We start from the raw sequence: 56,353 nt of genomic DNA on the forward strand, positions 1-56,353 counted from the left end.
CCTCGCAGACCACGTCGGACTCCGGCGAGAAGGATTCCGGTTCCGAGGCGCCGAAGGACACGTCGACCGACACCTCCACCGGTGGCTCGACGGCGTCGATCGACCCTCCCGATACGGACTCGTCGGTCTCCGTCGACACCGACGTCGACGAACCCACGCGCAGCGGGGGCTCACGCGAACCCTCCGAACCCGATTCCCCGCCGTCCTCGCGCGAGTCCGGCAAGGCCGACTCCGGCCGCTCGCTGACGCTCCCGATGCTGCGGCTACCCGCCCCCGGTGAGATCCCGTCGGGCCAGCTCCCTCTGCCGCGCAACTTCTACACCACCGTCGAGATCCCCGTACCCACCCTGACGCAGTTCCTGTCGGCATTGTCGATCGTGCCGCCCGCCCCGCCGCCGGGGCCGTCGTTCCGCACCCAGGAGGAGGCTCCGGTGGTGGACGCCGCCACCGGCACCGCCGGCGGAGGGGGTGGCGGCGGCGCCGGTCGTGACCCGGCGGTGCTGCACGCGCCGCTGGTCGTGACCGTTCCCCGCGCCATCACGGCCGCCGGAACCGGAGCCCGGGCCGGCGCCCGCACACCCGGCGCCGTCGCTGCCGAACCGGGCGTGACCGCCCCCGGTGTCGCCGGGGCGAGCACCCCGACGATCCGCGGTTCGATCGCCCCGACGCCCGGCGCCACCGCACGACCGATGGCCACCGGTGCGGGGCCGCGGCCCGAATCGATGCCACGCTCCATGGTGAGTCCGACCGTCGCGCAGCTCGCCGCCGTGGCGCTTCCCGGGCTCGCCGGCCTCATCCTGCTGACCTTCGGCGGCGGCGTGGTCGGCTACCGGCAGGCCAACAGCCTGCGCTTCGTGCGCACTGCCGGTGCAGAGCGTTTCCTCGCCTGAGCGTGAGGTCCACGGCGCCGGAACGGGTACTAGAGACACCGTGATGAGATTGCCGTTCGCTGACTGGATCGTGCGACAGCGCTGGTACGCCGGTCGCACCCGCCAACTGACCCGCGCCGAACCCGCCGCCGTGACCTCCCTCGGTGCCGATCTCGACCACGTCCTGCTCGACGTCGGATACGCCGACAACACCACCGAGCGCTACCAGGTGCTGATCCGCTGGAGCGACACCCCGGTGCCCGAGTTCGGTGACCTCGCGGCCATCGGGTCCGACGAGGGTCGATTCGCCTACGACGCCATGTTCGACCCCGCCGCGGCCAGCCGTCTGCTCACCCTGATCGACGAGTCGGCGACGGCGGGTCCGCTGACGTTCGCCAAGGAGCCCGGCGCCACGTTGCCGCTCGACGCGGCGCCCCGGGTGTCGGGAGCCGAACAGAGCAACACCAGCGTGATCTTCGGCAGCGACGCCATCCTCAAGGTGTTCCGCCGGGTGACAGCAGGCATCAATCCCGACATCGAGTTGAACCAGGTATTGGCGCGCGCACACAACAGCCATGTCGCGACGCTGTTCGGATCGTTCGAGACCACCTCCGAGACCGATCCGGCGGAGCCGTCCGCGCTGGGCATGGTGACCGCGTTCGCGGCCGGCAGCTGCGAGGGCTGGGACATGGCGACGGCCAGCACCCGCGAGGACTTCTCCGACTTCACCGCCGAGTCCCGCCCACTCGGGGAGGCGGTGGCCTCGGTGCACGCCGCGCTGGCCGAGGCCCTGGGAACCTCGACCGTCCCGTTCCCCGTCGACACGGTGCTGCACCGGTTGCGCACCGCGGTCGACGCCGCGCCCGCGCTGGCCGAGCATGCGCCTCGGATCGAGGCGCGCTATCGCGCCCTGGCCGGCGAGACGATGCTCGTGCAGCGCGTGCACGGAGATCTGCATCTGGGCCAGGTGCTGCGGACCGAGGACGGCTGGGTGCTCATCGACTTCGAGGGCGAACCCGGAGCGCCGCTCGAGGAGCGGCGTCGACCGGACTCGCCGATGCGTGACGTGGCAGGGGTGTTGCGGTCGTTCGAGTACGCCGCCTACCAGCTGGTGGTCGAGCGCGGTGACGGTGACGGAGGTGGCCGCGAGCTCGCGGAGCGGGCGCGGCAGTGGGTGGAGCGCAACAGTGCCGCCTTCTGCGACGGGTACGCCGCCGGCGGCGGGTCGGATCCGGCTGCGGCGAGGCACATCCTGGCTGCCTATGAGCTGGATAAGGCCGTCTACGAGGCGGCGTACGAGGCCCGGTTCCGGCCGACGTGGCTGCCGATCCCGATGCGGTCGATCGAGCGCATCGTGGCGAGCTGAAGGGCCGAACAAGCTGGCAACCGTGGCCACCCGGTAGGTCACCGCCGCTCTACGGCTCCTACTCCGGCCCGCCCGACCGGTGGCATGGCGTCATGACGCCCACCAACAGGCGGCCACGGCTGCAACAGCTCTCTCAAGCTAACACATCGATGCGGTAAAGACGCTGAACCCGGCCGCTAAGCGCGATGCCGCGCAACGTCTTTCATTACGGGGGTCAGTCGGTCTGCGCACGCAGCACGACGGTCGCCCGCGCCGGCACCTCGAGCGTCGCCCCTGCCGGGTGTGCTTCGGCCGGCTCACCGTCGGGGGTGAGTTCGGCGGTGTGGATCTCCTGCACCCACGCCTTCCCGAACTCCTTGGGCGGCAACGTGAACTCGATCGGCTCGTAGTGGGCGTTGAAGCACAGCAGGAACGAGTCGTCGATCACCCGCTGGCCGCGCGCATCCATGTCCGGGATGCCGTGGCCGTTGAGGAACACCGTGAGCGACTTGGCGAAGCCGGCCTCCCAGTCCTCGCCGCTCATCTCGGTGCCGTCCGGACTGAACCACGCGATGTCGGGAAGTCCGGCGACGCCGCGGCGGCCGACGGGCTTGCCGGAGAAGAACCGGCGCCGCCGGAACACGGGGTGATTGGCCCGCAATTCCGCGACCGCGCGCGTGAAGTCCAGCAGGCCCTCGTCGACCGTGGACCAGTCGATCCAGGTGATCTCGTTGTCCTGGCAGTAGCCGTTGTTGTTGCCGCCCTGGGTGCGTCCGAGCTCATCGCCGTGGCACATCATCGGCACGCCCTGGGACAGCAGCAGCGTGGCCATGAAGTTGCGTTCCTGCTGGGCGCGCAGCGCGTTGATCTCCGGATCGTCGGTGGGCCCTTCGACCCCGCAGTTCCAGGACCGGTTGTGGCTCTCGCCGTCGTTGTTGTCCTCGCCGTTGGCCTCGTTGTGTTTCTCGTTGTACGACACCAGGTCGCGCAGCGTGAACCCGTCGTGGGCGATGACGAAGTTGATCGACGCGACAGGCCTGCGCGCGGTGTGCTCGTAGAGGTCCGAGGAGCCGGTCAACCGGTAGGCGAACTCGTCGATGCTGGCGCCTTCGCCGCGCCAGAAGTCGCGGACGGTGTCGCGGTACTTGCCGTTCCACTCCGTCCACTGCGGCGGGAAGTTACCCACCTGATAGCCACCCGGGCCGACGTCCCACGGCTCGGCGATCAGCTTGACCTGGCTGACCGTCGGGTCCTGCTGCACGAGTTCGAAGAACGTGGCCAGGCGGTCGACTTCGTAGAACTCGCGGGCCAGTGTCGAGGCCAGGTCGAAGCGGAACCCGTCGACGTGCATCTCGGTCACCCAGTACCGCAGCGAGTCCATCAGCAGCTGCAGCGTGTGCGGATGGCTGACGTTGAGGCTGTTGCCGGTGCCCGTGTAGTCCATGTAGAACCGCTTGTCGTCGTCGACGAGGTGGTAGTACGCGGCGTTGTCGATGCCGCGCATGGACAACGTCGGACCCATGTGGTTGCCCTCGGCGGTGTGGTTGTAGACCACGTCGAGGATGACCTCGATGTTCGCCTCGTGCAGCGCCCGCACCATCGCCTTGAACTCCTGGACCTGTCCCCCCGGGTTCGGGTTGGAGCTGTACTTGAAGTCCGGCGCGAAGAAGCCGATGGTGTTGTAGCCCCAGTAGTTCGACAGCCCCTTGTCCACCAGCGTCGAATCGTTGGCGAAGTGGTGCACCGGCATCAGCTCGATCGCGGTGATGCTCAGTGACTTCAGGTGCTCGATGATCGCCGGGTGCGCCACGGCGGCGTAGGTGCCGCGGATCTGTTCCGGAATGTCGGGATGCGTCATGGTGAGGCCCTTGACGTGGGCCTCGTAGATCACCGAGTCGGCGTACTCGTGGTTCGGTGGCCGGTCGACGCCCCAGTCGAAGTAGGGGTTGATCACAACGCACTTGGGCATGTTGGCGGCCGAGTCGTCGTCGTTGCGGCTGTCCGGGTCGCCGAAGTTGTAGCTGAACAGCGACTGATCCCACTCGAAGGTGCCGTCGATCGCCTTGGCGTAGGGGTCGAGCAGCAGCTTGTTGGGGTTGCAGCGCAGACCGTTCTCGGGGTCGTAGGGGCCGTGCACCCGGTAGCCGTAGCGCTGGCCGGGCTCGATGCTCGGGATGAACCCGTGCCAGACGAAGCCGTCGACCTCGGGCAGCGTGATGCAGGCGGTCTGGTCGCCGGCTGCGTCGAACAGGCACAGCTCGACCTTCTCGGCGGCCTCGCTGAACAGCGCGAAGTTGGTGCCGTAGCCGTCGTAGGTGGCGCCGAGGGGGTAGGCCTTGCCGGGCCACACCTCGAGCGGAAAGGAGGTGTCCGGCGAGGCGGCGGTCTGAGTCAAGGAACTCTCCTGGTGTTCGATCGGCTGGTGGCGGTAGCGGATGCCCAGAACGGGGACGGTGCAACCGTCCGATGGGTCACAGATTCGTCGTCAGTGGACGGTCACGCCGGCGGCTCGTAGGGCGCCGACGGCTTCGTCGGTCGACGCGGAGGCGACGCCGGCGGTGAGATCGAGCAGCACACGGGTGGTCAGCCCGTGGGCGGCGGCGTCGGCGGCGGTCGCCTTGACGCAGTAATCGGTGGCGATGCCCACGACGTCGACGGTGTCCACATCGCGCCGGCGCAGCCAGTCGGCCAGCGAGGTGCCGTCGTCGTCGACGCCCTCGAAGCCGCTGTAGGCGGCCGAGTACCGGCCTTTGTGGAACACCGCCTCCACGGGCGTGGCATCCAGATCGGGGTGGAACTCGGCGCCGTCGGTGCCGACGACGCAGTGCCGCGGCCAGGACGTGACGTAGTCCGGGTGATCGGAGAAATGCTCACCCGGGTCGATGTGGAAGTCCTTGGTGGCCACCACGTGGTCGTAGCCGTGCTCGCCGCCCAGCAGGCCGGTGATGGCGCGCGCCACGGCGGCACCGCCCTCGACGGCCAGCGATCCGCCTTCGCAGAAGTCGTTCTGCACGTCGACGATGATGAGCGCGTTCATCCACCCACGGTATCGCCGTTGCCTCTGACCCGCTGATGGGCGGTCAGGAGCAGGTGATCGAACGTCTCCCGGCTCGGCAGTGTGTCCCGGTAGTCGAGCTGCTGGTAGTCGGCGAGCAGCTGCTCGGCCAGTGCGCGCAACTTGACGTTGCACTCCTGTGAGCGCCAGCGCAGCAACTCGAACGCGGCGTCGCCGTCCACCCGGTAGATGAGCATCAGCATGCCCTTCACCTGTTCGATCACCGCGCGGTTCTCGGCGATCTCCGCCAACGCGGCGGTGACCATCTCCTGGGTCATCGTCCCGGTCGAGGTGACGTCGACATAGAAGCCGTGTGTGCCGACCACCTGACCCTGCTCGTCGGTCATCCGGTCGCCGACCACGACGACGTCGCGGATGTCACCGCGGGTGTCGACGATGCGATGCCGAGTGGAGAACGGCCGGTGGGCTCGGCGCATCTCCTCCAGTGTCGCGGCGATCGTCTGACGATCGTCGGGATGTTTGTGGGAGAGCACGAGTTCGGTGGTCGGCGTCACCGTGCCGGGTTCGTAGCCGTGCATGATCTGCACCGCTTTCGACCACTCCCAGCGCTCGTCGTCGAAGTGGAATGTGAACCATCCGACGCGCTGCGGTTCGTCACCGTCGAGCGCCTGCTCTTTTGAGTCCACGCCGGGCACATCGAGCACGATAGCGTCGGAGACGCCCCCGGTATGCGAAGTCAGCCACCGAACAGCAAATACAACCCCAGGAATGTGTAGCCGACCATCACCAACATCATGGCCAGCTGCCCGGTCACCTGATGCGCCCGCGGGAGCAAAGCCAATGAGCGGTCGTGCGCGGCGATGACACCGGCGATGTGGCCGGCGACGACGAAGCCCACCTTGAGCGTGGCGCCCACCGCGGGATGCATCGAGAGCAGGTAGCTGACCTCGTTGTCGGCCAGGCCCAGGACATTCCAGCCTCGACCGAGCGGGTCCGCCAGCCGGATGATCGCCTCCTGCCCGCGCTCGACCAGGTAGGTGAGGTAGTGGGCGAACACGTAACCGATGACGATCGGGATCAGCGAGTGGGCCATCTCGGCCGGCAGTTCACGCCGCCGCTGCGCATCGACGCCTCCGGTGCAGCGGGCCGCCAGGGTGAAGGACCCCGCGACCACTACGGCGAACAGCAGCAGACCCGCCGTCCGCAGCAGGCTGGCCGTCGCCGCCGAGTCCGTGACCCGGTCGGAGAAATTGCGGAACGCGGGCGTCGCGGAGAAGCTGTCGAACGCGGTCGAGCCGAGCAGCACTGACAGCACCGCGACGACGCCGGGGCGCACCGGCAGCGTCGGCAGGTGATCGAACGGGTTGCCGATCGCGATCCGGCCGTCGGGATTGCGGCGCATCGGAGAGAGCCGGGACGCGACGACGCTGTAGACCTCGAACGGATCCGCGCGGGCGCACCATCGGGTGCCGCACCACAGCGTGCCCGCGAACGTGATGGCCAGGTAGACGAGGAGCCAGATCCGGATCGCGTGCAGGGACCCGGGATCCGGGCTGGCCAACTCGAGCCAGACGAATGCGAACGAGCCCACCGCGGCCGGCCAGTACCCCAGCCGCTCGGGGTAGCTGCGTCCCAGCGAGGGTCTGCCGATGACGCGGTGCACGGCACGGACCGGCGAGATGGCCCGCCACACCGGGCCGAACAGCAGGGACAGCGCGACGAGCCCCACCCACAGCAGCACGTAGAACACGCCGGGGAGCGCGTTGTCGGATGTCTGCGGCCCGAAGACGGCGGCCATCGCCACCCACGCCGTCAACACCAGTGTCAGCACCGTCACGATCCAGCGGGTCGCCGTCGCGTCGACGACACGCGTGACCACGCCGGGAAGAGCCCGGCCCGGCCGCGTCGCGTCGAACTTCGGTGTCCGCCACGCCAGCGCGACGACGGCGAACGTGAACGTCAGTGCCCAGGCCGCACCGATCAGGGCGTACGTGAACGGGATCGGCAGATCGGTCGAGCCGCCCAACCCGTGGGCGAGCACGTGGGAGGTCACTGAACGGCGATGGTGGCGATGGTCTTGTTCAGCTCGTGCAGTTCGATGTCGATGCGCCCGGGTACGTCGGCGGAGAACTGGAATGTCTGGCCGGGACCGACGGCGATCGGGAACGAATGCTCGGGCGTGGAGTGCACGTGCAGTTCGTCGACGGCGTCACTGTCGACCTGAATCACGATGGGCTGGTTGACCTTCGCCTGCAATTGTTCGTTGGTCGGCGTGACCTGGCCGTCCTTGATCGTCACGTCGACCACGACCCGCTGCGGCGGGTTCTGCGCGTCGGTCATCTGCGTCGGCGCCGGGCCGCCCGCGCTGGAACTCGCGGTGCCGGCGTCGTCACTCTTGTTGCCTCCGCACCCGGCGATCAGCACAGCCGCAGCGGCACTCAGCACGAGAAGTCTTCTCACGGTTCCCCTGTCTCGTCGGACTTCTTGCGGTTCTTCCTGGCGATGTAGAACACCACGCCGGCCACCACGAACGCCGGGGCGAACGCGGGCAGCGCCAACCAGATCGAGTGATCCGCGAGGATCACCACCTCCGCCGCCGGGGTCATGCCTGCGCGGAGGGTTGCAGCTCGTTCTCGCTGCCGGTCGGCTCGTTGTTGTTGATGCGGCCACCACCCCAGCTGATCCCGGCGATCATCGCCAGGGTGCAGACCAGCACGATGAGGCAGCCGATGAGCCACAGCGAGGCGGGGATGTCGGGGCTGCGCTCGCGCTGGAGGATGGTGATCTCCGAGACGAACGGCCGGGTGAACTGCGCCTCGGCCGGTACCTCCTCGGCGCCGATGCCCGGATCTCCGGCGAGGAAGATGGGCACCGCGGTGAGTGTGGTGCCGTCGTGGACGCGCAGCAGCGTCTTCCACTGCCCCGACACGGGCATCGGCTTGGTCGAGACGTAATGGCCCGGCCCCACCTGGTCGAGGTGATCGATGAACTGGCCGCGTTCGTTGGCCAGCCCGCCCTGCCACGCGAGCACCGACACCCAGTTGGGGTCGTCGCTGATCGCGTCCGGAGGGTTGAAGCGGACGTCGGCGGTCACGAAGCGTCCGGGGCCGGGCCCCTGGGTTTCCGTCAGCGCGAAGGTCGCAGTCTCGTTCTGCGGCACCGAATATCGCAGGCCGTTGGCGGTGGCGCCTCCGATCGCGAGCACGGTCAGCACGACCAGGCCGATGGACATCGCGCGGCCGGGCAGTTTCCGGCCGGTGAGGACCATGCCGATCATGCCTCCGCAGCCGCCCGCCAGGATCGCGACGGGCACGGACATCGCCAGCGCCTCGGGCCAGATGCTGGTCGGCCACGGGTAGGGGTAGATGGCGTCGATCCACAGCGACTCCAGCCACAGCCCGACGGTGGCGACGCCCAGGCCGCTGACCATGCCGAAGAGCACCGGACGTTTGAACAGCGGTGTGAGCGCCACCAACTCCACGACCAGGGCGGGGCCGAGATACAGCGGGAACCAGTTCACGGGCGCGTCGAGCAGAGGCGCGACCATGAACGCGATGATCCCGCGCAGACCGATGGCCACGACGGCGGCGATGATCGCCGCGCCGCGACCGAGGAAGATGCGGGCGGCGACGAGAGCCACCGCGGCCGCCGCCGCGATCAGCATCGGCTGGAACACCTGCCGGAATTGCGGTACGCCGAAGTCGAATTCGATCTGGTACACCGAGAGGCCGATCAGCACACCGGCGAACGCGAGGTACTGGATGAACTTCAGCCCGATGCCGTCGCGCGGGGCGTCCGCGCCGACCGCTCGCTTGCCTTCGACTTCCAGATAGGCCGCGGCGATCGTGGAGAAGCCGGCGCCGCCGATCATCATCAGGTGCGTCGGACCCCACAGCGTGACGTCCTGGCCGAAGATGCGGTGCCACACGTCGTCGAGCGGGAAGCCGATCAGCGCGTACATGCCGCAGCCGGCCATCACGATGCCGCCGACCGGGGCGTACCAGTTGTCGGTGATGCGGACGGCGGCCGGACCCGGCTTGTCGAAGGGCAGCACGATCGCCGTGCATCCCGCGATGAACACGAAGAACAGCCCGATGATGATGAAGTAGTGCGCCGGGTTGGCCAGCGGACCGGGATCGCGGCCCTTGCCGATGTGCAGGCTGACGTCCCAGATGAAGCCGAACAGCGCGCAGATGATCGCGCTGACGAAGATCGCGACGGGCAGTGCCACCCATCCCGGCCGGTGGAACTTACGGCCCAACCACTCGGCGAGGTCGGCCAGCCAGGAGATCCTGTGCTGGCGGTGCAGATATCCGATCCACAGCAGGACCGCGGTGACGGCGAGAGCCACCGCGGACAGGCCGAACACCTGGCTGAGTTCGGCGCCACCACCTTCGCTGCCCTGTGCGAGCACCGCGACGTCCGGTCGAGAATGCGTCATCGTCATTCCTGTTCACCCGTGCCGATGGAGTCCTTACTGGGCGGTAATGTTGCCAGAAGCACCTCAGGTGAAACCAGGGGTATCGGGTTTTTTCACCAACCGACATCTTGACGCGTTCGTGACGTCGCTGCTGCCACTGCCTGGTGCATGCGTGCGAACGTCCGGCGCCCGGCGCAGCCGACGATCACACCACGGGCGCCAGTTCTGTCCGCGCGCCCCCGCCTCGATGTGTTGCTGGCAACCACGCCCGCGGGTTTGCGGCACGGCGTCACTTCTTGGGCGGGCGCAGCACCTTCATGGCAGCGTTCATCACCGGCGCCGGCACCCGGTCCTTCATCGCGAGCGCAGTGTTGGCCGCCTGCGTGCGCGCGGGTGTACCGCGCCCGAACATGCGGTTCAGCGGACCGCCGGTGGGTTCCAGGTCGACGTGCAGTGGTGGTCTGCCCTCAGCGGCCCCCAGCGCGTTGGAGATGACGATCCGCTGGATCTCGCTGGTGCCTTCGAAGATGGTGTAGAGCTTCGCGTCCCGGTACCACTTCTCCACGGGGTGGTCCTTGATGTAGCCCCAGCCGCCCATCGTCTGGATGGCCCGCTCGGTGGTCCGCACCGCCAATTCACTGGCGGCCAACTTCGACATCGAGCCCTCGCCGCGTTCGAACCGCACTCCCGTGGCCGCCATCCACGACGCCCGCCAGGTCAACAACCGGGCGGCGTCCAGCCCCGTGGCCAGATCTGCCAGCGGGAACGCGATGCCCTGGTTGTCGATGATGGGCCCGCCGAAGGCCTCGCGCCGCTTGGCGTATTCGGTGACGTATTCCAGTGCGGCCCGGGTGATTCCGAGCGCCTGGGCGGCGACCATCGGCCGCGTCTGCTCGAACGTCCCCAGCGTGGCGGAGCCCGAGTGCTTGCCGCCCTCGACGGCTTCGCGTGCTTTGGCCAGCTTGTGCTCGAGCTTCTCGTGTCCGCCGAGGAGGTTCTCCGCCGGCACTCGCACGCCGTTGAACTTCAGCTCGGCGGTGTGCGAAGCGCGGCAGCCGAGCTTGTCGAGCTTGCGGACCATCTCCAAGCCCGGGGTGCCGCCCGGCACGATGAACAGCGCCTGACCTTTGTGGCCCAGCTCCTGGTCGACGACGGCATTCACGACATGCACATTGGCGATGCCGCCGTTGCCGATCCACATCTTGTGGCCGTCGATGATCCAGTCCGCATCCGGGCCGTCACCGTCGCGCCGGGCCGTCGTCCGCAGATTCCGGACATCACTGCCGCCCTCTGGTTCGGAGATGGCCAGCGCGGCGAGCTTGATGTCACCGGGGGTGCCGAAGCACTCCGGCGCCCACTGGAGCATCTGCTCGGGTGAGGCGGCCTGTCCGATCGCCGACAGCGCCAGCGCGGGCATCACCACGGCCAGTCCGATGCCGGCGCAGCCCCAGAACAGTTCCTCCATGAACATCGGCAGGGACAGACCGGTCGGGTCGCCGATGAGATCTCGGTAGAACAGCGGACTGTAGAAGCCCCTCTGCGCCGCCTCTTCGAGAACCGGCCATGGGAATTCCTGGCGCTGGTCGTACTCGGCGGCTACGGGTCGAACGACCTGCTCTGCGAATTCGTGTGTGCGCCTTGCCAAGTCGTGCTGGGCGACGGTCGGGGTGATGTCGAAGGTCACGACGGCACCCCCGCGGACATCAGCACGGATGTCACCTCAGTTGTCGGCCGGCCGATCGATCCGAACATGCGCACCACCGCCTTTTCCCTGCGCCTCGGCTGACGGGGTACCCACGGTGACATCGAAATCCACCGGTCACGCGGACAACGCCTGCGGGGGGCCGCCGGCCTCGACGATGCGCCGTTGCGCCTCGCCGACGGAGATGCGCAATCGACGGGACAGCACCTGGGCCCACGAACCGCCGCCGAGCTCCGCCGGCGTAGGCCCGCTCACCAGCCGACGGATGATGCGGCGTTGGAGGGCGACGACCGCCTTGTCCAGCTCCTCCAGCCGCACCATCAGCGCGCGCAGATCGGTGGGGCGGAGTTCGTGCAGCGGCAGGTCGGCCAGCGCACGGTAGGCGGTATCGAGGGCGTCGAGGGCGGTGAACACATCATTCGAACTCATGTTCGACACTCTATGGGGCACCACCGACACGTCGAATATCCTGCGGTGATGGCCCGAAAGTATGCGACTGCCGACACCGTCGCCGCCGACGAACTGCACGACTTCATCCGACCGCGTCATCGGATGGTGCTCACCACGTTCCGTGCCGACGGGTCGCTGCAGACGTCGCCGGTGACCGGCGGTCTCGACGAGCAGGGCCGCATCGTGGTGGCCAGCTATCCGCAGCGGGCCAAGGCGGCCAACATCCGCCGGGATCCGCGCGCCAGCGTTCTGGTGCTCAGCGATGAGTTCAACGGTCCTTACGTGCAGGTCGACGGCTCGGCCGAGGTGATCTCACTGCCGGCGGCGGTCGAGCCTCTGGTGGAGTACTTCCGCGCGGTGGCCGGTGAACACCCCGACTGGGACGAGTACCGGCAGGCGATGGTGGACCAAGGAAAGTGCCTGATCAGGGTCACGCCGCAACGGTGGGGTCCGGTCGCCACCGGCGGCTTCCCGCCGTCGTGACCGAGAGGGTCGGGCAGGACGGCCGGCACCGATTGTGGTAGTCAGAGCTAGCAGACGCGTTGCATCAGCTAGCACGTCAAACTATAGTCTGGACACATGTCCAGGAGGGGTTCGGATTCCTTGCGCCACATGATTCGGCCAGCTCGCAGCGGTTCCTCGCGCTGGACTCGCACCCATCTTCCTACTCCGGCATAGGTGAGCTGACGATGCGTATCGCCTTGCTGTCCTATCGGAGCAAGACACACTGTGGCGGGCAGGGCGTCTACGTGCGCCACCTCAGCCGCGGATTGGTCGAACTCGGCCACCACGTCGAGCTCTTCTCCGGACAGCCCTATCCCGAGGGGCTCGATCCGCGCGTGCGCCTGACCAAGGTGCCCAGTCTCGACCTCTACCGCGAGCCGGATCCCTTCCGCGTGCCGCGGCCCAGCGAGATCCGGACCAGCATCGACCTCGAGGAACTGCTGACCACCTGGACGGCGGGGTTCCCGGAGCCGAAGACGTTCAGCAAGCGGGTGGCCCGGCTGCTCGCCGATCGGCTCGACGATTTCGACGTCGTCCACGACAACCAGTGTCTGGGTACCGGGCTGCTCGACATCGCCGCCTCGGGAATGCCCGTCGTTGCCACCGTCCATCACCCGATCACGCGCGACCGTGTCGTCGAGGTGGCAGCGGCGCCGTGGTGGCGCAAGCCGCTCGTACGTCGCTGGTACGCCTTCGCCGAGATGCAGAAGGCGGTCGCGCGCCGGATCCCCGAACTCGTCACCGTCTCCTCGACGTCGGCGACCGACATCGCCGAGGACTTCGCGGTCGACCCGCGCCAGTTGCACGTCGTACCCCTCGGAGTGGACACCGAGCTCTTCGGTCCGGCAGAACATCGGGTCCGCAACCGGATCATCGCGATCGCCAGCGCCGACGTGCCCCTCAAAGGCGTGAGCCATCTCCTGCACGCGATCGCCCGACTGCGCGTGGAACGGGACCTGGAATTGCAACTGGTCGCCAAGCTCGAACCCAACGGGCCCACGGAGAAGCTCATCGCCGAATTGGGCATTTCCGACATCGTGCACAGCTCCAGCGGGCTGTCCGACACGGAACTGGCCGACCTGCTGGCCTCAGCCGAGGTCGCGTGCATTCCCTCACTCTACGAAGGGTTTTCGCTGCCGGCCGTGGAGGCGATGGCCAGCGGCACCCCGATCGTCGCCAGCCGGGCGGGGGCGTTACCCGAGGTCGTCGGCGCCGACGGTGACTGTGCACGATTGGTGACTCCGGCCAATGTCGACGAGTTGACCGCCGTGCTGGGTGAGCTGCTCGACTCGCCACTGGAATTGCGCAGGCTCGGTGCCAACGGACGGCGCCGCGCACTCGATGTGTTCAGCTGGGAATCCGTTGCCGCACAGACGGTGGCGGTGTACCAACAAGCTCGGGAAAGGGTCGCTGCATGCTGACCGTGGACTTCGACCGCCTCGGTGTCGGTGCGGGAACCAAGGTGATCGACGTCGGCTGCGGAGCCGGCCGGCACACGTTCGAGGCGTTCCGGCGCGGCGCCGACGTCATCGGATTCGACCAGAACGCCGCCGACCTGAACGACGTCGACGCGATCCTGCAGGCTATGAAGGAGCAGGGGGAGGCGCCTTCATCGGCCAGAGGTGAGGTCGTCAAGGGTGACGCTCTGGATCTCCCGTACCCTGCCGCCACATTCGACTGCGTGATCGCCTCGGAAATCCTCGAACACGTCCCCGAGGACGACCGTGCCATCGCAGAACTGGTGCGCGTCCTCAAACCCGGTGGAGCACTGGCGATCACGGTTCCGCGCTGGCTGCCCGAGCGCATCTGCTGGGCGCTGTCGGACTCCTACCACGCCAACGAGGGCGGCCACATCCGCATCTACCGGGCCCATGAACTGCGCGACAAGGTGCTCGGTCACGGACTGACGTTGACGCACACCCACCACGCGCACGCGCTGCACTCGCCGTACTGGTGGCTCAAATGCGCCGTCGGAACGGAACGGGACGGCCATCCCGCCGTCGGCGCATACCACAAGATGCTGGTGTGGGACATGATGAGTCGCCCCTGGTTGACCCGAACCGCCGAGGCGGTTCTCAACCCGGTCATCGGTAAGAGCGTCGCCCTCTACTTCACCAAGCCGAGCTGATGGCCGACGTCCCCCACGTGGCAGGCGTCTTCACGCCCGAACAGTGCCTGCAGACCGCGGAATCCATTGCCGCGACGCAGGAGTCCTCGGGCGCGATTCCCTGGTCGGTGGGTGGACACACGGACCCGTGGGATCACATCGAGAACGCGATGGCGCTGACCGCAGCCGGCCTGCTGGACAACGCGCGAGCGGCTTTCGAGTGGTCGCGGGTCATGCAGCGGGCCGACGGCAGCTGGCCGATCCAGCTTCGTGCCGGCGTCGTCGAGGATCCCCACAGCGACAGCAACTTCTGTGCCTACATCGCGACCGGATTGTGGCACCACGTGCTCGTGACCGGCGACCGTGGTTTCGCCGAATCGATGTGGCCGGTGGTCACCAAAGCCATCGACTTCGTCCTGAGCCTGCAAAAGAGTACCGGCGAGATCGCTTGGGCGGCAGGTCCTTCCGGCCGTGCCGAGGAAGCTCTGCTGACGGGGTGCTCGAGCATCCACCACAGCATCCGATGTGCGCTGGCGCTGGCCGACTATCTGGGCGAGCCGCAACCGGAGTGGGAGGTCGCGGTGGGGCGTCTCGGGCACGCCATCGCCGAGCACCCCGAGGGATTCACCGTCAAGGACCGCTGGTCGATGGAGTGGTACTACCCGGTGCTGGGCGGCGCCGTCCGAGGCCCGCGCGCGCAGGAGCGCATCGACGCCCGCTGGCACGACTTCGTCGTCCCCGGTCTGGGCATCCGCTGCGTGGACGACCGGCCCTGGGTCACCGGTGCCGAAACGTGTGAGCTGGTGCTGGCACTCGAGGCGATGGGTGACCGCAGCAGGGCCCATGAACAGTTCACGGCGATGCATCATCTACGCGAAGAGGACGGCTCCTACTGGACCGGTCTGGTGTACGCCGACGGAAAGCGCTGGCCCGTGGAGCGCACCACCTGGACGGGGGCGGCGGTGATCCTGGCTGCCGACGCGTTGTCCTCGGCGACTCCGGGCAGCGGCATCTTCCGCGGCACCGATCTGCCGCGGGGCCTGGAGGGCGAGTACGACTGCGAGTGCGCGATCAGCGAGCGCTAGCGTCCGCCGAGCGTCCCGGCCCCGCCGGTGACCCTCTCCAACACCCTCATCGAACCCGTCGCAGCGACCTCGCGGAAGTCGCCGCAGTCCAAAGCGCGCCGATAGATGTGGAACGGCGCTTGACCGCCGTCGGCCGGATCGGGGAACACATCGTGGATCACCAGCGCACCGCCCTTCTCCACCCACTGGGCCCAGCCGTCGAAGTCGCGTTGCGCGGCCTCCTCGGTGTGGCCGCCGTCGATGAACAACAGCCGCAACGGTGTTCGCCACCCGCGCGCCACGACATAGGAGCGGCCGACCACCGCGACGACGTGCTCGTCCAAGCCGGCCGCGTCGAGTGTGTGACGCAGGGTCGGCAAGGTGTCGAACAGGCCGGTGACGGGGTCGACCAGCGACGAGTCGTGGTACTCCCAGCCCGCCTGGTGCTCCTCGGAGCCGTGGTGATGGTCGACGGTGAACACCAGACCCCCCGTCTGCTGCGCGGCCGCACCCAGCATCACGGTGGACTTACCGCAGTAGGTGCCGATCTCGACGGCCACCCCGTCGCCCAGGTAGCGCAGCGCGGTGTCGTAGAGCGCTCGGCCCTCGTCGGCGGGCATGAATCCCGTGACCCGCTGCGCGAGCTCGAACAGTGTTGCGGCGGCGGGCGGCATCGTCATGGCCTTCAACCTACCGTTGCTGGCATCAGTGGGTTGTAGTAGCGTCCGGACATGTGTCCGATCCGGCCCGCGAGTCGACTCGACGGCGCCTGACGGCCAAGCAGGTCGAAACCGTGGAGCGGCTCGGGCAGGCCGCGGTCACCGTCCTCGGCCGTGAGGGGTTCGCCGGTCTGACGGTGCGGCGAGTCGCCGCTGAAGCCGGCGTCGGCGCGGCGACCGCATACACGTACTTCTCGTCGAAAGAGCATCTGGTGGCCGAGGTCTTCTGGCGCCGCCTCGCCGGATCTCCCTGTGTACCGCACCAATCCGAGGATCCGGCCGTACGGGTCATCGAGGTGTTGGGTCACATCTCCCAGCCGGTGGCCGACGAGCCGGAGTTCGCCGGCGCGGTGACAGCAGCGCTGCTCGGACGTGACCCCGATGTCGAGGTGCTGCGCCTGCGTATCGGTCGCGACATCAGGGACCGACTGTCGCAGGCCGTCGGCGCCGACGCCGACCCCGGTGTCGTCGACACGCTCGAACTGCTGTATTCCGGGGCGCTGGTGAGAGCGGGCATGGGATACGCCTCCTATGAGGAGATCGCTCGGAGACTGGCGACCGCGGCACGCCTTCTACTGGGTTAGCCCCGGTCGGCGCGCTCGACCAGTGCGGCGCACATCGCGCGCACAGAAGCCACCTCGGTCTGCCGCAGCTTGATCAGCCGACGAATGTTGCGTCCCCGCTCCGACTTCCGGGCTGCAGGCGGCAACTTCCGCAGTTCGGTGCAACGCTCGACGATCTCGGTTTCGAGCTCCTGCCAGCGCGTGGTGAGCATGGTCAGGTAGTAGGCCGCCTGAGCGTCGGCCGGTGGGGGTCTCACTACCCGGTGGTGGGGACATGGGAGGCGATCAGATCGGCGATCTGGCTTGCTTGACGCACCTCGACGGTGTTCGGAACGCAAGCCAGCACGTCGATGACCACGTTGGCACGTGCGGAGATCACATGCTCGCACGACGATGTGCTGGCGCCGGCCGACCGGCTGATGGTCATGCGGAGACGATCGGTGCCGGTATCGAGATCACCGCTGCGCCAACGGGGGAGGCGCTGATCGTTCAGCGTGATGTTGACCGTGTGGTTGGTGCACTTGGACCAGCGGTCGGCAGACCGGGTGACGAAATCGCGCGCGGTATCGGCGCTCGGATAGGACACCACCGACTGGACCACGGAGGACCGCCACTGATCGTTGCCCGGAGCGCGAAGCAACTGGCGTCGCACGGAATCCCACGTCCCGTCGTCGGACGTGCCGTAGATCGCGGATTCCCCCGGATGCCAGACACCCAGGCAGTTCACGTTCGGGAGCAGGTTGCGGTTGTCGTCCATGGCGGTGTCGACCGGCTGGGCGATCAACGGAGCACCGTTCATCATCGACTGCACGTCGTTGGTGCTCAACAGAAGATCGCTCAATGCCGAATCAGGCACGACTACAGGAGGATTCGCTGCCGGTTGAGCATGACTGCACCCCGCTGCAAGCGTCGCCACCGCAGCGATGCCCAGAGCCGCCCAGCGTCGTCGCCGTCGTCTCATGCGTGTGTGCCGGCGGCAGCGCAGGCCTGTTGCGCCGCGACAGCATCGTTGTTGAGCTCGTCGGCGGTCGTGTTCAGCGTGTCGCGGCCTCCCCGCAAGCCCATCTTGATGAGCAGCTTGGTGGCGTCGACCGACCACCGTCGCATCGGATCGGCCACGCCAGGCGGCACGCCCGGGGTGTTCGCGGCGGACATCGCGACGGCCGCACCCTGGCGTAACGCGGTGCGGCCCAGGACATTGCTGCTCTCCACCGCGGGATCGGAGTAGTTCTCGGTCGCGTAGCCGTCCAGTGAGTCGGCGAAGTCCCCATAGTAGGTCGCTGTGGAATCGAGCACCTGGGCGAACTGGCTGCAGGCTGCGACCGCCGCGGGATCCGCGCTGTCGGAGCCCGGAGTGGCCACCTGGATCGCCGGCGCGCCCGGATCGGCCATCGCGTCGACGGGTTGTGCATTGGCAGGCGATGACAGCAACAGAACTGCGCACACGCTCACGCACGCGGGCAAGAGGGCTTTCGCGACGATGCGTTCGATTGTCACGGTGTTCTCCGATTCCTTCACAGTCCTGATTGATCGACGGGAAACGTTCGTACTCAACGTTTCCTGGCGCACGGTGGATGCACTCAATGCGGTCAAGGTGAACGGATGGCGAACTGGCAGAGGCGTGCTGTGGACTATTCAGAGGTTGGCGACAAGCTCACAGTGAACCTCACAGCGTACTTTCAGCAAAGAGGTGCACTCGATAGGCGCCGGGCTCGAGGCCGTCGCCGCACGTTCACCAGAACGACACCCGGCCAGTGGACGCTCTGCGGGTCAATGGCGATATCCCGTTCCCCGCATCCACGAGAGGCGTCGTCGAACCAATGTTGAACCGCTATGTCACGCTCGCCGCTGTCTGCCTGGCGGCACCGGTGTGGGCCGCGCCGCTTGTCGCAGCGGAGCCGGCTCCTCCCAATCCAGGTGTACAGCCTGTCGCGGACGCGGCACCTGTCCCGCCGCCGCCCGACGGAGCGGTCCCGTCCGGCCCTCCCGGAATCCTCGACACCCCTGACGGCTGGCACCTGGAAGTGTCGGGGAGCAGCGAAACCCAGCTTCCGGTGGCGCCGCTGACCACCGCGATCTCGTCGCGCGAGTACCTCGTGAGCGGCACCTTCACGGGCAAGATCACCGGCAAGGGCAAGACCACTTTGGCCGGCGGGTCGATGGAGGCCGGTGAGCAGATCGGCTGCGGCATCATCTCCGACGAGACGGAGATCAACCCCGGCGCGAGCATCACGCCCAGCATCGGCATCCCGTTCACGGGTAACCCGGCGTTCGGCGCCTCCCTCAGCCTGCAGGGCAAGGTCTACCTCAAGCCCGGCACGGTCACGACGGTGGCACTCGACAAGAAGTCTTTCAAGGGCACCTCGACCCGTATCACGCTGACCGGTGTGCGGGTCAAGACCGATCAGTGCGCGGGTCAGTCCTTCATCCGGTCCTATGCGACGTTGACCAGCTCGACTGACAACACCGACGACGTCGTCACCTACCTCGGCGTGACGAAGGCGGTGTAGGCCCACCCGGACCCTCGTTCGTCATCACAGACTTCGCTGACCGAAAGACTCTGAGAGGCAATCGTATCCATGAAGAAGAAGCTCCTCGCGCTGGCCGCCGCCGGCCTCGTCCTCCCGGCTTTCGCGGTACCCACCGCGCTCGCCCAGCCGGCTCCGCCGGCCCCACTGCCGCCGCCGGTCGACGGTGCGCCGCCGCCGGACGCCGGGCCGCCGCCGGACAACGGTGTCGTGGCATCCGCGCCGCCCGGAGTGGTCATGTCGCCGGACGGATGGCAGCTCAGCGTCGCCGCCACCGGTGAGACCCAGCTGCCGATCGCCCCGCTGACCACCGCGGTGTCCTCGCGCGAATACCTGGTCGGCGGAACGTTTGTCGGCACGGTGACCGGGAACGGCAAGACCAAGCTCAACGGCGGCGTGCTCGAGGCTGGCTACCAGATCGGTTGCGGTATCGAGCTCGGCCAGGTCCGGCTCATCGGTTCGGTGGGTGTCGGCACGTCGGGGTCGACGCTGACCGGGGGTCTCGTGCCGACGGGCGTGAACTTCCCGATCTCCGGCACCCTCGAGATCCACCTCAAGCCCGGCACGGTGAACCAGGTGTCGGTGGACAAGAAGTCGTTCAAGGCGGCGCCCGCCCGCGTCACGCTCAAGGACGTACACATCAAGGTCGACGGGTGTGCGGGACAGTCGTTCCTGCGGTCCTACGCGACATTGACCAGCTCTACGACCGACACCGACGACATCGTGGCGTACTACGGCGTCACGAAGTCCGTATGACCCTGGTGATCCGGCAGGCACCGGCGGCGCTTCTGGCCGCCGGTGCCGCTGTCGTCTTCGCGGCGGTGGCCAACGCCCAGCCGCCGGCGCCGCCGGAGCCACTGCCGCCCGCACCGGCGCCTGCGCCGGCGCCGGGTCCGACCATCCCGGTGATCGGTGCTCCGCTCGGCCCGCAGGGCTGGAACATGCTCGCTCAGGCGGACCAACCCGCTGTTCCGGGAATGCTGGGGGCTCCGCCGATCTCCGGCATCGACCGCACCACGGTCCTCGGCCAGAACGCGGTGCCGTCGGCGCCGGGCGCCGGTCCGGGTGTCGTACCGAACCTGCGGGCCTTCAACAACGCCTACGGGGTGCCGCAGAACGAGGTGCCGTCGGCGCCGGGACAGGGCCAGCAGTTCGACGTCGCGCCCGGGGACGAGAACGCCGACGTCAATGGTCGTACCTGGCTGGGTCGCTACATCGACCTGTACCGCGATGGGCGACTGAGGGGTTCGCTGTTGGGTCAGTTGCCGCAGCAACAACTCGGTGAGCCGCTGCCGGGGACCGCTCCGCCTCCCGGGACGAACATCCCGCCGGGGTTGGTGCAGTTCCTGCCCGATCCGGCAGTACCCCCTCCACCGCCCTGACCGTGCTGCGCGAAAGTGCTCCCTGTGCTGTGAATTGACGTTCGCGGCCGCGGTGTGAGCACTTTCGCGACGTACCAGTCATACGACGATCGGCCCCCACGGTTCGTGGGGGCCGATCGCTGTGTGAGGTCAGGCGGCGTCGGCCTCGGGCTTGCGGTGCTTGCCGCCGAGCGACGGAGCAGCCTTCTTCTTCTTCGAGTCGTCTTTCGTCGCGGTCTTGCCGTCTGCTGGGGAGTGGGTCTCCGCCTTCTTCGTCTCGGATGTCGTCTGATCGGTGCTGTCGGTGTCAGAGGCGTTGTCGGCCTTCGTGTCCGATGTCGAGGCTGCCTCGTCGACGGTCGGCTCGGACGACTCCTTCACCTCGACGGCACGGTGCTTGCCGCCGAGCACTTTGGGCGTCTCCGCGGTGTCGGACTCGACGGACTCGTCAGCGACGCCGTGGCCGGCGCTCAGCTGCGACAGGAACGGGTGCGGGCTGTCGAGCACGGTCACCGCCGTGTCGTCGCCGGCGAGCAGGTTCGGGGCGTGCCGCGCCTGCAGTGCCACCTGTGCATCGTTGCCGCCGAAGATCTGGTCGATGATGCTCTTGTTGTAGGCGAGCTCGCTCTTGACTGCGGTGGAGATGCCGGGCAGGGCGCCCTTGAGGTTGGCCTTGACGGTGTCGACGTACGCGGGGATCTCGCTGGTGCGGTTGGTCAGCACATAGGTGACCACCGAGAGGGGCAGCGACACCAGCTGGACGACGGCATTGGCCGCGCTGCCGACGGCCTTCGAGACACCCAGGAAGTTGTGATACGGAATCGTCAGCAGCTGCAGCAGCAGCGTGCCCTGGTCCACCGGATCTGCTGCTGCGGCAACGGTGGTGGCGGACGCGGCGACGTTCGGCAGCTGATCCTTCGGGCTGAACACCTGCGAGAGCAGGTCGAGGTCGTACTGCATCTCACTCTTGATCGCTGTGGAGATCCCGGGCAGCGCACCGTCGACGTTCTTTCGGACGGTGGCGATGTAATCGGGGATCTCGCCTGCGCGGTTGGTCAGCACGTAGGTGGCGACCGAGAACGGCAGCGACGCGACCTGCAGGTAGGCGTTGACGGCACTGCCGACGGCCTTGGAGACACCGAGAACATTGTGGTACGGAGCCGTGAGCAGCTGCAGCAGTAGCGTGGCCCGGTCGACGCCGGACAACTCGGCCATCGTGTCGACCGCCCCCACCAGCGTGGCCTCGTTTGCCGGTGCGACAGGCGAATTCAGCGTTCGAAGCGACGGCGGAACCGGGTCGAAAGTGGTGACCGCGGCGGACAACTCGACGGGGATCGTCGCGATGGCGCGCACGGAATCGGGGGTGGTGGTCGGGATCATCGCCGGAGCCGCCAGGCAGGCGGCCGAGACGAATGTCACGAGGGGTTTGCCAATGGACGAGTGCATACCGTCGCCTTCATACAGGGGTGTCAGGACGGACGGAAATGTACGGGCCTCGCACATAGGGATCCGGAACACATTGCAGCGCGCAGTTTCTCAGAAGTTGAACGCGCGGCGACTTTCCTGGGAGCGGCTCAGCTGACGACCAGTGCCGCTGCCGCGGCGGTTGCCGGTTCGGTGATCTCGGCGACGTCGCGGCCGTCTTCGACGACGAAGGCCGTCAACTCGCGCAATCCTCCGAGCAGGATCAGCGCGGTCGTGGCGGGCAGTGGATGCACCCCGGCCCGCTGGAACCCCGGGCTGGCGGTCAGCGTCGTCAGCAGCTCGGTGAGGTCGCCCATCACCTGGCGGTGCAGCGGCCGTGCGACGACTCCCAGGGCGGGAGCTTCTCTGATCCAGCACAGCGTGATGGCCGGGCGCGCCCCGATATGGGCCACATAGGCGTCGACCGCCTGCCGGATCTGCGATCTCCATTCATCCTCTGGCGCAACGGCGCCGCGGATACTCGATATCAGCTCGGCGTTGTTGCGTCTGAGCAGTTCGATCAGGCACTGCTCCTTGCCGGCGAAGTGCTCGTAGAAGGTGCGCTTCGAGGTGCGTGCGTGCCGGACGATGTCGGCGACGGTGCTGTCGCGGTAACCGCGCTCGCCGATCGACGCGGCCAACCCGTCGAGCAATCGGTCCAGTGTCGGCATCGACATCGGCACTGCTGGCTCGGTCATCGTCACCTCTTGCGGTTCCCTGGTACCAACCGGTACCGTACCGGACATGACTGTGGTACACGGCAGTACCAGCGACGCGGCCACGGATCGCCTTCCTCCGGGTCCGCGAATCCCGCCTGCGCTGCAGGGACTCGGGTTCTCGTTCGCCCGAAAATGGACGGTGCGCCAGGCCACGCGCCAGTGCGGTGACGTGTTCACACTGAGCCTCCCGGTGTTCGGGCGGTCGGTGATCGTGGCCGATCCCGTGCTGGCGAAGCAGGTCTTCATGGCCGACCCCGACGACGTGGGCAACATCTCGCCCAATCTGTCGCGCGTGCTCGGCCCCGGTTCGGTGTTCGCCCTCGACGGCGCCGACCATCGACTGCGGCGCAAGCTGCTGACGCCGCCGCTGCACGGCAAGAGCATCAAGAACTACGAGCGCATCTTCGAAGAGGAGACGCTGCGCGAGATCCAGACATGGCCGGAGGGTTCGTCATTCGAGACGCTCGAGCCGATGATGCGGATCACGCTGAACGTCATCCTGCGCGCGGTGTTCGGCGCGGACGGCGCACACCTGGACGAGCTGCGGCGCAGCATCCCGCCCTGGGTCACGCTGGGGTCGAGGCTGGCCGTGCTCCCGATGCCCTCGCACACCTACGGGCGGTTCACCCCGTGGGGCCGGCTCGCGGCCTACCGCAAGACCTACGACGAGATCATCGGCCGGCTGATCGACGCCGTCGCCGCCGATCCGAACCTCGACTCACGCGACGACGTGCTCTCGCTCCTGCTGCGCAGCTCCTACGACGACGGCTCAGCGATGTCACGGGAGGACGTCGGTGACGAACTGCTCACCCTGCTGGCCGCCGGGCACGAGACCACTGCTGCGACCCTGGGGTGGGCTTTCGAGAGATTCAGTCGCCACCCCGAGGTGCTCGAGGCGCTCGCCGCGGAAGCCGACACCGAGGACAACACCTACCGGCAGGCGGCGATCCTCGAGGTGCAGCGCACGCGCACGATCATCGACTTCGCGGGACGGCACGTGTACGCACCGTCGTTCGAGCTCGGCGACTGGGTGATCCCGCACGGCTACTCGATCCTCGTGGCGATCGCGCAGATGCACCGCCGCGCAGAGGAATTCCCTGATCCGTTGACGTTCGACCCCCAACGCTTCGTCGGTCAGCGACCCTCCACCTTCGCCCACATCCCGTTCGGCGGCGGCACCCGACGTTGTGTCGGGGCCACCTTCGCCAACGTGGAGATGGACGTCGTGCTACGAACGGTGTTGCGCCACTTCACCATCGAATCGACCACCGAGCCGGCGGAGAAGGCGCACTTCCGCGGTGTCGCCCACACGCCGAAGCTGGGCGGACGGATCGTGGTCCGCCGCCGCCGCCAGGCGAAGTAGACCACCGCCGCTAGCTACACCTGCGTGCGCTTGGGCAGCTTCCAGCCCGGCCGCGGGAAGTGGCAGGTGTAGCCGTTGGGGTAGTGCAGCAGGTAGTCCTGGTGCTCCGGCTCGGCCTCCCAGAAATCCGGTGCGGGGCTGACCTCGGTGACCACCTTGCCCGGCCATAGGCCGGAGGCGTCGACGTCGGCGATCGTGTCGAGCGCGACCTCGCGCTGTTCGTCGTCGACGTAGAAGATCTCCGAGCGGTAGCTGGAGCCGACGTCGTTGCCCTGCCGGTTCTTCGTCGTCGGATCGTGGATCTGGAAGAAGAACTCGAGCAGAGCCCGGTAGTCGGTCTGCGCCGGGTCGTAGACGATCTCGACGGCCTCGGCGTGCCCCGGGTGGTTGCGATAGGTCGGGTGATCGTTCTGCCCGCCGGTGTAGCCGACGCGGGTGGACACCACGCCCGGCTGGCGGCGGATCAGATCCTGCATGCCCCAGAAGCAGCCGCCGGCCAGCACGGCCCGCTTGTAGTCACTCATGCGCGCTCCTCGTCGGATTCGGTGGATTCGGTGAACAATTCACGGTACTGCCCATAGCCCTGGGCCTCGAGGTCGTCGAGGTGGACGAACCGCAGCGCCGCAGAGTTGATGCAGTACCGCAGGCCGCCCGCCTCGCGCGGTCCGTCGGTGAAGACGTGTCCGAGGTGGCTGTCGCCGTGGGCGGAGCGGACCTCGGTGCGCATCATCAGATGGGAGAAGTCGCGCTTGCGGATGACGTTCTCCGGGTCGACGGGCCGAGTGAAGCTCGGCCATCCCGAGCCGCTCTCGAACTTGTCGACCGACGCGAACAGCGGCTCACCGGACACCACGTCGACGTAGAGGCCGGGTTCGTGGTTGTCCCAGTACTCGCCGGTGAAGGGGCGTTCGGTGCCGTTCTCCTGGGTGACGTGGTACTGCTCGGGCGACAGTGCGCCGACCGCGTCGGGATTTCTGTTGTAGGTCTGGGTCACGGGACCTCCTCGGGTTGGCACTTGTACAACCGTGAGTGGTCTGCCGTTAGTTCCCGTTACGTACCTCGTCGACCAGCGTCACGATCTCGTCAGCGACGGCCTGCGGCCGGTACAGCATCTGGTTGTGTCCGGTCCCCGGCACGATGACGTTGGCAGTGCCGAGCGCGGCGGCCAACATGTCGTTCGCCTGATGGACCTGAGCCTGGGTGTAGTTGTCAGGCTTGAGGTTCTTCGGCGCGGCGAATTTGTCGGCGCTCAGGACCACGGCCGGGACGCGGGGCAGCGGGGGTGCGGCCGCGATCGTCGCGAACGCGTCGTACGGCAGGATCGCTTCCTCTCCCGGCGGCTTGCTGCGCCCGTCGGCGTCGAAGGCGTCGTTCTGGTCGGGCCGTCCGACGCTCAGCAGGAATTCCGACGTCGGCTCGGAGAAGAGCAGGCCGCTGACGAGTTCCGGATGCTGTCGCGCCAGCAGGTCGAGAACCAGGCCGCCGTAGGAGTGGGCGACGAACACCATCGGGGTCGGCAGCGCTGCCGCGGCGATCAACGCGACGACGTCGTCGACGTCCTGCTGCACAGTGTGCGGCTGCGCGACGGGGGTCGACCGATCCGGGCCGTCGGGCCGGGTGCCGGGTCTGTCGTAGGAGCAGATGCGCGTCGTGCGCGCGACGATCGGCTGCGCCGCGAGGTCGGTGGGGTAGTCGATCGCGGCCTCTTCGACGAGGTCGTAGGGCTGGGAGCGAACCGGGTCGTCCGGCGCGATCGACGCGTTCCATGCCTGGGCGTAGCTGCCCATGCCGGGAATGACGAAGACGGTGGGCGAGTCCGCAGCGGCGCTGCCCTGGCAGTTCAGATAGAGGCTGCGACCGTTGCCGATGTCGATCAGCCCGGCGAAGTCCTGCGCGAGGGCGGGTGGAGCGGTTGCGAGCGCGACGATGACCCCGATGGTGATGACCCCGATGGTCGTCGCGAGCGACGTCTTCACGTCAAGGACGATACGACCGGTCGACAAGACCAGGTAGAACGTGTTCTAGTTCTGGGTGTGACGGGTAGCACTTTCAGTCGCGACGAACTGATCGACGCGTTCGCCGAGTTCGAGAAGACGGTCGATCGCGCGGCGACCACGCGCGACTGGGACCCCTGGGTCGCGCAGTACACCGACGACGTGCTCTACATCGAGCACGCGGCCGGCACGATGCGTGGCCGCGAGGAGGTGCGGCCCTGGATCTGGAACACCATGGAAACGTTCCCGGGCAGCTACATGACGTCGTTCCCGTCGCGGTGGAAGGTGTTCGACGAGGACACCGGGCGGGTGATCTGCGAGCTCGACAACCCGATGCGCGACCCCGGTGACGGAACGATCATCAGCGCGACGAACATCTCGATCGTCACCTATGCCGGTGACGGTCAGTGGTGCCGGCAGGAGGACATCTACAACCCACTGCGCTTCGTCAAGGCCACCCTGAAGTGGTGCCGCAGAGCCCAGGAGCTCGGCACCCTACCCGACGAGGCCGCCGAGTGGATGGCGCAGGTGACGCGATGAGCGCACTTGTCATCGGGGCCAACGGCTACCTCGGCAGCCATGTGACCCGACAGCTCGTCGACGCCGGAGAAGACGTGCGCGTGATGGTCCGCGACGGCGCCAACACGATCGGTATCGACGACCTCATCGGACAAGGTGCCGTGACGCGCTTCGTCGGCGACATCTTCGACCACGCGGTGTTACGCGAGGCCATGACCGGTGTCGACGTCGTCTACTACTGCGTCGTCGACACCCGCGGGTGGCTGCGCGATCCGGCACCGCTGTTCCGCACCAACGTCGAGGGCACCCGCGGAGTACTCGACGTGGCGGTCGAACCGGCGATCGCGGCTGGGCTGCGGAAGTTCGTGTTCACCAGCAGCTACGCCACGGTCGCCCGGCGGCGCGGCCACACCGCGACCGAGGACGACGTGATCAGCGACGAGAGTGCGCTCACCCCGTACGTGCAGTCGCGCGTGCAGGCCGAGCGGCTCGTCCTGGAGTACGCCCGCACCCGCGGCCTGCCCGCGGTGGCGATGTGCGTGTCCACCACATACGGCGCGGGGGACTGGGGCCGCACCCCGCACGGCGCGATCATCGCCGGCGCCGCGTTCGGCAAGCTGCCGTTCGTGCTGGGGAGCATCGAGCTCGAGGCCGTCGGCATCGACGACGCGGCGGCCGCCCTGCTGCTCGCCGCCGAGAAGGGCAGGGTCGGCGAGCGCTATCTGATCTCGGAGAAGATGATCTCCAACGCCGAGGTGGTGCGTATCGCCGCCGAGGCGGTCGGGGTCCCGGCGCCGAGCCGAACGATCCCGCTGCCGCTGACCTACGCGATGGCAGCAATCGGCAGTCTCAAGGCGCGGCTCACCGGAACCGACGAGCGTCTCTCGCTGGACTCCGTACGACTGATGCGTGCCGAAGCCCCCGTCGACTGCAGCAAGGCCAGGCGGGAACTGGGGTGGCAGCCCCGGCCCGTCGAGGAGTCGATCCGGGAGGCCGCGAAATTCTGGGTCGACCTGCGCTCCGCGAAACGGTAGGCCCTGCCACAATCTGTCGGTGCTCAACGGTTACATCTCGCACTGGTACGACGGCCTGCCCACTCCCCGCGCCGCGCTACCAGGCAGTCGTGACGCCGATGTCTGCATCGTCGGCGCCGGCTACACAGGGTTGTGGACGGCCTACTACCTGAAGAAGGCGGACCCGAGCCTTCGCATCGTGGTGCTCGAGGCCCGGTTCGCCGGATTCGGGGCCTCGGGGCGCAACGGCGGCTGGCTGTCGGGTCTGGTGCCCGGCGATCGTGAGCGCATGGCGCGGCAGTACGGCCGCGACGGTGTGGTGGCGTGGCAGCGTGCGCTCAACGAGGCCGTCGACGAGGTCATCGACGTCGCCGCGACAGAGGGCATCGACGCCGGCATCGTCAAGGGCGGAACGCTCGAAGTCGCCCGTAATCGGGCGCAGGCCAGTCGGCTGGCCGCCGCCGCGGCCGCAGAGCGACGCTGGCAGGTGGACGGTATCGAGGAACTCTCCAGAGACGAAGCGCGGCAACGCATCCAGCTCAGTGACGTAGTGGCGGCGTACCACAACCCGCACTGCGCCCGGATCCAGCCGGCGCGCCTGGTGCGCGGATTGGCCGACACCGTCGCCGCGCTCGGCGTCGACATCTACGAGCGCTCACCGGTGGTCGAGATCGCGGCCGGTCGGGCAGTCACCCCGCGCGGCACCGTCACCGCCCCGATCGTGCTGCGTGCCACCGAGGGATTCACCGCGGGGCTGCCCGGGCTGAAACGCCGCTGGTTACCGATGAACAGCTCGATGATCGCGACCGACCCGATCCCGGCGCACGTGTGGGACGAGATCGGCTGGCAGGGTAGGGAAACGCTCGGCGACACCGCGCACGGCTTCTTCTACGCGCAGCGCACCGTCGACGACCGCATCGCGATCGGCGGGCGCAGCGTGCCCTACCGGTTCGGCTCCCGCACCGACCGGGACGGCCGGGTGCCCGAGCGCACCATCACCGCACTGACCGCCACGCTGCGCACGGTTCTGCCACAGGTGTCCGACATCGGCATCGCGCACGGCTGGTGCGGCGTGTTGGCGGTGCCGCGGGACTGGGAGGCGACCGTCGACTTCGACAGGACCAGCGGGCTGGGCTGGGCCGGCGGCTACGTGGGCCACGGCGTCACCGCGACCAACCTGGCCGGCCGCACACTCGTCGACCTGGTGCTCGGCCGCTCGGCCCCCTTGACCGAGTTGCCCTGGGTGGGCCACCGGTCCAAGCAGTGGGAGCCCGAACCGCTGCGCTGGCTCGGAGTGCGGGGCATGTACCTGGCGTACAAGGCCGCAGATTGGCACGAGGCGCGGGGCCGTGCCGGAACCTCGCCGATCGCCGTCGTCGCGGACAAGATCGCCGGCCGGCCGCATTAGTCGGGACCGAGGCGTTCAATGGAGTCATGACCGACCGCCCTGTACTCGAACCGTCGAGCGAACACCCGATCACCGTGACCCCGACCGGGCACCGCGTCGTCGTCCGGATCGCCGGCGAGGTGATCGCCGACACCACAGCCGCGCTCACCTTGCAAGAGTCCGATTACCCTGCGGTGCACTACATTCCGATTTCAGACGTGAGCGCCGACCGGTTGCAGCGCAGCGATACCGCCACCTATTGCCCCTTCAAGGGGGACGCCGGCTACTACCACGTCAGAACCGATGGTGACACCGTCACCGACGCGGTGTGGACCTACGAGCAGCCCTATCCCGCGGTCTCGGCCATCGCCGGGCACGTCGCGTTCTACCCGAACAAGGCCGATGTCGTGGTGGAGCCCTAGCCCGTGGGGGAGAGCAGGACGACCAGCGTCACCTTCGCCGGCCCCGCGAGTCCGGCGCTGACATTGTCACCGTTGCGCCGGGGCCGGGCCGACCCGTGCTACCACGACGCGCCCGACGGGGCGATCTGGCGGACCAGCCTGCTGGCGAGTGGGCCCGTCACCGCGCGCATCACCCGCGACGCGATCGACACCGTCGGATGCGAGGCGTGGGGCCCGGGGGCCGCTCAGTTCATCGACGAGCTGCCCGCCCTGCTCGGGGCCGACGACGACACGACCGGGTTCGACCCGCAGGAGCCGACGATCGCGAAGGCCCATCAGCGCGTCCCGCACCTGCGTCTGGGCCGCACCGGGCGTGTGCTCGAGGCGCTGGTGCCGGCCGTTCTGGAGCAGCGGGTGTACGGCAAGGACGCCCGGCGTGCCTGGCGCACCCTCGTCGGCAAGTACGGCGCGCCTGCCCCCGGTCCTGCACCCACCCACATGCGCGTGCCGCCGACGGCCGAGGCGTGGCGTCGGGTGCCGTCCTGGGAGTTCCACCTCGCGAACGTCGATCCTGGCCGCGCGCGGACGGTGGTCGGATCCGCGCAGCGTGCGGACGCCCTCGAGCGGCTGGTCCACCGGTCGTGCGAGGCGGCGCGTACCGCGATGGCATCGCTGCCCGGCGTCGGTGTGTGGACGGCGGCCGAGGTCGCCCAGCGCGCCATGGGGGACGCCGACGCCCTGTCGATCGGGGACTATCACCTGGCGACGATGGTGGGCTGGAGTCTGCTCGGCCACCCCATCGACGACGACGCGATGGTGGCGCTGCTGGCGCCACTGTCGCCGCACCGCCACCGCGCGATCCGACTGCTGGAAGCCAGTGGGCTCGCGGTGAATCCGCGATTCGGGCCGCGGGCGGCCATCCCGAATCTTGCCGAACTGTGACGTCGAGCGCAGACGATTATCGCGCCGACGGCCCGGGTACACCCCACGCGACAAGCGAAGGAGTTGTTACATGACGACGTTCACCGTGCCCGGACTGTCCGACAAGGCGGGGGCCGAGGTCGCAGAACTGCTGCAGAAGGCGCTGAGCCGGTACAACGATCTGCACCTGACGCTCAAGCACGTGCACTGGAATGTCGTGGGCCCCAACTTCATCGGGGTTCACGAGATGATCGACCCGCAGGTCGAACTCGTGCGCGGATACGCAGACGAAGTGGCCGAGCGCATCGCCGCCCTCGGCGCGTCGCCGCAGGGCACACCCGGAGCCATCCAGAAGGACCGCACCTGGGACGACTATTCGGTCGGCCGCGACACGGTGCAGGCGCACCTGGCTGCTCTCGACCTCGTCTACACCGGCGTCATCGAGGACACCCGCAAGAGCATCGAGCGCTCGGGTGAGCTCGACCCGGTCACCGAGGACATGCTGATCGGCCACGCCGGCGAGCTGGAGAAGTTCCAGTGGTTCGTGCGTGCCCATCTGGAGAACTCCGGTGGGCATCTCGCCAACGACGGTCAGAAGACGGAGAAGGCTGCGGCCGACGCCGCGAAGAACGGCTGAGCGGTCTGGTTCACCGGTACGCCGTGAGGCGCCCGGTGAGCGCCGGGCGGCCGTCCGAACCGATCGCCACGGAATCCACCACAGCGCTACGCCGGCCCACTCGGGTCGGCGTGGCGCTGTAGTGCGCTCCGGCGCCCCCATGCATCGGGCGCAGGAAGTTCACTCGCAGCGACCCGGTGGCGAACTCCGGCCCGTCACCGGGGTTCAGCGCTGCTGATCCGACCAGCTCGAGCCCCATCGAGGACACCCCGCCGTGGATTACGCCGACGCCGTTGTACAGCGCGGGGTCATCGCGCTGCACCAGTACTGTCGCCGAGCCGCCGGTCTCGCCCACCTCGACGGCCATGCGATCGGCCAGGCGCGGTCCGATCGCCGCCACATCAGGAGCCTCAGACCACGTCGTGAACGTCTCGGGTGCGGGGATGAAGAACGAACGGACCGTGGCCGTGGCGATCACGGTGTCATCGACGCACAGCTCGCAGAGCGCGAGTGCTGTCGTCGCCTTCGGTCCCACGGCCCGCGCGACTCCGACCACAGGGTGGTCAGGTGCAGCCGCGATGACGTCAACGGCGCCGGGTGCGATCTCGAGAGCCAATTCGCTCGACACCGTCCATTCGCCGGCCGCCCGGCGGGCGTGGTTCGCCGTGCCGGCGACATGGTCGACCAGCATCGCCAGCGGAGCGACAGTGGGCAGCCCGGTGAGCGGATTGACCAGGCCGGCGGTCGGAACGGATGCGGTTGCCGCGTCGGGGTCGTCGTCGTCGGTTTCGATCCCGAAACGTCCCAGGGGGTGGTTCAGCGGATAACGCACCCGGTCAGCCTGACCGGTGCGCCGCGGCCGCTTCACGGTGGGGTGGCTGGCGTAGTCAATGACGTTGCTGCGCAGCCTTTTTCGCGTTACCTGCCCGCGTCGTGCGCCGTCGCGATCACCGCCGGCGACTCGGGTGCTAACTCTAAGAATCTCGCCAGGCTTTCGGCAAACTTGCATGCCACTCTATCCGCACTTCAAAGGACACGTTGTCGTTATGCGGCAAATGTATGACGGGTGTGTCGCCGAGATGTGATCTGGCTCTCAATTGTCACCCTCGATCGGCATCGGGGTGAAAGACTGTCCATGGCAACGTTATTCGTCCGTGTCCTGGCCGCAGAGTCGGCAAACCGGGGCCGCGCCGGACGATGCTCGTTAGGCTCCACTAAGTTGGCATGTCAGGGGCCCTTTGTCATATCGTTTTGAGCACTTGTGGCGAGTGGAAAAAGGGCCGCCGTTCAGTGCTGCACGGAAGCCCCTCTGCCGCCGCCCCGGCTAACGTTCTCGCGCCGAGGTGTCTGAAGAAATAAGGTAGGTGGGAATGGCGCCCAGTCCTCAGGGCCTGTACAACCCCGCATTCGAGCACGATGCGTGCGGCGTGGCCATGGTGGCCGACATGCACGGCCGCCGCAGCCGCGACATCGTCGAGAAAGCCATCACCGCGCTGCTCAACCTGGAACACCGAGGCGCCCAGGGCGCGGAGCCGAACACCGGCGACGGTGCGGGCATCCTGCTGCAGGTACCGCACGAGTACTTCCAGGCGATCGTGGACTTCGATCTGCCCGAGCCGGGCAGCTACGCCACTGGTATCGCGTTCCTTCCGCAGTCGTCCAAGGACGCAGCCACGGCCTGCGAAGCCGTCGGCAAGATCGCCGAGGCCGAAGGCCTGCAGGTGCTGGGGTGGCGCGATGTGCCCACCGACGAATCGTCGCTGGGTGCTCTGGCCCGCGACGCCATGCCGACCTTCCGGCAGGTCTTCCTCGCAGGCGCCACCGGAATGGACCTCGAACGTCGCGCGTACGTGGTGCGCAAGCGGGCCGAACACGAACTGGGCACCAAGGGACCGGGCCAGGACGGCCCCGGCCGCGAAACCGTCTACTTCCCGAGCCTGTCCGGCCAGACCTTCGTCTACAAGGGCATGCTGACCACACCGCAGCTCAAGGCCTTCTACCTCGACCTGCAGGATGAGCGCCTCACCAGCGCGCTCGGCATCGTGCACTCCCGGTTCTCGACCAACACGTTCCCGTCGTGGCCGCTGGCCCACCCGTTCCGGCGCGTCGCCCACAACGGCGAGATCAACACCGTCACCGGCAACGAGAACTGGATGCGCGCCCGCGAGGCGCTGATCAACACCGACGTGTTCGGCTCGGGCCAGGACCTGGACAAGATCGTCCCCGTCTGCACGCCGGGAGCGTCCGACACCGCCCGGTTCGACGAGGTACTCGAGCTCCTGCACCTGGGCGGCCGCAGCCTGCCGCATGCGGTGCTGATGATGATCCCGGAGGCCTGGGAGCGGCACGAGTCGATGGACCCCGCGCGGCGGGCGTTCTACCAGTACCACGCCTCGCTGATGGAACCCTGGGACGGCCCCGCCGCCGTCTGCTTCACCGACGGCACCGTGATCGGCGCGGTCCTGGACCGCAACGGTCTGCGGCCGTCGCGTATCTGGGTGACCAGCGACGGACTCGTCGTGATGGCGTCGGAGGCCGGCGTCCTCGACGTCGACCCCGCCACCGTCGTGCAGAAGATGCGTCTGCAGCCCGGGCGCATGTTCCTCGTCGACACCGCGCAGGGGCGCATCGTCGACGACGAAGAGATCAAAGCCGAGCTGGCCGCCGAGCAGCCGTACCAGGACTGGCTCGACGCCGGCCTGTTCCAGCTCGAAGAGCTCCCCCCCGGCGACTACGTCCGGATGCCGCACCATCGCGTGGTGCTGCGGCAGCAGATCTTCGGCTACACCTACGAAGAGCTGAACATGCTCGTCGGGCCGATGGCCCGCACCGGTGCCGAGGCTCTCGGCTCGATGGGCACCGACACCCCGATCGCCGTGCTCTCGGCGCGGCCCCGGGTGCTGTTCGACTACTTCCAGCAGCTGTTCGCCCAGGTCACCAACCCACCGCTGGATGCCATCCGCGAAGAGGTGGTCACCAGCCTGGCCGGCACGGTCGGCCCGGAGGGTGACCTGCTCAACCCCGACGCCGAATCGTGTCGCCAGATCGCGCTGTCCCAGCCGATCCTGCGCAACGCCGAGCTGTCGAAGTTGATGTGCGTCGACCCCGATCACGAGATCCGCGGCCACAAGCACGGCATGCGCGCCGCGGTGATCCGCTGCCTGTACCCGGTCAACCGCGGCGGCCAGGGACTCAAGGAGGCCCTCGACAACGTCCGCGCCAAGGTGTCGGCCGCCATCCGCGACGGCGCCCGCATCATCGTGCTCTCCGACCGCGAATCCAACGAGCAGATGGCACCTATCCCGTCGCTGCTGTCCGTGGCCGCTGTGCACCACCACCTGGTCCGTGACCGGACCCGCACCAAGGTCGGTCTGGTCGTGGAGGCCGGCGACGCCCGCGAGGTGCACCACATGGCGTGCCTCGTCGGATTCGGCGCCGCCGCAATCAACCCCTACATGGCGTTCGAGTCAATCGAGGACATGGTCGACAGGGGCGTCATCAGCGGAATCAGCAGCGACCAGGCCAAGGCCAACTACGTCAAGGCCGCGGGCAAGGGCGTGCTCAAGGTGATGTCGAAGATGGGCATCTCGACGCTGGCGTCCTACACCGGTGCGCAGCTGTTCCAGGCCATCGGGATCAGCCAGAAGCTGCTCCACGAGTACTTCACCGGGCTGTCCTGCCCGGTCGGCGGCATCGACCTCGACGACATCGCGGCCGACGTCTCCGCCCGGCATTCGCTGGCGTACCTGGACCGTCCCGACGAATGGGCGCACCGTGAGCTCGAGGTGGGCGGTGAATACCAGTGGCGGCGCGAGGGCGAGTACCACCTGTTCAACCCGGACACCGTGTTCAAGCTCCAGCACTCCACGCGCACCGGCCAGTACGAGGTGTTCAAGGAGTACACCAAGCTGGTCGACGACCAGAGCGAGCGGATGGCCTCGCTGCGCGGGCTCCTGAAATTCCGTGCGGGCGAACGTCCGTCGGTTCCGCTCGACGAGGTGGAACCGGCCAGCGAGATCGTCAAGCGGTTCTCCACCGGCGCGATGAGCTACGGCTCGATCTCGGCGGAGGCCCACGAGACGCTGGCCATCGCGATGAACCGGCTCGGCGGCCGGTCGAACTCGGGCGAGGGCGGCGAAGCGGTCGCGCGCTTCGACCGCGACGAGAACGGCGACTGGCGGCGCAGCGCGATCAAGCAGGTCGCCTCGGGCCGCTTCGGCGTCACGTCGCACTACCTGTCGAACTGCACCGACATCCAGATCAAGATGGCGCAGGGTGCGAAACCCGGTGAGGGCGGCCAACTTCCGGGGCACAAGGTGTACCCGTGGGTGGCCGAGGTCCGGCACTCCACGCCCGGCGTGGGGTTGATCTCGCCGCCGCCGCACCACGACATCTACTCCATCGAGGATCTCGCTCAGCTGATCCACGACCTCAAGAACGCCAACCCGCAGGCGCGGGTGCACGTGAAGCTGGTGAGCGAGAACGGCGTCGGCACCGTCGCCGCGGGTGTGTCCAAGGCGCACGCCGACGTGGTGCTCATCTCCGGGCACGACGGCGGCACCGGCGCCACCCCGCTGACGTCGATGAAGCACGCCGGCGCGCCGTGGGAGCTGGGGCTGGCCGAAACGCAGCAGACCCTGCTGCTCAACGGGCTTCGCGACCGCATCGTGGTCCAGGTCGACGGCCAGCTCAAGACGGGCCGCGACGTCGTGATCGCGGCGCTGCTGGGCGCCGAGGAGTTCGGCTTCGCCACCGCACCGCTGGTGGTGTCGGGCTGCATCATGATGCGCGTCTGCCACCTCGACACCTGCCCGGTGGGTGTGGCCACCCAGAATCCGTTGCTGCGGCAGCGCTTCAACGGCAAGCCCGAGTTCGTCGAGAACTTCTTCATGTTCATCGCCGAAGAGGTTCGGGAGCTGATGGCGCAGTTGGGCTTCCGGACCGTCAACGAGATGGTCGGCCAGGTCGGTGCACTCGACACCGCCAAGGCTGCCGAGCACTGGAAGGCCCACAAGCTCGATCTGGCTCCCGTGCTGCACGAACCCGAGTCGGCGTTCATGAACCAGGACCTGTACTGCAGTTCGCGCCAGGACCACGGATTGGACAAGGCGCTCGACCAGCAGCTGATCGTGCAGTGCCGGGAGGCACTCGACGGCGGTGCGCCTGTGCGCTTCTCCACGACGATCGCCAACGTCAACCGCACCGTCGGCACCATGCTCGGTCACGAGGTGACGAAGGCCTACGGGGGACAGGGTCTTCCCGACGGCACGATCGACATCACCTTCGAGGGCTCGGCGGGCAACAGCTTCGGCGCGTTCGTCCCGAAGGGCATCACGCTGCGGGTCTACGGTGACGCCAACGACTATGTCGGCAAGGGTCTTTCCGGCGGACGCATCGTGGTGCGCCCACCGGACGCGGCGCCCTCGGGCTATGTGGCGGAGGACAACATCATCGCCGGCAACGTGGTGCTCTTCGGCGCCACCAGCGGGCAGATGTTCCTCCGCGGTCAGGTAGGCGAGCGGTTCGCCGTGCGGAACTCCGGCGCGCACGCAGTCGTGGAAGGCGTGGGCGACCACGGCTGCGAATACATGACGGGTGGACGGGTCGTGATCCTCGGCCCCACGGGCCGCAATTTCGCGGCGGGCATGTCCGGCGGCATCAGCTACGTCTACGACCCCGACAACGTGCTCGCCGACAATCTCAACGGCGACATGGTGGCTCTCGAGAGCCTCGACGACGAGGACACCGAGTTCTTGCGCGACATCATCGCCGCGCATGTGGACGCCACCGATTCGGCCGTGGGCCAACGGATTCTGGCCGACTGGGACGCCCAGTCCGGATATTTCACCAAGGTGATGCCCCGCGATTACAAGCGTGTGTTGCAGGCCATCGCCGATGCGGAACGCAACGGAGACGATGTGAACGAGGCGATCATGGCGGCCGCAAGTGGCTGATCCGCGCGGTTTCATGAAGTACACCCACCGGGAGACCCCGCAGCGTCGCCCCGTCGACCTGCGGCTGCGGGACTGGAAAGAGGTCTACGAGGATTTCCCTCCCGACCATCTGCAGGTTCAGGCCGCACGATGCATGGACTGCGGTATCCCGTTCTGCCACAACGGCTGTCCGCTGGGGAACCTGATCCCGGAGTGGAACGACCTGGTGCGCACCGACCGGTGGCGGGAGGCCATCGAGCGGTTGCACGCGACCAACAATTTCCCGGAGTTCACCGGGCGGCTGTGCCCCGCCCCGTGCGAGGGCTCGTGCGTGCTCGGCATCAACCAGGACCCGGTGACCATCAAGCAGGTCGAGGTCGAGATCATCGACCGCGCCTTCGACGAGGGCTGGGTGGTTCCGTTGCCGCCCGATCGTCTCACCGGCAAGAAGGTGGCCGTCGTCGGCTCCGGTCCGGCGGGACTCGCTGCGGCGCAACAGCTCACGCGCGCGGGTCACGATGTGACGGTGTTCGAGCGCGACGACCGGATCGGCGGCCTGCTCCGTTACGGCATCCCCGAGTTCAAGATGGAGAAGCGCCACATCGACCGTCGTCTCGAGCAGATGGAGGCCGAGGGTACGAAGTTCCGCACCGGCGTGAACGTCGGCGTCGACATCACCGCCGCGCAACTGCGATCGCAGTTCGACGCGGTGGTGCTGGCCGGCGGCGCGACGGCGCGGCGGGATCTACCGATCCCCGGGCGCGACCTCGACGGTATCCACCAGGCCATGGAATACCTGCCCTGGGCCAACCGCGTCCAGCTCGGCGATCCCGTCGTCGACGACGACGATCAGCCACCGATCACCGCAAAAGGCAAGAAGGTCATCATCATCGGCGGCGGTGATACGGGCGCCGACTGCCTGGGCACCGCGCACCGCCAGGGCGCCGAGCACGTGCACCAGTTCGAGATCATGCCGCGGCCGCCGGAGACCCGCGCGGATTCGACACCGTGGCCGACCTATCCGCTGATGTACCGCGTCACCTCCGCGCACGAAGAGGGTGGCGAGCGGGTGTACTCGGTCAACACCGAAGAGTTCTTCGGTGAGAACGGCCGAGTGACGGGCCTGCGCGGCTACGAGGTCGAGATGAAGGCCGGCAAGTTCGAGAAGGTCGACGGCACCGAATTCGAGATGGCCGCCGACCTCGTGCTGCTGGCCATGGGCTTCACCGGCCCGGAGCGCGAGGGCTTGCTGGCCGACCTGAAGGTCGAGATGAGCGAGCGCGGCAACGTCAACCGTGACTCGAAGTTCGCCACGTCCGTGCCCGGGGTGTACGTCGCCGGCGACATGGGCCGCGGCCAGTCCTTGATCGTGTGGGCGATCGCGGAGGGCCGCGCGGCGGCCTCCGCGGTGGACACATACCTGATGGGGCACACGGCGCTGCCGGCGCCCATCAAGCCCACCGCGGTGCCGCAGCGGTAGTCAGTCAGGCAGTTCGTCGGAGGGGGTCGGTTCGAATCCCGGCCCCCGCAACGGCTCACCGAAGCGGGCTCTGAATTGCACCAGTGGCTCGATCGTGCGCACGGCGAGAGCCAGGCGCTCGTCCAGGGTTCCGGTCAGGAGCACCCACGAGTGCCCGGCTGCGGTGAGGGCGTCGGCGAACCAGTCGGTCATCGCCGCGCGAACGGCCAGATCGCCCTCGCGCATACCGTCGTCGTGCCACGGCACGCCGTCATGGTCGGTGAGTAGGTACACCGCTCTCGGCGGTACCGCGGTCCAGGGCCCGCCCGATGCATCGTCGAGGTAACGGCGTTTCCAGATCCCGGTGGCAAAGGCGTCGGTATCGCAGATGAGCACCGGAGACCCGGTGCGTGCAGCACGGTTCTCGCGCCTCGTCTGCTCGGGCCCGATCATGTCGAAATCTCCTGCAGTCCAGATCAGTTCATCGATCGCGGTACCAGGGTGTTCGTCGAGTTTGCGTTGGGTGTACTCCCTGCCGTATTCCGGCACGCACTGCGTGGCCGCCCACACCCCACCCCTGCGGCGGAAGTGCCGGGTCAGGAGCTGCGCGATCGTGGTCGTGCCCGTCGACTCCGCGCCGACCACCACCACCCGAGTGGTCAGTCCGGCCCGTGTGGCGGGCGCCAACTCGCTCCAGCGGCCGGCGAGATCATGTCGGACCGCTGTACTACTGCCGACACGACCCGTGCGCACGGCGGTGGCGCCGAACCACCGAGCGAGCTCGACGACGTAGTCGTCGCCGCTGAAGACGGCATCGACATCCGCTGTCGCCCCGCCACAACGCAAGCCCGCCCGCATCGCGCCGACCTGCGCCACCCACACTCGCTGGTCCGTCACATCCACCGGGGCGTCACAACGGATCCCCGCGATCCGGATATTCGGTTCCCCGGAGTGCTCGTCGGCCATCCACGCCATTCGCTGCGCAAGAGGGATCGATTCGAACGCCGATGCCATCACGAGCACCGTGAACTCATCGCAGCGCGCAGCCGCCGCCCGGATAGCCTCGTGATGTCCGATCCTCGGTGGGTAGAACTTGCCGACCATCAGGCCGTGCCGAAAGTCGGTCATATCGTCAGCGCGACCGGCGCGGCGGACTGTCGTACCCGAGTCCAGGACCGCAGCCCCGCGACACACAGCGCGAGGAAGACGACGTAGATCATCGCCGTCAGCACAAGCCCCTTGCTCAGGTACAGCGGTATGTAGATGCAGTCAGCCACGATCCAGAAGTACCAGTTCTCGATACGGCGGGTGTTGAGCAGCCATTGCGCAACCAACGCCAGACAGGTGGTGACTGCATCGAGGAATGGTGCCGAATCGTCGGCGGCCGTGAGGATGAGGACGAGCGCCCCTGTTCCGACCACCAAAAACGTTGCACACAGCGTCCATTCGAGTAGCCCGATGCGGTGAACCACCAGTTCACCGTCGTCGGCCCGGCCGTGCAGCCACTGCCACCAGCCGGCGAACCCCAACGCCAGGTAGAGCACCTGCAGCCCAGACGCCGCCCACAAACTCGCGGAAGCGAACAGCACGAGGAAGAACACGTTGTTGGCGATGCCGATCGGAAAGTTGAGGATGTTGCGGCGCACCACCAGCGCCACACACCAACCGCCGGTGACGAATCCGAGAAACTCGGCCCAGCTGACCGAATCGCCACCGAGAGTGAAGAACGTCTGGTTCAGCGGGGAAACCAGGGTTGCCAGCCAGTCGATCACAGCGTTCCTCCGATCGTCGCGGCCAAGCGCGCCAGGTCTTCTGCGGTGAATCCCGGCCACCCGTGCAGCTGTTGACGCCACTGGACGGGGATCGCAGAGGCCCCGTACGCCGCGCCGACCAGGCCACCGGCGATCGCCGCGACGGTGTCGGTGTCGAATCCGCAGCGCACCGCCGCATCCAGGGCGCGCGATAGATGGCCGGCCCCGGTGGCGGTCACGGCGATCGCCGACCACGCTGCCTGCAGGGCGTGCACCACCCAGCCGTTCTCCGGAAAATCTGCAGGACGCGCTCGCTCAGCCTGCTCGATGCGCTCCGTCCAGATGTCGCGGCGGCCGGCGGCGATGTGCGGTAACCCGATTCGCACGTCCAGTTCGGCACTCAAGACGGCGTGGCGAATGGCGCAGCACCACAGCACCGTTGCCTCGGCTGCCTCAGGATCTGCATGGGTCAGCGTGCTGATGTCCCACGCAGCCTCGATCAAGGCGGGCTCGTCATCCAGATAGGCCAGAGCCACCGGCGCCGTGCGCATCAGCGAGCCGTTTCCTCCGGAGCGTCCGGTCTCGGCGTGCACCGCAGTGGCCGCGTTCCGCGCACTGTGTGCCGACGCGCCGCGACACCGGTCGAGTACTGATCGAGTCTGGATACCAACGTCTTTGGCGTCGCGCGACCAGTCATACCACCGCGCCACGATGGCGTCCTGTGCCGCCGCGTCGCGCAGGTCGTTGCCGGCTGCTGCGACCTCGGCGATGGCGATCGCCATCGCTGTGTCATCGGTCCACTCACCGGGTCGCCACGGACCGCCGCCGGCCATCTCGACGGGCAACCCAGGTCCGCGGGGTGGCTGGAATTCGTAGGGCGCGCCGAGCGCGTCGCCCGCCGCCGTACCGACCAGAACACCTTCCACGCGATCCCTCAGTGATGTCATCGCCACCCCCGATCTATTTTGAGCGATAGTGCGCTAATTGTAATCGACGCTACGCTGACCCACTGACATGAACAACGATGGGCACCGGGACAGCGACGGCAAGAGCCTCGGCGACTACCCGAGGCCGTCGGTGGCCGTGGACACCGCAGTTCTCACGCTGGGTTCCGAACCTGGCTTGGTGGTGGTGCAGGTTCCGCGGCGCGACAGCAGAGGCTGGGCCTTGCCGGGCACGTTCCTGCACGAAGGCGAGGTACTCGCCGAGGCGGTCAACCGGTCGCTGGGCGAGAAGGCCGGCATACGCGGCTTGCAGCCACGACAACTGCACGTCTTCGACGCGCCGAACCGCGATGATCGTGGCTGGGTGCTCTCGGTCGCGCACGTCGCCGTCGTCCCGCCCGGGCGGCTGGCTGGGCGATTGCCTGCGACCCGGCTGATGCCGGTGGGCGCCCCCGGCCGATTGGTCTACGACCACCGCGCGATCATCGAGATGGCTGTCGAAGAGGTTCGCGCGAGGTACGCGATCGCCCCCGACCCCGACCGGTTGTTGGGGGACACGTTCACGCTCCGCGATCTACGGCTGGTGCACGAGGCGGTGGCGGGGGCGCCGCTGCAGCGCGACACCTTCCGCCGCGCCATGGAACATCAGCTCACGGCCACCGGGGATCGGATCGCGATAGGCCGCGGCAGACCACCGGAGCTGTTCCGGAGGCGGTAGACGGGTCCGTCTACGGCATGTGGCCACGAGCCGGCTGTGAACGCATCGATTTCACAACCGCTACGGCACGCTCAGTGCACGAGACGGTCAAGGACCTGTGTCGCCGCGTTAACACCAGTCACATGAGTCACACCAGAAACAGCATATTTTTCTTCGGCGTGGCTTCGAGAGTTTGCCAGCGTTCAGGTATCTAATGACTCGGTGAGGGCGCTGCGGTAAGGTGGCTCCCCGGTTCAGCTATACGTACACCGCAGGAGTAATCACCGTGTCCATCAACCCGGTTACCCGCACACGGATCAGTCGTATTGCCTGGTCACTGTTCCGACACCCCGTCAAGAGCCGTGAATTTCCCGCCAAAGCAGAGCGTCTGATCACGCCCGACGAGCTCGTTCGGTTCGGCTTCTAGCGAATTTTGTCGCGTCCGTCGATCTGGGCACGGACGCGGCAACCCGCAATGTTGCCTTCCGTTACCGAATCGTGACCGTCACCGATCTTTGCTGAGCAGCCCCGAGTCACGGATCGCCTCGGCGAGTGGCTCGAGAACCGCGGGGTCGTAGGGCGGGGGCAGATAGATGATCGCGAGATCGAGGCCTTCCGCGCCGAGTGCGATGCAGTCCTCCATCAGCTTGCGATAGTTGCGCTCCTCGAGCCGCACATGCGACGAAAGCATGATCTCCTTGGGGTCGCGCCCGACGTCGGCGCAGTGCCGCTTCAACACGTCTCGCTTGCGGGCGAACTCCTCCGGTGTGCCGCCGACGTAGTTCCAGTGATCGGCGTACTGGGCGGTGATGCGCAGAGTGCGCTTCTCGCCGTTACCGCCGATGCAGATCGGCGGATGCGGCTGCTGCGGCCCCTTCGGCTCGTTGCGGGCCTCGCTGAGCTGGTAGAACCGGCCGTCGAAAGTGGTGGTCTCCTGGGTCAGGAGACCTTTGAGCACCTGGCAGGCCTCTTCGAAGCGGTCGAACCGCTCCTTGATGCTGCCGAGTTCGATGCCGTAGGCGCCGGACTCCTCCTCGTTCCAGCCGGCGCCGATACCGAGCTCGAGGCGGCCGTTGGAGACGATGTCGAGGGCCGAGGCCATGTTGGCGAGCACGGCCGGGTGCCGGTAGTGGATGCCGGTGACGAGCACACCGACGCGCAACCGGGTGGTGGCCTGGGCCAGCGCGGTGAGGGTGATCCAGCCCTCCAGACAGGGTCCGGTCGAGTCGGAGAAGATCGGATAGAAGTGATCGAAGGTCCAGCCGGACTCGAAGACGTCGATGTCGTCGGCGGCCTGCCAGATAGCGAGCATGTCCGACCATGTGGTGTTCTGCGGGGATGTCTTGAAGGCGAATCTCACTATGTCGACTCTAGGACGCGTCGATGAGTTCAGCACTTGATCCGGGTCAGCATGCACATGATCGATATGACCTCGGCGTGTGCGAGCGCGGCGGATCTGGTGCGGACCGTCGGCGATGACGAGTTGACGGGGCCGACGCCCTGTTCGGAGATGAGCGGCGTTGGTGTCGCACCTGGGCGGTCTGGCGGCGGCGTTCACGGCGGCCGCGGCCAAGCAGTTCGGTGACCTGACCGACTCCCCACCGGCGGTGAGCGAGCTGCTCGACGACGGCTGGCGGGTCTCCTACCCGCAGCGGCTGATGGCGATGGCCGCAGCGTGGGGTGACCCGGCAGCGTGGGAGGGGATGTCACGTGCCGGCGGGGTGGACTTCCCCGCCGATGTCGGGGGCAGGATCGCGTTGACGGAGGTGGTGGTGCACGGGTGGGATCTGGCCCGCGCCACCGGCAGGCCGTACGCGGTGGACGACGACGTCCTGCGGGCAGTGCTTCCGCACGTGACGGAGTTCGCCTCCGGGGCGCCGGTCGAGGGATTGTTCGCCGCGGCGATACCGGTGAACGACGATGCGCCACTGTTGGATCGGGTGATCGCACTCACCGGACGGAACCCGGCCTGGAAGCCCTAGGGGGCGACGAGCGACATCAATTCCGTTCCATCGTCGGACAATTGGACCAGTGTGGTGTTGATTCGCCAGACTTGCGCATCGGAATCGACGCCCGCCTGAATAGTCCACAGGCTGTTGCACGTCGCCAGATCGACTGCCTTGGCGACGCGACCGCTATCGGGATCGAGAACCCGCAGTACCGTGACCGTGCCGTCGGTGCCGAGATAGTTGCCGTAATTGTGCTCGCACGTGGGCCCCTGCTTGCCGGTGCGCAGATCGTATTGCGTCCACTTCGGGAACGAGCTGCCGCCGCCCGCGTTGACCAATAGACGCGTGCCGATGAGGACCGTGTCAGGCTCGGCTCCGTCGGAACTGATGCGAGCTAACGGATCACCTCTCTGCGTGTAAACCGTTGTACCGGAGGGTTTCACCATTATGGGCACATCCCGCGAACTGGTGGCCAGCCGTCCTCCACTCTCGAGGTGTCCCACCTGTTGCGCCTGCGCGTTATAGAACAGAACCTCGTCGGGGTCAGCGAGTCTCCCGGAAGGTCCTGCCTCCGTCGCGAAGCCTCCCGGGTAGACGACTGCATCGAGGGTTTGCCTCTCCGGGCCGAGATCGGGACTGAGGACCTTGCCGTCGACAAGGCTGAAAGCCACTTTGCGCACAGTCGCCGGACCGCCGACGCCTTGGGTTGCGATCGTGGGATCACCGAGGTCGCTCTGCGCCCGGTACCGCTGATCGACGTCGCCGTGTCCGCCGACGAACCACGTGAGCTCCGCGCGATTCCCAATACCGGACACACCGCGCCCCTGCTCGGAGGCAATGGCGTAGATACCCACCTGGTCGACACCGTTGTGACCGGGGTTCTGCGTCAACGCTGTCGGTCCTCGGAAGGTGACAGCTCCTGTCTCGGCGTGGATGGTCCACGCGATCGTAGAGGTTCCGTCGAGCCGCAGACACAGCAAGGCGTTTGGGCCGTTCAGGAAACAATCTGGCCGATAGATGGTGTCCGACGCCAGAGGGACGGGTGGGAACAGTGGCCTGCCCCTGGCAACGTCGACGCCGACCAACCACCAGTCATGATCGTCGAGTCGCGAAGCGAGGAAGTACGCCTTGTTGTCGAGGTAGCCGATCAATGGCTTCGACTGTCCGACCGAAGGAGCAGTGACGAACATGGTGTCGGGTGGAAGTCCGAGATCTGCTGCAGACAAGCGCCATCCAGTTACTGGCTGGGCGCGCATAGACGGAAGGAGTATCTGCGGTGGTGGATTCCACGCACCGCGCGATTGGGAAGGGCGAGAATGTTGCCACCACAGGAGGCCAGCCACGACCGCGGCGATCAGTGCCGTGATTGTCGCGACCAACCCGACGCGCGTCCGGCTCATTCGCCGCGATCCGCGTAGTGGGCGAACACCTCGGCGGCTTCCTGCTGAACTGTTGTCGGCGAGGGCAACCCGAGCGTGCGCTCTATCCATGCGCCCACTCCGAATCGGTCGTGGCCACGGCGGGCGAGATTCTCCGCGATGATGGCGTGCATGCCTGCGAGGGCCCTTCTCTGAGCGAGATTTGCGATGCGGAGAATTTCAGCCGCCAGGTCTGCTTCGGTTCTTGTCGCGACACCGGGGGAGAGATCAACTCGATCCACCCGTCCTGCGAACGTTGCTGTGACACTGATGTATCCGTCCGGACTGGTCGTAGTGAACATAAACGTCGGTGCGCCAGCGTCCTTTGCAGGACTGCTGGCCAGGAAGTCGAGTACCCCTATGACCGAATCATCGTCGTCGAGGTACGGATCATCGCCCCAGGAATTCATCAAGAGTCACAGGCCGCAGGCGCCGATGTTGCGGCCACTCACCCAGTCCGCGTTCTCGTAGTTGTCGGCCGCATTATTCAATCGTTCGTTCAGATCATGGCCGAGCCGATACTGCGTGGTGATGGCGTCCATACGCGCAGACTCCGCATTCGATACCGCCATGTTCACAGCTGCCGAGACAACGCCGTGAGTCGTCCACAATCGATCCCCGAGACCTTCGGCAACAGCCTGCCGAGCAGAACGAAAGCGCCCGCTTGCGGCTTCCTGTTTGTGAGCCAGCTCGCGAACATGCTCGGTCAGAACGCGGAGATTCATTTCTAGCTCAGACACTGCGTCTTCTCACTCCCCGGTTCCGGTGTTCGTCGTTTTCGGCACAGGTGGTGTGTCCTGCTGTCGATCCCTGCTGGCGCTGACTGGCACGCTTTCCCCTCTCGAACTCGACGCAGCACCGGAAGCAGCTGAGGGGCCGCCATTGCTGACGCGCCGGTCATCAGACGGGCTCGTGCCGGCGGGCGCCCAGGTGTTCGATGCGCGCGGGAGCCTCTGTGGCCCGGCAACGGCTGACCCGGATGGCTGCGCGGCGGGCCTGGGCGCCGCTGCGTACGGTGTTACTGGCGGAGTCGGCGTGGGAACGGGGTTCGGGGGCGTATAGGGCGTGTTCGCCTGCGTTCGATTCGGCAGTGTCGCGCCGGGCGCGTGTTCGTCGCCGAACGGGTCCCCGCATTGGCCAAACTTGTCCGGGACCACTTCGTCGGCAGCGCCGTGGTAACGCTGCAGTAGCGCATTGATTCGCGACGCGCGTCCAATCGAACTCGCTCCGAGTTCGGCGGTCGTGATCCGAGCCTCAGTCGTTTGTTCGAGCGCGACCGCGGTGTCGGCGGCCATTTTCACCTGACCTAGACCCGGCACCTTGCTCATCCAGGCGGTTGCCGAGTCGAAGTCAGAGAGAAAATCCCACTTGTCCTGAAGCAGGCGCCGCGCCTTGGCCACCTCGTCAGCGTTCGTTTCGATTTCTGCGTGGAGCACCTTGTCAGCCTCGGCGATTTCGAACGTCTGGTGTCGATGATCGCTATTAGCCGATGAGTACGCATCTGCCGCCGTTCCGTTCCACCGGTCGGACTGGGGATCGGCGTACACAAGGATCTCGCCGGCGTCGTTCAATTCCTCGGCCGACGTGCCGAGACCTTCGGCTCGTTCGGGATCGCCGATGCCCATAGTGAGTTTCATCGCGTCGATCTGCAGCTGACCTATCAGCAGCGGAGGAGACGTCGCGTACCCGATGCCGGCCACCTGCAGGGTGGTGCCGACGGCGTCGAGGGGGTCCAGCACTCTCGATATGGACCCGAGTCCGTCGATGCCGTCGAGAAACTTCTTGGCATCGTCGACCACGTCGGCGAGCTCGTCCCAGAGGCCCATGGTGGAGTGGTGCACCCCCTTCCGTTGGAAAAACACTAACAACCGGACAAGAGGGGTCTTGACACGAATTTCTCTCCTCGGATAGGGGCACACTGGTGGTATGGATCCGGTCACTGCTCTGCGCCAGATCGCCTACTACAAAGACCGTGCGCGCGAGGACCCACGCCGAGTGATGGCCTACCGCAACGCCGCCGACGTCGTCGAGGCGCTCACCGACGCGCAGCGGGAGAGGCACGGCGCCGCCAACAGCTGGCAATCGCTGCCCCGGATCGGACCCAAGACCGCCAAGGTCATCGCCCAGGCGTGGGCCGGGCAGGAGCCCGACGTGCTGGTCGAGTTGCGGGGATCTGCAGAGGATCTCGGCGGCGGTGAGATCCGGGCAGCGCTGCGCGGGGATCTGCACGTGCACTCGAACTGGTCGGACGGCTCGGCGCCCATCGAGGAGATGATGCTCGCCGCCCGCGACCTCGGTCACGAGTACTGCGCATTGACCGACCACTCACCGCGCCTGAAGATCGCCAACGGGCTCTCACCCGATCGACTCCGCCACCAACTCGCCGTCATCGACGAGGTCCGCGAAACCGTCGCTCCCATGCGCATTCTCACCGGGATCGAGGTCGACATCCTCGAGGACGGCTCACTCGATCAGGAGCCCGAACTGCTCGAGCGGCTCGACGTCGTCGTGGCCAGCGTGCATTCCAAGCTGGCGATGGATGCCCCTGCCATGACCCGGCGCATGATCACGGCCGTCACCAACCCACACGCCGACATCCTCGGGCACTGCACCGGCCGACTGGTCACCGGCGGACGAGGAATGCGCCCGGAGAGCAGCTTCGACGCTGACGCCGTGTTCACGGCGTGCCGCGATGCGGGCACCGCGGTGGAGATCAACTCGCGGCCGGAACGGCGCGATCCGCCGACCCGATTGCTCACCCTCGCGATGGACATCGGCTGCGTGTTCTCCATCGACACCGACTCGCACGCACCTGGCCAACTCGATTTCCTCGGCTACGGCGCCCAGCGCGCGCTCGATGCCGGGCTGACTGCCGAGCGCATCGTCAACACCTGGGATGCGGACACTCTGCTCGCCTGGACGCGAGCCTGACGCGTCAATCGGGCAGCATCGGCATCTCCCAGCCGGTGTCCCGGCCCACCAGAACTCCCCGCGTCACGGCGGCATTGCCGTAGCGTCCTCGCACCTGGTCGATCGCCGCGTCGATGCTCGTCGTGTCCGCGGCGAGTTCGCAGTGCGAGAACGGCAGCTCCATCTGCTGCGCACCGTCGCGGTCGATGTTGCACACGGCGAACCCCACCAACGTCAGGCCCCGCTCGGCGATCAACGGCGCCGCGGCTGCCACCAGGGCCCGGGCCGCCTGCAGGATCGCGTCCGTCGACGCCGTGGCCCGGGGCAGCGTGTGAGACCGGGTCACCCGGCCGAAATCGTCGAACCGCAGGCGCAGCACCACGGTGCGTCCCGTCCGGTCGGCCGCCCGCATGCGCCGGGTGATCCGATCGACCAGGTTGACCACGACTGCATCCACCTCCGCCGGCGACATCGTGTTGCCGGCCCGCCCCAGCGCGCGCTGGGCTCCCACCGATCGGCGGCGCTGCCCCGTCACCACCCGACGGCGATCCTGATTGCGCGACAGGGCGAACAATTGGCGGCCCATCGCCCCGCCCACCATCGATCGCAACGTGGCCTCGTTCAGTTCGGCGACGTCGGCGACCGTGTCGATGCCGTGCTCGTGGAGCTTGGCTGCGGTCTTCGCCCCGACGCCCCACAGCCGGCGCACCGGCAGTGGGTGGAGGAAGGCGAGCTCCCGATCGGGCGGCACCAGCAGCAGGCCGTCGGGCTTGGCTTCCTGACTGGCCACTTTGGCGAGGAATTTGGTGCGCGCGATCCCGACGGTGATCGGCAACCCCACCTCGTCGCGCACCCGTTCCCGCAGCCGTGCGCCGACCTGCACCGGTGTGCCCGAGACCCGGCGCAGCCCGGACACGTCGAGGAAGGCCTCGTCGATCGAGAGGGGCTCCACGGCCGGCGTCGTATCCCGGAACACCGCGAACACCGCCTCGCTGGCCTGTGAATACGCCGACATGCGTGGCGGCACCACGATGGCCTGTGGACACAACGCGCGGGCCTGCCGACCGCCCATGGCCGTCCGCACCCCGAACGCCTTGGCTTCATAGCTGGCTGCCAGCACGACGCCGGCGCCCACGATCACCGGCTGACCGCGCAGCGCAGGGTTGTCCCGCTGCTCCACCGACGCGTAGAACGAGTCGAGATCAGCGTGGAGGATGCTGGCTTCCCCGGACACGAACACATGTTCGCATCGAGGGCCGACAGAACGGCCGAACAGCTAGTCCGAGTCGCCGTAGATGCTGGTGGTCCAGATGTGCACGAGGTTGTCGAGCACCCGGTGATCGGGGACAGCAGGCTGCTGGCCGACGAACGTGGCCGCCATGACCGACTCGTTCATCAGGTTGAGCGCAGTCGCCAGTTCGATCGCGGGCACCGTCACCGGCGCCGCACCGGCGGCCCGCTCCGCCTCGATGACGGTCGCGGAATGATCGATCCAGCGCTGCATCGACCGCGCCCACATCTCGCGCGCGGCCGAGTCCGTGCTGCGCACTCCGACGGTCGCCGCGCACACCGCACGGTGGGCGCCGAAGGTGCGCACGAACACGTCGATACCGCGGCGCCAGAACGCCCGGCGATCCACGGGCCGCGTCGCGATGATCTCGGCCAGTGCCGCGTCGGCCTCGGCGATCACCCGCTCGAGCAGTGTGAGCAGGACGGCATCTTTGGAGGGGAAGTAGAAGTAGAATGTGGGCCGCGAGATCCCGGCGCCCTTGGCGAGGTCGTCGACCGAGATCTGGGCGAGGGGGCGGTGCTCCAGCAGCCGCTCGGCGGTCTCCAGGATCGCCAATTCCCGGTCGTCACCGGACGGGCGCGAACTGCGCCGGCCGCGGCCGGCACGCGCATGGCTGGTGGTGGTCACTCCCTGAACTTTACACTCTGTTGAGATTGTCGACGCGGTGTTGACTGACTCGACGCGGCGTTGATAGCTTGCCTCCATGACCGAGTTCGTCGACGTCGTCATCGTGGGAGCCGGCATCTCCGGCATCAGCGCCGCATGGCACCTGCAGGATCGCTGCCCCGGCACCAGCTACGTCGTCCTCGAGCGGCGGGCCCACCTCGGCGGTACCTGGGACCTGTTCCAGTACCCCGGAATCCGCTCGGACTCCGACATGTTCACTCTCGGCTTCCGGTTCAAGCCGTGGACGTCGAACAAGGCCATCGCCGACGGACCGTCGATCATGGCCTACCTCGAGGAGACGGTCACCGAATTCGGGATCGACAAGCACATCCGCTACGGGCACACCGTCACGAATGCCGACTGGTCCGACGACGAGAGCCGCTGGACGGTGACCGTCGACCGCGACGGTGAACAGGTCGAGATCTCCGCCCGCTACCTGATGGCCTGCAGTGGCTACTACAACTACGACCAGGGTTATGCCCCGGAGTTTCCGGGGGCCGCCGATTTCACCGGTCCGATCGTGCACCCGCAGCACTGGCCCACCGATCTCGATTACGCCGGCAAGCGCATCGTGGTGATCGGCAGCGGTGCCACCGCAGTCACTTTGATTCCCGCCCTTGCCAATTCCGGTGCCGGACATCTGACCATGCTGCAGCGATCGCCGACGTTCATCGCCGCGCTTCCCGACGTCGACCCGTTCACCGTCGCGACCAACAAACGCCTGCCCGCCAAGGCCGCCTATGTGTTGAACCGCTGGAAGAGCATCCTCGCCCAGTCCGCGCAGTATCAGATCGCCCGGCGCTTCCCCGACTTCTTCCGCAAGCAACTCCTGACGATGGCCCGGCACCGGCTGCCCGAAGGATTCGACGTCGACAAGCACTTCAACCCTCGCTACAACCCGTGGGACGAGCGAGTGTGCCTGGCTCCCAACGGAGATCTGTTCAAGACCATCCGCGCGGGCAAGGCCGACATCGTCACCGACACCATCGATCATTTCACCGAGACGGGCATCGCGTTGTCGTCGGGCAGGCACCTGGATGCCGACATCATCGTCACCGCAACGGGATTGAACCTCCAGCTCTTCGGAGGTGCGACGATCTCACGTAATGGCGAGCCGCTGGTGCTCAACGAGTCGATGGCCTACAAGGGCATGATGCTGACGAACATGCCGAACATGGCGTTCACCATCGGCTACACCAACGCGTCGTGGACGCTGAAGGCCGACCTCGTGTCGGAGTTCTTCTGCCGTGTCATCAATCACATGCAGGACAAGGGTTACGACACCGTCGAGCCCAGGCATCCCGGTTCCACCGTCGACGAAGCGCCGCTGATGGACTTCACGCCGGGATACGTGCTGCGCGCACTGGACTATCTGCCCAAATCCGGCTCGCGCACCCCCTGGCGGCTCAAGCAGAACTACCTGCTCGACCTGCAACTGATCCGGCGCGGCAAGGTCGACGACTCCGCCCTCGAGTTCACCAAACACCGCGCGGCAGTACGCAGTTCCGCATGATCAGCCGGCGACGACGACGATCCCGTCGTCGTCGCTGTAGGCGATGTCACCCGGGGTGAACACCACACCGCCGAACTCGACGGCCTCGTCGCGCACGCCGTCGCCGGTCTTGGTGCTCTTGCGCGGGTTGGTGCCCAGCGCCTTGATGCCGATGTCGAGGGTCCGCAACGTCGAAGCGTCCCGCACCGCCCCGTTGATGATCAGCCCGGACCAGCCGCTGGCCCGGCCCAACTCCGCGATCACGTCGCCCACCAGTGCGGTGTGCACAGACCCGGACCCATCGATGACCAGCACGCCACCGTCGCCGGGCTCCGAGAGGACCGATTTGAGCAGCGCATTGTCCTGAAAACAGCGCACGGTGGTGATCGGGCCGGCGAACTCGGTGCGCCCACCGAACTGACGCATCTGCAGATCACAGCTGCGCACATCGGGGCCGATCTCGTCGACCAGGTCAGCGGTGGGGCGCGGAGTCACAGTCACCGCGCCATTATGCCGCGGCCTCAATCCTGATTGCGCCGTGCGGCGAGCAGAACCACGACCAGCGCGAGAATCCCGGTGACGGCCGCGGCGGCGAGAGGTAGACGAGCCGACCGGGACTCCTCCCGGCTGACGGGCACGGGGGCCGTGACGGCGGGGCTGGCTGTCGCGACAGTCGATTTAGCCTGCGCAGCAACCTCTTTGGCGGCAGTGGCCAATGCGTCGGCGTCCTGCGGCGGGAGGACCTTCTCTGCCGGAACCTTCTTCGCCGGGGCTTTCTTGGCGGGCGCCTTCTTCGCCGGCGCTTTCTTGGCCGCTACCTTCTTCGCCGGCACCTTCTTGGCGGGCACCTTCTTCGCCGGGGCCTTCTTGGCGGGTGTCTTCTTGGCCGGAACGGCTGCGGGATCGCCGTCGGGGGGCGAAGCATCCGATCGGTCTTCGGGCCGATCCGACTGCTCCATGTCACCGCTCCTTCGACTGTCCAGGCCTGCGCGTCAATTCATCATGCCAGGCCCGCCTGCCCGTCGGTGTGCCGTGTCAGCCGGTCACCGCGAGCGTCGCCGCCGCAGCCAGCGTGACCGCCATCAACCCCAGCTCGGTGTAGGCACGGGTGCGCGAGAGCCCGGCGCTGGACCGGTGGGCCCGCGCGTCGGGCAACCAGGACGCGCGATTGCGCAAGGCCAGCACCAGAAGGACGGCTGTGAGCGCCACCTTCGCGCACAGCACCCTGCCCCACCCGCTCGACACCAGCTGCGTGGGTGTCTCGAGTACCGCCAGGCCTGCCACCACACCGCCGATGAGCAGCACAGCGACGCTCGCCAGCGACAGCTGGGAGAAACGCGGCAGCACCCGCGCCCACTGCCCCCGGTGCGACACGGTGAGCACCAGTGCCGCGAGCGCTCCACACCAGACGGCTGCAGCGAGCGTGTGCACTGCGACAGCGACACCGCCGACCGCGTCCTCACCCAGGTGCCCCGTCAACGGGTGGCCCACCACACCGATGGCGGCGACCCCCGCCGTGGCGGCCGCCACCGGTGCGGTCCGCGGCGCGAACGCCGCCGCGACGCCGACCGCTGCCGCGGCGATGATCGTCACCAGCGCGGCACGCCCGGGAGCGGTGTCGACGCTGAAGTCCCACACGATGTGCAGACCGACGCCGGCGACGCTGCGGCCCGCCGCCTCAGCGGTCGCCAGGACGAGCCGCAGCAGCTCAGCCGCCAGCCACACCGCCGAGGCGGCCAGCAGCGGCGCGGTGGCGCGTCGCAGCAGCTCATCGCGATGCCGTGGGCCATCGAGCGCGGGCACCACCGACAATCCCACGGTCACCACCGCGGCGCTGTCGGCGACCGCCCGGACCAGTGCTGTCGACAGCGACGCCCCCGGGAAGGCCAGCGCCCACGCCAGCACGCAGGCCGCGGCGGTGACGAGCAGACCGCCCGCCGCCGCCCTGCCACGCGTCATGATCTGCGGCGGACCGCCCACACCGCACCCGCGGCCACCACGGCGAGCGCGCCGACCACGAACGGCCACGCCGGCGGCCCCGCAGGCGAGTCCGGAGCAGCTTCCGACGCAGTCGGTGTCGGCGACGGCGCGGCCGCCCCGGACGCGGCCGGCGTGGGGGGAGCTGCGGGCGCACCAATCGACACCTGGAACGGCCACGACCCCGTCACGACGTGACCGTCAGCTGATGTCGCCCGGTAGTTGACCGTGTAGGTGCCGGCGGGCGCGCCGGAGCGGACCCCGACGCTGATCACGGCGCCGTCGACTGCGGGTTCGCCGTCGGCCCACTGGGTGCCGTCCGGGCCGACGACCGTCATCGCGGCGAACTCGGGTTGCATCGTCTCGCTGAACGTCGCGCTGACCCGGGTGGGGGCCTGGGGCAGGACAGCGTTGTCGGCGGGATCGCCGGCGAGGCGGGCGGCGTGCGCCCACGCCGGACCGGCGTTGATCAGCGCGGCCAGGACGAGGACCAGTCCGGTTGCCGCGATCGCGAAGAGGTGGGCGAGCCGCGGCTGCCCACGGTGAAGTACGTGCATTCGTTTGTCTGCTTCCTGTGTCGGTTCTGTCGGGATCGGGGTCAGCCCGCGACGGGCGGACCTCGATGCGACATCGACGTGGCGAGCAGCAACTCCGCGAACAACGGTTGGTCGGCAGCACAGAGGACGCGTTCCGGGGTGTCGGAGACCGTCGCCTCCGCCGGGACGGCGGTCCGCCGCACGACGCGGCCCAGCAGCCGGCAGAGCCGCTCGCCGGCGTTGATCAGCAGGGCACCCACCAGGACTGCGCCCACGTGCGCGGCGAGCATCGGCCCATGGGTCGCGGCAGCGGCGTGAGGGTGGCCGACCGCGAGCACCGCGTGGCCCACGAGCTGTCCCGCCGACAGCAGAAGGGCCATCGGACCCACATTCCGGGCACGGGGGGTCGCCGTCGCGACCGCGCCCACCGTCACCCCGACGAGCAGCAGCCCGACCATGCCGGGGCCGACGGCCAGATGGCCACCGCCGGTCGCGTGAGCGGCCAGCGACAGCGCCGCCGTCACCAGGCCCGCAGCGCCGCCACGCAGCAGGACCGGCTGGCGGGCGTCGGGCATGGTCTGGGCCGGGTTCTCGAGTGGGGCTCAGGCCACGCCGAGGCGTGCCAACAGATCGGCGTCGATACCGTCGAGCTGCTGGGCGATGGCCGCGTGGGCCGGCTTGCGGCGAGCGGGCGGCATGCTCTCAGCGGCCGTGACCGCGGCCGCCAGATCGGTGAGGCGCTCGCTGATCGCCGCGGCGAACTGTTTGGTCTCGGCGTCCTTCGGCTTCTTCTCGGTCAGCTGGCGCAACGAATGCTCCGCCCCGGCGATCCGTGCGGACAGCTCCGCACCGTGCCCCGAGAACTGCCCGAGCTGGCTGACGGGAATGCCAAGGCGGTCGGCGCGACGCTCGTCGATCAACCCCCGAGCGGAGATCGACGCGCGGTACACCAGCGGGATCACGACCGGCGCCAACAGTCGCGACACCGTCAACGCCCTGCGAATCTTCGTGGGAGTGAACAACTTTCCTTCACGAGCGGCCTTCAGCTGAGTTTCGGCCACCTTCAGCGCGGCGCGATCGCTGTCGCGTTGTGCCCGCAGCTGCGCCCGCAGCGCCTTCGCCGCGGACTTCTGCTCGGCTTTGAAGCGGCGTACCTCGTTCTTGGCCGAGAGCTTGGCCTCCAGCTTCGCCTTGGTCTTGATCGCGCGTCTCTCGGCTCTGCGAGTGGCGCGGGACTTACGTCGCTTGAACAGACTCATCCCTGGGCCCTCTCCACTCTCTCTAGCCGGCGGTGACCCACACTAGCGTCCGCCTTCCGGTGATGAACCGCCTGGAGGGCAGGGACCGCTGTGCGAGAATCGAACATCACCCGGGACCTCCTTCCGCCCGACGCCCGGGAAGGTGGTGACGACGTGGGTCCGCGAGCGCGCAGAGCCGTAGCCGCCTGTCTGACCGCGGGTGGGCTCTGGGTCTGCGGCTCCGGCGCGACGGCATCTGCCGAGCCTGCCGACGCGACCGGTCCCGCCGCCTCCGGCGAACGCAGCCAGGACCCGCCGCGGGTCAACCGCCCCCCGGCAGCGGAGGAGCCGTCGAGCCGTCGTGGGCTCGGCACGAAGTGGCGCCGCCCCAACCGCGTCGTCCACCGGCAGGATCGTGATCCCAACGATCCCTGCTGCGACAACGGCGGTAAGGACTGTGGTCCGGGCTGGCCCTGGCCGCCGTCCGATCCCGACGATCCGGAACCACCCGGCATCCCGGCACCCTCGGAGCATGGTGGCGTCAGCGATCGACCGGTGGTCGCGCCGCGCCCCGGCGGGATCGGCACGCCCGGTGTGGGCGCACCCCAGACACGGCCTCCGATCGAGCTGCCCTTCGACCCCGACGTACTCGACGTCGTGCCGGGCGTCGGACTGCCGGCGACCGGGGCGGGCGCGCCGATCACGCTGCCGGTGCTGCCGGTCGTCGCACCGGCAGCAGGAGCGGGGCCGGGTATCGGTGCTCCGCGAGCTGTCGAGGCCCCGCCGGCACCGGCCGCCCCGCCCCGCGTCGCACAGGAACCGCCCCCGGCCCGGCCGGTCGAGCCGGTGGAGAACGCCCTCGCCGGGTCCCGGCCACCGGCGCCGACCCGGGTCGGTTACGGCGACACGTTGCGCACCGCAGGCACATCGCAGCTGGCCGCGCTGGCGTTGCCCGGCGTCGTCGGCATCCTGATTCTGACGGCGCTCGGCGGTGTGGTCGGCTACCGCCAGGCCAAGGCCGGGCAGACGGTTCGTGCCCGCAGCACA

General features: G+C 67.8%; 59 protein-coding genes (2 of these 59 only partly in view). 24 read left to right on the forward strand and 35 right to left on the reverse strand.

Annotation, left to right across the window (positions count from 1 at the left end; genetic code table 11):
* Positions 1-890: the 3' portion of an MSCRAMM family adhesin SdrC gene (locus tag MHN84_RS22585; RefSeq protein WP_241206747.1), read on the forward strand. The gene continues 115 nt to the left of window position 1, outside the view; 890 of the gene's 1,005 nt are visible here — the last part of the coding sequence; the start codon falls outside the window, past its left edge; the stop codon is at positions 888-890.
* Between the two features lie 43 nt (positions 891-933).
* Entirely contained in the window at positions 934-2,235 is a 1,302-nt protein-coding gene (locus MHN84_RS22590) for a phosphotransferase (protein ID WP_241206748.1), read from the forward strand.
* 214 nt (positions 2,236-2,449) lie between these two features.
* On the opposite strand, the gene glgX is transcribed toward MHN84_RS22590, so the two are convergent.
* The 9 genes from glgX to MHN84_RS22635 form a co-directional block, all read right to left on the reverse strand.
* Positions 2,450-4,609 (reverse strand): glycogen debranching protein GlgX, encoded by a 2,160-nt coding sequence (gene glgX, locus MHN84_RS22595; RefSeq protein WP_241206749.1) that lies wholly within the window; start codon positions 4,607-4,609, stop codon positions 2,450-2,452.
* A gap of 90 nt (positions 4,610-4,699) precedes the next feature.
* Positions 4,700-5,251, reverse strand: a complete 552-nt coding sequence (locus MHN84_RS22600) for an isochorismatase family protein (RefSeq protein WP_241206750.1) — start codon at positions 5,249-5,251, stop codon at positions 4,700-4,702.
* The gene (locus tag MHN84_RS22605) at positions 5,248-5,925 is read right to left on the reverse strand and encodes an ANTAR domain-containing protein (protein WP_241206751.1); all 678 of its coding nucleotides are present in this window, start codon (positions 5,923-5,925) and stop codon (positions 5,248-5,250) included. The genes MHN84_RS22600 and MHN84_RS22605 overlap by 4 nt, the downstream gene beginning before the upstream one ends.
* 41 nt (positions 5,926-5,966) lie before the next feature.
* The gene (locus MHN84_RS22610) at positions 5,967-7,283 is read right to left on the reverse strand and encodes a hypothetical protein (RefSeq protein ID WP_241206752.1); all 1,317 of its coding nucleotides are present in this window, start codon (positions 7,281-7,283) and stop codon (positions 5,967-5,969) included.
* Positions 7,280-7,690 (reverse strand): hypothetical protein, encoded by a 411-nt coding sequence (locus MHN84_RS22615; protein WP_241206753.1) that lies wholly within the window; start codon positions 7,688-7,690, stop codon positions 7,280-7,282. The genes MHN84_RS22610 and MHN84_RS22615 overlap by 4 nt, the downstream gene beginning before the upstream one ends.
* The gene (locus tag MHN84_RS22620) at positions 7,687-7,836 is read right to left on the reverse strand and encodes a hypothetical protein (RefSeq protein WP_241206754.1); all 150 of its coding nucleotides are present in this window, start codon (positions 7,834-7,836) and stop codon (positions 7,687-7,689) included. Before MHN84_RS22620 ends, MHN84_RS22615 begins: the two co-directional genes overlap by 4 nt.
* Positions 7,833-9,671, reverse strand: coding sequence for a hypothetical protein (locus MHN84_RS22625; protein ID WP_241206755.1), 1,839 nt, complete (start codon positions 9,669-9,671; stop codon positions 7,833-7,835). The genes MHN84_RS22620 and MHN84_RS22625 overlap by 4 nt, the downstream gene beginning before the upstream one ends.
* A gap of 268 nt (positions 9,672-9,939) precedes the next feature.
* Complete coding sequence (locus MHN84_RS22630; RefSeq protein WP_241206756.1) at positions 9,940-11,334, reverse strand: acyl-CoA dehydrogenase family protein; 1,395 nt, start codon at positions 11,332-11,334, stop codon at positions 9,940-9,942.
* Positions 11,335-11,469: 135 nt separating this feature from the next.
* Positions 11,470-11,781, reverse strand: a complete 312-nt coding sequence (locus MHN84_RS22635; protein WP_241206757.1) for a DUF222 domain-containing protein — start codon at positions 11,779-11,781, stop codon at positions 11,470-11,472.
* A gap of 48 nt (positions 11,782-11,829) precedes the next feature.
* On the opposite strand from MHN84_RS22635, the gene MHN84_RS22640 reads away from it, so the two are divergent.
* The 4 genes from MHN84_RS22640 to MHN84_RS22655 all read left to right on the forward strand — a co-directional run bounded on the left by MHN84_RS22640 (position 11,830) and on the right by MHN84_RS22655 (position 15,498).
* On the forward strand, positions 11,830-12,285 hold the full coding sequence (locus MHN84_RS22640; protein ID WP_241206758.1) for a PPOX class F420-dependent oxidoreductase: 456 nt from the start codon (positions 11,830-11,832) through the stop codon (positions 12,283-12,285).
* Positions 12,286-12,491: 206 nt separating this feature from the next.
* Positions 12,492-13,727, forward strand: coding sequence for a glycosyltransferase family 4 protein (locus MHN84_RS22645; protein WP_241206759.1), 1,236 nt, complete (start codon positions 12,492-12,494; stop codon positions 13,725-13,727).
* Entirely contained in the window at positions 13,721-14,434 is a 714-nt protein-coding gene (locus MHN84_RS22650) for a class I SAM-dependent methyltransferase (RefSeq protein ID WP_241206760.1), read from the forward strand. Before MHN84_RS22645 ends, MHN84_RS22650 begins: the two co-directional genes overlap by 7 nt.
* Positions 14,434-15,498 (forward strand): prenyltransferase, encoded by a 1,065-nt coding sequence (locus MHN84_RS22655; protein ID WP_241206761.1) that lies wholly within the window; start codon positions 14,434-14,436, stop codon positions 15,496-15,498. Before MHN84_RS22650 ends, MHN84_RS22655 begins: the two co-directional genes overlap by 1 nt.
* Here the strand turns inward: MHN84_RS22655 and MHN84_RS22660 are convergent.
* A complete protein-coding gene (locus tag MHN84_RS22660; protein WP_241206762.1) occupies positions 15,495-16,157 on the reverse strand; it encodes a class I SAM-dependent methyltransferase in 663 nt (220 codons plus the stop codon). The two genes, MHN84_RS22655 and MHN84_RS22660, sit on opposite strands and share 4 nt — an antisense overlap.
* Before the next feature lie 53 nt (positions 16,158-16,210).
* On the opposite strand from MHN84_RS22660, the gene MHN84_RS22665 reads away from it, so the two are divergent.
* Positions 16,211-16,780 carry a TetR family transcriptional regulator gene (locus MHN84_RS22665; RefSeq protein WP_241206763.1) on the forward strand — a complete coding sequence of 190 codons (570 nt, stop codon included), beginning with the start codon at positions 16,211-16,213 and terminating at the stop codon, positions 16,778-16,780.
* On the opposite strand, the gene MHN84_RS22670 is transcribed toward MHN84_RS22665, so the two are convergent.
* Genes MHN84_RS22670 through MHN84_RS22680 form a run of 3 tightly spaced genes read right to left on the reverse strand, consistent with a single transcriptional unit; the run spans position 16,777 to position 18,256 of the window.
* On the reverse strand, positions 16,777-17,016 hold the full coding sequence (locus tag MHN84_RS22670) for a hypothetical protein (RefSeq protein WP_241206764.1): 240 nt from the start codon (positions 17,014-17,016) through the stop codon (positions 16,777-16,779). The genes MHN84_RS22665 and MHN84_RS22670 overlap by 4 nt on opposite strands.
* Positions 17,016-17,720: a sensor domain-containing protein gene (locus tag MHN84_RS22675; RefSeq protein ID WP_374238407.1), complete on the reverse strand. Its 705-nt coding sequence runs from the start codon at positions 17,718-17,720 to the stop codon at positions 17,016-17,018. The genes MHN84_RS22670 and MHN84_RS22675 overlap by 1 nt, the downstream gene beginning before the upstream one ends.
* A complete protein-coding gene (locus MHN84_RS22680) occupies positions 17,717-18,256 on the reverse strand; it encodes a hypothetical protein (RefSeq protein ID WP_241206766.1) in 540 nt (179 codons plus the stop codon). The genes MHN84_RS22675 and MHN84_RS22680 overlap by 4 nt, the downstream gene beginning before the upstream one ends.
* Positions 18,257-18,579: 323 nt before the next feature.
* Here MHN84_RS22680 and MHN84_RS22685 point away from each other — a divergent pair, with 323 nt between their 5' ends.
* The 3 genes from MHN84_RS22685 (at position 18,580) to MHN84_RS22695 (ending at position 20,669) form a co-directional block, all read left to right on the forward strand.
* Positions 18,580-19,269 carry an MspA family porin gene (locus MHN84_RS22685; RefSeq protein ID WP_241206767.1) on the forward strand — a complete coding sequence of 230 codons (690 nt, stop codon included), beginning with the start codon at positions 18,580-18,582 and terminating at the stop codon, positions 19,267-19,269.
* Between the two features lie 69 nt (positions 19,270-19,338).
* Positions 19,339-20,043 carry an MspA family porin gene (locus MHN84_RS22690; RefSeq protein WP_241206768.1) on the forward strand — a complete coding sequence of 235 codons (705 nt, stop codon included), beginning with the start codon at positions 19,339-19,341 and terminating at the stop codon, positions 20,041-20,043.
* Complete coding sequence (locus tag MHN84_RS22695; RefSeq protein WP_241206769.1) at positions 20,040-20,669, forward strand: hypothetical protein; 630 nt, start codon at positions 20,040-20,042, stop codon at positions 20,667-20,669. The genes MHN84_RS22690 and MHN84_RS22695 overlap by 4 nt, the downstream gene beginning before the upstream one ends.
* Positions 20,670-20,798: 129 nt before the next feature.
* Here MHN84_RS22695 and MHN84_RS22700 read toward each other — a convergent pair whose 3' ends face one another.
* Complete coding sequence (locus MHN84_RS22700; RefSeq protein ID WP_241206770.1) at positions 20,799-22,094, reverse strand: hypothetical protein; 1,296 nt, start codon at positions 22,092-22,094, stop codon at positions 20,799-20,801.
* 128 nt (positions 22,095-22,222) lie between these two features.
* On the reverse strand, positions 22,223-22,810 hold the full coding sequence (locus tag MHN84_RS22705; protein ID WP_241206771.1) for a TetR/AcrR family transcriptional regulator: 588 nt from the start codon (positions 22,808-22,810) through the stop codon (positions 22,223-22,225).
* Positions 22,811-22,856: 46 nt separating this feature from the next.
* On the opposite strand from MHN84_RS22705, the gene MHN84_RS22710 reads away from it, so the two are divergent.
* Entirely contained in the window at positions 22,857-24,194 is a 1,338-nt protein-coding gene (locus tag MHN84_RS22710) for a cytochrome P450 (protein ID WP_241206772.1), read from the forward strand.
* Between the two features lie 14 nt (positions 24,195-24,208).
* Here the strand turns inward: MHN84_RS22710 and msrA are convergent, their stop codons facing one another.
* The 3 genes from msrA to MHN84_RS22725 are packed head-to-tail and all read right to left on the reverse strand — an operon-like array spanning position 24,209 to position 26,170.
* Positions 24,209-24,718: a peptide-methionine (S)-S-oxide reductase MsrA gene (gene msrA, locus MHN84_RS22715; RefSeq protein WP_241206773.1), complete on the reverse strand. Its 510-nt coding sequence runs from the start codon at positions 24,716-24,718 to the stop codon at positions 24,209-24,211.
* Positions 24,715-25,188, reverse strand: coding sequence for a peptide-methionine (R)-S-oxide reductase MsrB (gene msrB / locus MHN84_RS22720; protein WP_241206774.1), 474 nt, complete (start codon positions 25,186-25,188; stop codon positions 24,715-24,717). Before msrB ends, msrA begins: the two co-directional genes overlap by 4 nt.
* A 46-nt stretch (positions 25,189-25,234) precedes the next feature.
* A complete protein-coding gene (locus MHN84_RS22725; RefSeq protein WP_241206775.1) occupies positions 25,235-26,170 on the reverse strand; it encodes an alpha/beta fold hydrolase in 936 nt (311 codons plus the stop codon).
* Positions 26,171-26,227: 57 nt separating this feature from the next.
* Between MHN84_RS22725 and MHN84_RS22730 the strand changes: the two genes are divergently transcribed.
* The 6 genes from MHN84_RS22730 to MHN84_RS22755 all read left to right on the forward strand — a co-directional run bounded on the left by MHN84_RS22730 (position 26,228) and on the right by MHN84_RS22755 (position 31,066).
* On the forward strand, positions 26,228-26,728 hold the full coding sequence (locus tag MHN84_RS22730) for a nuclear transport factor 2 family protein (RefSeq protein WP_241206776.1): 501 nt from the start codon (positions 26,228-26,230) through the stop codon (positions 26,726-26,728).
* Positions 26,725-27,741: an NAD-dependent epimerase/dehydratase family protein gene (locus MHN84_RS22735; RefSeq protein WP_241206777.1), complete on the forward strand. Its 1,017-nt coding sequence runs from the start codon at positions 26,725-26,727 to the stop codon at positions 27,739-27,741. Before MHN84_RS22730 ends, MHN84_RS22735 begins: the two co-directional genes overlap by 4 nt.
* Positions 27,742-27,754: 13 nt before the next feature.
* Entirely contained in the window at positions 27,755-29,128 is a 1,374-nt protein-coding gene (locus tag MHN84_RS22740; RefSeq protein WP_241206820.1) for an FAD-binding oxidoreductase, read from the forward strand.
* Between the two features lie 26 nt (positions 29,129-29,154).
* Complete coding sequence (locus tag MHN84_RS22745; protein WP_241206778.1) at positions 29,155-29,529, forward strand: DUF427 domain-containing protein; 375 nt, start codon at positions 29,155-29,157, stop codon at positions 29,527-29,529.
* A 3-nt stretch (positions 29,530-29,532) separates the two neighbouring features.
* The gene (locus tag MHN84_RS22750) at positions 29,533-30,450 is read left to right on the forward strand and encodes a DNA-3-methyladenine glycosylase (protein WP_241206779.1); all 918 of its coding nucleotides are present in this window, start codon (positions 29,533-29,535) and stop codon (positions 30,448-30,450) included.
* A gap of 70 nt (positions 30,451-30,520) precedes the next feature.
* Positions 30,521-31,066, forward strand: coding sequence for a DNA starvation/stationary phase protection protein (locus MHN84_RS22755; protein ID WP_241206780.1), 546 nt, complete (start codon positions 30,521-30,523; stop codon positions 31,064-31,066).
* Positions 31,067-31,076: 10 nt separating this feature from the next.
* Here the strand turns inward: MHN84_RS22755 and MHN84_RS22760 are convergent, their stop codons facing one another.
* On the reverse strand, positions 31,077-31,877 hold the full coding sequence (locus MHN84_RS22760) for a PaaI family thioesterase (protein WP_241206781.1): 801 nt from the start codon (positions 31,875-31,877) through the stop codon (positions 31,077-31,079).
* Between the two features lie 538 nt (positions 31,878-32,415).
* Here MHN84_RS22760 and gltB point away from each other — a divergent pair.
* A complete protein-coding gene (gene gltB / locus MHN84_RS22765) occupies positions 32,416-36,999 on the forward strand; it encodes a glutamate synthase large subunit (RefSeq protein ID WP_241206782.1) in 4,584 nt (1,527 codons plus the stop codon).
* Positions 36,992-38,458 carry a glutamate synthase subunit beta gene (locus tag MHN84_RS22770; RefSeq protein ID WP_241206783.1) on the forward strand — a complete coding sequence of 489 codons (1,467 nt, stop codon included), beginning with the start codon at positions 36,992-36,994 and terminating at the stop codon, positions 38,456-38,458. Before gltB ends, MHN84_RS22770 begins: the two co-directional genes overlap by 8 nt.
* Here MHN84_RS22770 and MHN84_RS22775 read toward each other — a convergent pair whose 3' ends face one another.
* Genes MHN84_RS22775 through MHN84_RS22785 form a run of 3 tightly spaced genes read right to left on the reverse strand, consistent with a single transcriptional unit; the run spans position 38,459 to position 41,114 of the window.
* Entirely contained in the window at positions 38,459-39,565 is a 1,107-nt protein-coding gene (locus tag MHN84_RS22775) for an AAA family ATPase (protein ID WP_241206784.1), read from the reverse strand.
* The gene (gene pnuC, locus MHN84_RS22780) at positions 39,562-40,209 is read right to left on the reverse strand and encodes a nicotinamide riboside transporter PnuC (RefSeq protein ID WP_241206785.1); all 648 of its coding nucleotides are present in this window, start codon (positions 40,207-40,209) and stop codon (positions 39,562-39,564) included. The genes MHN84_RS22775 and pnuC overlap by 4 nt, the downstream gene beginning before the upstream one ends.
* A complete protein-coding gene (locus tag MHN84_RS22785) occupies positions 40,206-41,114 on the reverse strand; it encodes an ADP-ribosylglycohydrolase family protein (RefSeq protein ID WP_241206786.1) in 909 nt (302 codons plus the stop codon). Before MHN84_RS22785 ends, pnuC begins: the two co-directional genes overlap by 4 nt.
* 88 nt (positions 41,115-41,202) lie before the next feature.
* Between MHN84_RS22785 and MHN84_RS22790 the strand changes: the two genes are divergently transcribed.
* Positions 41,203-41,850, forward strand: a complete 648-nt coding sequence (locus MHN84_RS22790) for an NUDIX domain-containing protein (RefSeq protein ID WP_241206787.1) — start codon at positions 41,203-41,205, stop codon at positions 41,848-41,850.
* Positions 41,851-42,334: 484 nt separating this feature from the next.
* Here the strand turns inward: MHN84_RS22790 and MHN84_RS22795 are convergent, their stop codons facing one another.
* Positions 42,335-43,189: a TIGR03560 family F420-dependent LLM class oxidoreductase gene (locus tag MHN84_RS22795; RefSeq protein WP_241206788.1), complete on the reverse strand. Its 855-nt coding sequence runs from the start codon at positions 43,187-43,189 to the stop codon at positions 42,335-42,337.
* A gap of 163 nt (positions 43,190-43,352) precedes the next feature.
* Between MHN84_RS22795 and MHN84_RS22800 the strand changes: the two genes are divergently transcribed.
* Positions 43,353-43,811 (forward strand): TIGR03086 family metal-binding protein, encoded by a 459-nt coding sequence (locus tag MHN84_RS22800; protein ID WP_308192980.1) that lies wholly within the window; start codon positions 43,353-43,355, stop codon positions 43,809-43,811.
* Here the strand turns inward: MHN84_RS22800 and MHN84_RS22805 are convergent.
* The 4 genes from MHN84_RS22805 to MHN84_RS22820 form a co-directional block, all read right to left on the reverse strand.
* Positions 43,808-44,968, reverse strand: a complete 1,161-nt coding sequence (locus MHN84_RS22805; protein WP_241206789.1) for a hypothetical protein — start codon at positions 44,966-44,968, stop codon at positions 43,808-43,810. The two genes, MHN84_RS22800 and MHN84_RS22805, sit on opposite strands and share 4 nt — an antisense overlap.
* Before the next feature lie 206 nt (positions 44,969-45,174).
* Positions 45,175-45,606 (reverse strand): hypothetical protein, encoded by a 432-nt coding sequence (locus MHN84_RS22810; RefSeq protein WP_241206790.1) that lies wholly within the window; start codon positions 45,604-45,606, stop codon positions 45,175-45,177.
* A 6-nt stretch (positions 45,607-45,612) separates the two neighbouring features.
* Positions 45,613-45,936, reverse strand: coding sequence for a type VII secretion target (locus MHN84_RS22815; RefSeq protein WP_241206791.1), 324 nt, complete (start codon positions 45,934-45,936; stop codon positions 45,613-45,615).
* A gap of 9 nt (positions 45,937-45,945) precedes the next feature.
* Positions 45,946-47,022, reverse strand: coding sequence for an EspA/EspE family type VII secretion system effector (locus MHN84_RS22820; RefSeq protein ID WP_241206792.1), 1,077 nt, complete (start codon positions 47,020-47,022; stop codon positions 45,946-45,948).
* 100 nt (positions 47,023-47,122) lie between these two features.
* On the opposite strand from MHN84_RS22820, the gene MHN84_RS22825 reads away from it, so the two are divergent.
* Complete coding sequence (locus MHN84_RS22825) at positions 47,123-48,127, forward strand: PHP domain-containing protein (protein WP_241206793.1); 1,005 nt, start codon at positions 47,123-47,125, stop codon at positions 48,125-48,127.
* Between the two features lie 4 nt (positions 48,128-48,131).
* Here MHN84_RS22825 and dinB read toward each other — a convergent pair whose 3' ends face one another.
* Both dinB and MHN84_RS22835 read right to left on the reverse strand, forming a co-directional pair.
* Positions 48,132-49,346, reverse strand: a complete 1,215-nt coding sequence (gene dinB / locus MHN84_RS22830; RefSeq protein WP_241206794.1) for a DNA polymerase IV — start codon at positions 49,344-49,346, stop codon at positions 48,132-48,134.
* A 36-nt stretch (positions 49,347-49,382) separates the two neighbouring features.
* Positions 49,383-50,024 carry a TetR/AcrR family transcriptional regulator gene (locus MHN84_RS22835; RefSeq protein ID WP_241206795.1) on the reverse strand — a complete coding sequence of 214 codons (642 nt, stop codon included), beginning with the start codon at positions 50,022-50,024 and terminating at the stop codon, positions 49,383-49,385.
* A 76-nt stretch (positions 50,025-50,100) separates the two neighbouring features.
* Between MHN84_RS22835 and MHN84_RS22840 the strand changes: the two genes are divergently transcribed.
* Positions 50,101-51,576, forward strand: coding sequence for an NAD(P)/FAD-dependent oxidoreductase (locus MHN84_RS22840; RefSeq protein ID WP_241206796.1), 1,476 nt, complete (start codon positions 50,101-50,103; stop codon positions 51,574-51,576).
* Here the strand turns inward: MHN84_RS22840 and rraA are convergent, their stop codons facing one another.
* From rraA to MHN84_RS22870, 6 genes are all read right to left on the reverse strand, one after another.
* Complete coding sequence (gene rraA / locus MHN84_RS22845) at positions 51,577-52,056, reverse strand: ribonuclease E activity regulator RraA (RefSeq protein ID WP_241206797.1); 480 nt, start codon at positions 52,054-52,056, stop codon at positions 51,577-51,579.
* A gap of 20 nt (positions 52,057-52,076) precedes the next feature.
* The gene (locus tag MHN84_RS22850; protein WP_241206798.1) at positions 52,077-52,514 is read right to left on the reverse strand and encodes a hypothetical protein; all 438 of its coding nucleotides are present in this window, start codon (positions 52,512-52,514) and stop codon (positions 52,077-52,079) included.
* Between the two features lie 76 nt (positions 52,515-52,590).
* Positions 52,591-53,514, reverse strand: a complete 924-nt coding sequence (locus MHN84_RS22855; protein WP_241206799.1) for a CopD family protein — start codon at positions 53,512-53,514, stop codon at positions 52,591-52,593.
* Positions 53,511-54,089 carry a copper resistance CopC family protein gene (locus MHN84_RS22860; RefSeq protein WP_241206800.1) on the reverse strand — a complete coding sequence of 193 codons (579 nt, stop codon included), beginning with the start codon at positions 54,087-54,089 and terminating at the stop codon, positions 53,511-53,513. Before MHN84_RS22860 ends, MHN84_RS22855 begins: the two co-directional genes overlap by 4 nt.
* A gap of 41 nt (positions 54,090-54,130) precedes the next feature.
* On the reverse strand, positions 54,131-54,643 hold the full coding sequence (locus MHN84_RS22865; RefSeq protein WP_241206801.1) for a hypothetical protein: 513 nt from the start codon (positions 54,641-54,643) through the stop codon (positions 54,131-54,133).
* Positions 54,644-54,670: 27 nt separating this feature from the next.
* Positions 54,671-55,327: a DUF6474 family protein gene (locus MHN84_RS22870; RefSeq protein ID WP_241206802.1), complete on the reverse strand. Its 657-nt coding sequence runs from the start codon at positions 55,325-55,327 to the stop codon at positions 54,671-54,673.
* Positions 55,328-55,480: 153 nt separating this feature from the next.
* Between MHN84_RS22870 and MHN84_RS22875 the strand changes: the two genes are divergently transcribed.
* A protein-coding gene (locus MHN84_RS22875) for a hypothetical protein (RefSeq protein WP_241206803.1) crosses the window boundary here: on the forward strand, positions 55,481-56,353 show its 5' portion. It continues 18 nt past the right edge of the window; 873 of the gene's 891 nt are visible here — the first part of the coding sequence; its start codon is at positions 55,481-55,483; the stop codon falls past the right edge of the window.

The sequence above is a fragment of the Mycobacterium sp. PSTR-4-N genome (assembly GCF_022348085.1).
GTDB lineage: Bacteria > Actinomycetota > Actinomycetes > Mycobacteriales > Mycobacteriaceae > Mycobacterium.

Coding starts and splice junctions, on each gene's coding strand:
- MHN84_RS22590 (WP_241206748.1), top strand. CDS start 934: ATGAGATTGCCGTTCGCTGACTGGATCGTGCGACAGCGCTGGTACGCC.
- MHN84_RS22600 (WP_241206750.1), bottom strand. CDS start 5,251: ATGAACGCGCTCATCATCGTCGACGTGCAGAACGACTTCTGCGAAGGC.
- MHN84_RS22620 (WP_241206754.1), bottom strand. CDS start 7,836: ATGACCCCGGCGGCGGAGGTGGTGATCCTCGCGGATCACTCGATCTGG.
- MHN84_RS22625 (WP_241206755.1), bottom strand. CDS start 9,671: ATGACGCATTCTCGACCGGACGTCGCGGTGCTCGCACAGGGCAGCGAA.
- MHN84_RS22635 (WP_241206757.1), bottom strand. CDS start 11,781: ATGAGTTCGAATGATGTGTTCACCGCCCTCGACGCCCTCGATACCGCC.
- MHN84_RS22640 (WP_241206758.1), top strand. CDS start 11,830: ATGGCCCGAAAGTATGCGACTGCCGACACCGTCGCCGCCGACGAACTG.
- MHN84_RS22645 (WP_241206759.1), top strand. CDS start 12,492: ATGCGTATCGCCTTGCTGTCCTATCGGAGCAAGACACACTGTGGCGGG.
- MHN84_RS22650 (WP_241206760.1), top strand. CDS start 13,721: ATGCTGACCGTGGACTTCGACCGCCTCGGTGTCGGTGCGGGAACCAAG.
- MHN84_RS22655 (WP_241206761.1), top strand. CDS start 14,434: ATGGCCGACGTCCCCCACGTGGCAGGCGTCTTCACGCCCGAACAGTGC.
- MHN84_RS22660 (WP_241206762.1), bottom strand. CDS start 16,157: ATGACGATGCCGCCCGCCGCCGCAACACTGTTCGAGCTCGCGCAGCGG.
- MHN84_RS22675 (WP_374238407.1), bottom strand. CDS start 17,720: ATGAGACGACGGCGACGACGCTGGGCGGCTCTGGGCATCGCTGCGGTG.
- MHN84_RS22685 (WP_241206767.1), top strand. CDS start 18,580: ATGTTGAACCGCTATGTCACGCTCGCCGCTGTCTGCCTGGCGGCACCG.
- MHN84_RS22690 (WP_241206768.1), top strand. CDS start 19,339: ATGAAGAAGAAGCTCCTCGCGCTGGCCGCCGCCGGCCTCGTCCTCCCG.
- MHN84_RS22695 (WP_241206769.1), top strand. CDS start 20,040: ATGACCCTGGTGATCCGGCAGGCACCGGCGGCGCTTCTGGCCGCCGGT.
- MHN84_RS22700 (WP_241206770.1), bottom strand. CDS start 22,094: ATGCACTCGTCCATTGGCAAACCCCTCGTGACATTCGTCTCGGCCGCC.
- MHN84_RS22705 (WP_241206771.1), bottom strand. CDS start 22,810: ATGACCGAGCCAGCAGTGCCGATGTCGATGCCGACACTGGACCGATTG.
- MHN84_RS22710 (WP_241206772.1), top strand. CDS start 22,857: ATGACTGTGGTACACGGCAGTACCAGCGACGCGGCCACGGATCGCCTT.
- msrA (WP_241206773.1), bottom strand. CDS start 24,718: ATGAGTGACTACAAGCGGGCCGTGCTGGCCGGCGGCTGCTTCTGGGGC.
- MHN84_RS22735 (WP_241206777.1), top strand. CDS start 26,725: ATGAGCGCACTTGTCATCGGGGCCAACGGCTACCTCGGCAGCCATGTG.
- MHN84_RS22745 (WP_241206778.1), top strand. CDS start 29,155: ATGACCGACCGCCCTGTACTCGAACCGTCGAGCGAACACCCGATCACC.
- MHN84_RS22755 (WP_241206780.1), top strand. CDS start 30,521: ATGACGACGTTCACCGTGCCCGGACTGTCCGACAAGGCGGGGGCCGAG.
- gltB (WP_241206782.1), top strand. CDS start 32,416: ATGGCGCCCAGTCCTCAGGGCCTGTACAACCCCGCATTCGAGCACGAT.
- MHN84_RS22775 (WP_241206784.1), bottom strand. CDS start 39,565: ATGACCGACTTTCGGCACGGCCTGATGGTCGGCAAGTTCTACCCACCG.
- MHN84_RS22790 (WP_241206787.1), top strand. CDS start 41,203: ATGAACAACGATGGGCACCGGGACAGCGACGGCAAGAGCCTCGGCGAC.
- MHN84_RS22805 (WP_241206789.1), bottom strand. CDS start 44,968: ATGTTCGTCACTGCTCCTTCGGTCGGACAGTCGAAGCCATTGATCGGC.
- MHN84_RS22810 (WP_241206790.1), bottom strand. CDS start 45,606: ATGAATTCCTGGGGCGATGATCCGTACCTCGACGACGATGATTCGGTC.
- MHN84_RS22820 (WP_241206792.1), bottom strand. CDS start 47,022: ATGGGCCTCTGGGACGAGCTCGCCGACGTGGTCGACGATGCCAAGAAG.
- MHN84_RS22825 (WP_241206793.1), top strand. CDS start 47,123: ATGGATCCGGTCACTGCTCTGCGCCAGATCGCCTACTACAAAGACCGT.
- MHN84_RS22840 (WP_241206796.1), top strand. CDS start 50,101: ATGACCGAGTTCGTCGACGTCGTCATCGTGGGAGCCGGCATCTCCGGC.
- MHN84_RS22850 (WP_241206798.1), bottom strand. CDS start 52,514: ATGGAGCAGTCGGATCGGCCCGAAGACCGATCGGATGCTTCGCCCCCC.
- MHN84_RS22855 (WP_241206799.1), bottom strand. CDS start 53,514: ATGACGCGTGGCAGGGCGGCGGCGGGCGGTCTGCTCGTCACCGCCGCG.
- MHN84_RS22860 (WP_241206800.1), bottom strand. CDS start 54,089: ATGCACGTACTTCACCGTGGGCAGCCGCGGCTCGCCCACCTCTTCGCG.
- MHN84_RS22865 (WP_241206801.1), bottom strand. CDS start 54,643: ATGCCCGACGCCCGCCAGCCGGTCCTGCTGCGTGGCGGCGCTGCGGGC.
- MHN84_RS22870 (WP_241206802.1), bottom strand. CDS start 55,327: ATGAGTCTGTTCAAGCGACGTAAGTCCCGCGCCACTCGCAGAGCCGAG.